The following is a 57,671-nucleotide window of genomic DNA, read 5'->3' on the forward strand; positions in this document are numbered from 1 at the left end:
TTTTTTAAAACTTTTTTGTACTTTTTTCTTAAACCTCTGAAATACCTCGTTTTAAAAAAAACACCTCCCAAATAAACCCTTTATACCTATATATTAGTACCAATACAACCCGAAAAACTGCGTTAGGGACAAAATCAACTGTCTGAGCTCTTTTTGGGGAATCGCATTCTCCCCAAAAAAGCGAGTGCGGATGGCCCGACCACTTCTCAAATTAAGCCATAAACAGCGCTATGAAAAAACAACCTACAAATAAAAGCAATACTTAAAATTGAAAATTCTAGTGGGAACGCCAAAAATTTTAATTTGAATGAACCTTAATACATATTGTAAAAAGCAGAAAGTCGTAGTATCTTTGACGCTTCAAACTAGCGAATATTATGATCAACATTACCTTACCAGACGGAAGTGTAAAACAATTTGAAGCCGGCACTACTCCAATGGACGTCGCAAAAAGTATTAGCGAAGGATTAGCGCGGAATATTATTTCGGCATCTTTTAACGAAGAAACCGTTGAAACCTCAACTCCACTAAAAGTAGATGGGAGTCTTGTGTTATATTCTTTTAGAGACGATGAAGGGAAAAAAGCGTTTTGGCACTCTTCTGCACATATCTTAGCACAAGCATTGGAAGAACTTTATCCAGGTGTCAAATTAACAATAGGCCCCGCCATTGATAATGGTTTTTATTATGATGTTGATTTTGGAGCTATTTCTATCTCTGAGCATGATCTAAAAAAAATTGAAGATAAAATGATGGAGATTGCTCGCGGAAAGCATGAGTTCTCAATACGAGAGTCTAGTAAAGCTGAGGCGTTGAACTATTATAAGAAAGAAGGAAACGAATATAAAGTTGAACTGATTGAAAACCTAGAGGACGGAACCATTACATTTTGTGATCATGATACCTTTACCGATCTGTGTCGAGGTGGTCACATTCCGAACACGGGTATTGTAAAGGCAATTAAATTAATGAGCATTGCTGGAGCTTATTGGCGCGGTGATGAAAACAATAAACAGTTAACTCGTATTTACGGAGTTAGTTTTCCAAAACAAAAAGACTTAAAAGAATACCTTGAGCTTTTGGAACAGGCTAAACAACGTGATCACCGAAAGCTTGGAAAAGAATTAGAACTTTTTACATTTTCTCAAAAAGTAGGACAAGGTTTACCGTTATGGCTTCCGAAAGGAGCTGCTCTTCGTGAGCGTCTTGAAAACTTTTTAAAGAATGCACAAAAAAAAGCTGGCTATGAAATGGTAGTTTCACCACATATCGCGCAAAAAGAGCTGTATGTAACTTCTGGGCACTTTGCAAAATACGGTGAAGATAGCTTTCAAGTGATTAACACTCCTAATGAAGGGGAAGAGTTTATGTTAAAACCCATGAACTGCCCGCACCATTGTGAGATTTACAATTACAAACCGTGGTCTTATAAAGATCTACCTAAACGTTTTGCTGAATTTGGAACTGTATATCGCTACGAGCAGAGTGGAGAATTGCATGGTCTAACGAGAGTTCGCGGATTTACTCAAGATGATGCACATATTTTTTGTACTCCCGACCAATTGGACTCCGAATTTAAGAAGGTAATCGACCTCGTATTGTATGTATTTGGATCGTTAGGTTTTGAGAACTTTACTACACAGGTCTCTGTACGTGATCTTAGCAAGCCTGAAAAATACATTGGAGATCTTGATACTTGGGACAAGGCAGAGAATGCAATTCTTAATGCTGTTAAAGATAAGGGGTTAGATTATATAGTAGAAACTGGAGAAGCTGCTTTCTATGGTCCAAAACTCGACTTTATGGTTAAAGATGCTTTAGGAAGAAGTTGGCAGCTGGGCACCATTCAAGTGGATTATAATCTTCCAGAGCGATTCGACCTTACTTATAAAGGAAGTGATAATGAATTACATCGTCCAGTAATGATTCACCGTGCCCCATTTGGAAGTATGGAGCGTTTTGTTGCAATTTTACTTGAGCATACGGGCGGAAACTTTCCGCTTTGGCTGATGCCAGAACAGGTTGCCATATTGTCATTAAGTGAAAAATATGAAAAATACTCCGAAAAAGTTTTAACTTTGCTTGAAAATGACGAAATTCGCGCCCTTGTAGATAACAGAAACGAGACTATTGGCAAGAAAATCAGGGAGTCTGAAATGAATAAACTTCCCTATATGCTTATTGTCGGTGAGCAAGAAGCAAAAGATGGTACGGTTTCTGTACGTAAACATAGCGAAGGAGATTTAGGAACCATGACTGTTCAAGAATTTTCGTCAATGTTACAAGAAGAAGTCAGAAAAGACATCAAAGAGTTTAATGTTTAATTAAAATTTATAGCCATAGCAATACGAAGAAAAAGAAGTAGAGGTCCCGCAAGGATTATTAAAGAAGATCAGCACAGAATCAATAGAAAGATCCGTGTTGATGAAGTACGCCTTGTAGGTGACAATATTGAAATGGGAGTTTATCCAACCAGAAAAGCTCAGGAAATGGCAGATGAACAGGGTCTTGATCTTGTTGAAATCTCGCCAAACGCAAAACCACCTGTATGTAAGGTGATGGACTACAAAAAGTTCGTATACGAACAGAAAAAGCGTGAAAAAGCCATGAAGGCAAAAGCGTCTAAAGTAGTTATTAAAGAAATTCGTTTTGGTCCTAATACAGATGACCATGATTACGAATTTAAAAAGAATCACGGTGAAAAATTCTTAAAAGATGGTGCGAAGTTAAAAGCGTATGTATTCTTTAAAGGACGTTCTATCATCTATAAAGATCAAGGTGAGATTTTATTATTACGTCTCGCTCAAGATTTAGAAGAAGTTGGAAAGGTGGAGCAAATGCCTAAACTGGAAGGAAAGCGAATGATTATGTTCATCGCTCCAAAAAAGAAATAATCTCCTTATTAAGGAGTTAATTATAAAGAAAATTCACTGTAAAATAGTGTAGTGAATAAATGCGAAATAATATTTAAAAAGTAGAAACATGCCGAAACAAAAAACAAAATCTAGTGCTAAAAAGCGTTTTAAGCTTACCGGTACTGGTAAAATAAAAAGAAAGCATGCGTTTAAAAGTCACATCTTAACAAAGAAGTCTAAAAAACGTAAGCTAAAATTAACTCATGACGGTTTGGTACACGAAGCGGACGAGAGTAATGTTAAACAAATGCTTCGATTGAAGTAATCGTTTAACCGGTTAACCTAATTATTATAACCCTGGAGTAGTGCCTTAAAGAGTTCAAAATAAGAAACGCCTGCTACAAAAAACAAATAAATTATGCCAAGATCAGTAAATTCAGTTGCAAAAAGAGCCCGTAGAAAAAAGGTGCTTAAGCAAGCCAAAGGATACTTTGGAAGACGTAAAAATGTATGGACCGTAGCTAAGAATGCCGTTGACAGAGCGATGCAGTATTCTTACAGAGACCGTAGAAACAAAAAAAGAACATTCAGAGCTTTGTGGATCCAGCGTATTAACGCAGGTGCACGTCAGCACGGTATGTCTTACTCTCAATTTATGGGAGCTTTAAAAAAGGATGGAGTGGAGTTAAATCGTAAAGTATTAGCAGATTTAGCCATGAATCACCCAGAAGCTTTTGAAGCAATTATAAAGAAAGTAAAATAAGAATATTTAATCCTATTATTTCGCAAAAACCCATCAGTATAACGCTGATGGGTTTTTTATTTTACTGCCAAAATTTTAGTTTTCAAAAGTTTGGTTATATTCGTAAAAACCCAAATCGTGAAAATACACCCTATTATCCTCCTTTTAGGAATAGGAATCTGTACTTCTGCTTTTGCCCAAAAGACAGGAAAAACCTATAAAACCGATCGTTATAGTTCGATTTACCTCCCGTTGGGAAAAATCTCTTTCGCTGACAGCATCTACTCATTTTCTATGGGTAATCCTATGCCTTTAGAGAAGTTTAGAAATCCTATACAGTCTTTGCATGAACCCAATTACGAAAACTATCATACACCAAACTTTCTTTCTATTGGTTGTAAAGGTGTATTAGAACTCGCCTTTACCGATAATGGATTTATGAACCTACCTGGAAATGATCTCTATATTTTTGAAGTGGGGCCTTCTAAAGAATCTGCTAAAATAGAAATTTCTACCAATGGAACAGACTGGACTTATGCCGGAACAATTTCGGGTGGTAAATCTATTTTAGACTTAGAAGATGAAAACATTCCTACAGATGTGATCTATTCTTTTTTGCGTATTACCGATATGGAGGATCTTTGTCGAAGTAAGACGGCTGGAGCAGACATCGATGCAGTTGCAGCTATTAACAGTGTTATTAAACTCACCATTAATGCCGATGTTATTTTTGATGTTTCTGAATACAAACTCAAAAGTTCTGCTAATAAAACGTTAGATTCTCTCGCCAGTTTAATTAAAAAAGTAGATAAAGCTACTATAGTTGCCGAAGGACACACCGATAGTGATGGAAGCGATCGTTCTAATATGAAGCTTTCAGAAAATCGCTGCCTCTCGGTGATCGATCGCTTGCGTGCCATATTAGGATACGAAGCCTTATACGATTATGAGGTAAAAGCTTATGGTGAAACAAAGCCAAAAGTAGTAAACGATTCAAAAGAAAATAAGCAAATAAATAGACGGGTCGAAATACTTGTTATGCCCCCTAATGATTATTACAAATATATTCCGAAGAAAAAAGATTAAGTTTTTTGCTTTTTCTTTTTGGCTGCAGGAAACAATACATTATTTAATATTAAGCGATACCCTGGTGAATTAGGGTGTAGTGCCAATTCGGTTTTGGCATCCCCGACCCGATGCTGATAATCTTCGGGATCGTGTCCGCCATAAAATGTAAAAAAACCTTTTCCTTTGATTCCGTGAATATAGCGAGCCTCTCCGTTACTTTTATTTTCACCCATCACCAATACATTAGATTTAATATGATCAGGAGTATACGATGTGGTTTGCCCCATAAATCCCTTTACGAGAGCAGTATGATTTTGAACCAACATACACGGAATGGGATCCCATTTTGCAGAATAATCCATTAGCGTAAAATAATCGGTCTCTTTCGATATGCGTCTTTTCGTAGTCATATCGATCGAGGAGAATTCATATACCATGGGACTTCTTTCTAGAATATAATCCTTAAAGGCAAAAGTCTTGCTATAATCAATCTTACTTTGATAGCCTGCTTCACTTGGATCACCGTCGAACATAACTTCACAAATATCCACCCCTTCGGCCGAAAGAGCAATATCAAAACTGTCGGTGGCACTGCACATGGCAAACATAAATCCACCGCCAACTACATAATCACGAATTTTTAAAGCTACATCTCTTTTTGCTTCAGAAACTTTTGAATATCCCAGTTTGGCCGCTAAATTTTCTGCATTCTTCTTTTCTTCTATATACCAAGGTGCAGCTCTGTAAGCACGATAGAATTTCCCATATTGTCCTGTGAAATCTTCATGGTGCAAATGCAACCAATCATACAACAATAATTGGTCGGTCAATACTTCTTCATCATATACTACTGTATAGGGAATTTCGGCATAAGTAAGCACCATTGTAACAGCATCGTCCCACGGCAAACTTCCTTTAGGAGAATAAACAGCGATTTTAGGAGCCTTTTCTAGAACAACAGCTTCCATATTTTGCGAGGGACTGCTTATCTCTGTGAGTATTTGTTCTGTTTTGGAGTCTGAAATAATCTCGAATGAAACCCCTCGTATCTGACATTCTCTTTTAATTTCTTCGGAATCTGGTAATAAAAACGAGCCTCCTCGATAATTAAGCAACCACTTCACTTTTGCATTTCGCTCCAGTGTCCAATAGGTAATTCCATATGCTTTTAAATGTTCTTTTTGTCCCTCTGCATCCATAGGAATTAGAATATAAGAGGCAGAAGCGTTTAAACTGAAGCAAAAAAAGATACTAAAAATTAGAAGTCTTGTCATGATTTTAAATATAGGAAATCTTATAAAAAGATCACCAACCTTACGTCACTTAATTAACGACAAAAGTTACGCCAAAGTGTCTTCCCTTATGGTTAATTTACAAATGCTTGGATAAGGGTCTTCCGCTACTACTTATAAATTAATACTCCTGTACCAAAATGAGCTTTATAATTAAGACAGAACTAAATAGTACCGATTGCGCACCAATCGTATCGTATTAAAATGGAACTTCATCATCTCCCTCAGGAGACAAATCGTCGTTCATAGAGCTACCAAAAGCTTCCCCTGGTGATGGCAGATGATCGGTTTTAAAGCTATCATCGTTCGCAGCATCATTCATACGGGAATGAATTTCATTCGTAAAATTAAAAGTTTCAAGGTTTTCGAACTTCCCTAAATGTCCTACAAATCGAAGGCGTATTTCATCGAGCCCACCATTACGGTGCTTCGCCACAATAAATTCAGCTTGACCATCGGTTGGGGTTCGTTCGTCATCATCCCATTCTTCAATTTTATAATATTCAGGTCGATATATAAATGATACAATATCTGCATCCTGCTCGATCGCACCCGATTCACGAAGATCTGAAAGTAACGGACGTTTACTTCCTCCTCTCGTTTCTACAGCACGCGATAGTTGTGACAAAGCGATTACTGGTACACTTAGTTCTTTTGCTAATGCTTTCAAGTTTCGGGAAATGGTCGAGATTTCCTGTTCACGATTTCCACCTTTCTGACTTCCACCAGCGGTCATTAATTGCAGGTAATCGATCATGATTAATTTTATACCATGTTGTGAGGACAATCGCCGTGCTTTAGCCCGAAGGTCAAAAATAGAAAGCGAAGGGGTATCATCAATAAACAAAGGTGCTTTTTCTAACCCTTTCACTTTAACGTTTAACTGTTCCCATTCGTGCTTTTCAAGATTTCCAGTACGTAGTTTTTCTGAACTCAATCCAGTTTCGGAAGAAATTAGACGGGTAATTAATTGTACTGATGACATCTCTAGAGAAAAGAACGCTACCGGAATATTATGTTCTACAGCTACATTTCGTGCCATAGAGAGCGTAAGAGCTGTTTTACCCATACCAGGACGTGCTGCGATGATAATTAAATCACTCGGCTGCCAACCCGAAGTTAGCTTATCTACTTTATCGAAACCGGAAGGTATTCCCGAAAGACCTTCTTTATTAGCGATTTCCTCAATTCGTTTCTTTGCTTGAATTACAAGATTTTGTGCTGTTTCTGAAGATCGCTTTATATTACCCTGTGTTACTTCGTATAATTTAGATTCTGCTTTATCTAACAAATCGAATACATCGGTTGTTTCATCGTACGATTCTTCGATGATTTCGTTTGAAATTTTTATAAGACTTCGCTGAATGTATTTCTGAAGAATTATACGTGCATGAAACTCAATATGTGCCGAAGAAGATACTTTTTGAGTAAGCTGAATAAGATAAAACTCGCCTCCAGCCTGTTCTAATGTTTGATGCTTTTTTAATTGAGAAGAAACGGTTAATAAGTCAACAGGCTCACTGTTTTCAAACAAAGTATGAATGGCTTCAAAGATGTGTTGGTGAGCGTCTTTATAGAATACATCAGCATTTAGAATATCGATTACTTCATCGACTCCTTTTTTATCGATCATCATCGCACCTAGCACAACTTCTTCTAAATCAGTAGCTTGTGGCGGTAATTTTCCTTTCTCTAATGAAATTATTTGAGAGGAGCGTGTTTTGTATGAGGTTTTCGCTTGCACTTTTTCCATAAGGCGAATGTAACTAAATTGTTAAGAGGGGTGGGTTTTTTACGTAGTACGATGTTAACGGGTCTTCAACAATTGAACTGTTAATAACTCAAAAATATTGTTGATAACCCGTAAAAAAATCCGAAGCGCAAACTTCGGATTTTTGAATCTATCGGTATTGCTGAAACTAGCCTTTAAAGACACCCATCTCTGAGTATTTTTCCATGCGTTTTTCAACAAGATCTTTTGGTGATAAGTCTTTTAGGACCTTATATTCTTTCTCTATAGCATTTGCTACAGACTTGAACGTTCCAGGACGATCACTGTGAGCACCTCCTAGAGGCTCTTTTACGATAAGATCGATAAGTTTCTGTTTTTTCATATCTGAAGCAGTAAGTTTTAATGCTTCGGCTGCCTGTTCTTTAAATTCCCAGCTGCGCCACAAAATGGATGAACAACTTTCTGGAGAGATCACAGAGTACCACGTGTTTTCTAACATAAGGACTCGATCTCCTACTCCAATTCCTAAAGCACCCCCACTAGCGCCTTCACCAATAATTACTACAATGATAGGTACTTTGAGGCGTGTCATTTCTATAATATTACGTGCAATCGCCTCTCCTTGACCGCGTTCTTCTGCTTCTAAACCTGGATAAGCCCCAGGAGTATCTACAAAACAAACTACAGGTACGTTAAACTTTTCGGCAGAGCGCATTAAACGCAAAGCTTTTCTATATCCTTCTGGGTTTGCCATTCCGAAGTTTCGATATTGACGCGTTTTGGTATTAAAACCTTTTTGCTGCCCAACGAACATATAGCTTTGGTCTCCGATTTTACCTAAACCACCGACCATGGCTTTATCATCTTTAAAATTACGATCACCGTGTAATTCTAGGAAAGAATCCCCACAGAGAGCGTTAATGTAATCCATTGTATAAGGACGATCTGGGTGACGGGATAATTGAACCCGTTGCCATGGCGTTAGATTCTTATAGATGTCCTTTTTCGTTTCGTTAAGTTTCTTTTCTATTTGCTTGCAGGTATTGGTGACATCCACATCACTCTCTTCACCGATCTGGCAAGCTTTCTCGTATTGCTCTTGCAATTCCTTTATAGGTAATTCAAATTCAAGATATTCCATAATTGCTGCTTGATTTGCTTTTTTGGCTGAATTTACAAAGATAAAATTTTGTTTTTAGCTATCGGGCAAATGTCTTTTTTTTCTTTCCATCGATGTTTTAATTATTCCATTTGCTATCACCGTAACGATGATTATTGCAGCGCCATAATAAAACTGAGGACTCATATTTTCTTCGTCTCCAAGAATAAGTAAGGCTAGAATAATTCCATACACAGGCTCCATATTTATTGTAAGCATTACCGTATACGGGCTTATCCATTTCATGACATGCACTGAGGCTATAAAAGCGTACGCTGTACACACCGATGCCAATATAAGAAGATACATCCAATCGTTCATTGAGACAGTGAAGAACGCTTCAGAAAAGCTTCCACTTACCGCGAGATAACCCGTTATGCATAGTGTTCCGAAGAATAACTCGTAGAGGGAGACCACAGAAGCATTATATTTAATTGCATATTTCCCATTGATCACTGAGAACAATGCACCCAAAAAAGAGGCTGCCAGCGCGAGTAAGATTCCGAAGAAATAATCGCCTTCAACATTAAAAATAACATATAAACCACCCACGACAATTAAACCAAAAAACACTTCGTACCAGATAACTTTGCGACGATATAAAAGCGGCTCTAAAAGCGATGTAAAAAAAGCTCCGGTAGACATTATTGCTAGTGTAATCGAAACATTAGACACTTTAATTGCTCCAAAAAATGCCAGCCAATGTAAGGCGATTATGAGTCCGGCGAGGAAAAAACCTGCGATCACTTTGGGGGGAAATTGCAATTTTTCTTTTCTGAAACGCACCCAAATAAAAATAAGCCCCGAAGCGACAAGCATACGATACCAGACCAAGGGAATAGCTTCAATCGTGATGAGTGCTCCCAATACGGCAGTAAATCCCCAGATGAAGACTATAAAATGAAGGTGCAGGTAATTAAATAATTTATCGTTTTGCATTCCGAAGCAAATAAATAGCTAAAATTCCGAAGACAAAATTAGGAAACCAAGTTGCTATAAAGGGTGAAAAATCACTTTGCTCTGCCATCGTTCCGAAGATCTTATCGAAAAAGATAAACACCATTCCGATTGCAATTCCAATGGCAAGGTTTACTCCCATCCCTCCTCTTCTTTTTACAGAAGAAACTGCTACTGCAATAATGGTAAGTATGTACGCAGAAACAGGAAGGCTCCATCGCCTGTATTGTACTACTTCGTACCGATTAATATATGAAGAGCCTCGCTTTTTTTCTCTTTCAATAAAGGTGTTTAATTCTGTAATGCTAAGGGTCTCTGCAATATATTCTACTGGAGTAAGATCTTCCATTTCAAAAGAAAATACCGTGTCGAGTTCTTTTGTAGAGGTAATTTCATCTTCAAACTCTCCAATGGTTCGTTTGGTATAATTATATAAGGTATACGTACTGTCTTTTCGGTTGTATCGAATTCGGTTGGCAGAAAGCTTGTATTCCATTTTATTACCTTCAAAATGTTCGAGTGTAAAGTTACTTCCCGACCCTTCTTTTACATTAAAATAGCTTACATAAATGTAATCGTTATCGTTAATTTGTCGGTATACATTGGTCTGTGCCCTATCTTGTGCTCCTTTTTTTAAATAATTATATTTAAATTCATTAAATCCTTTGCTTGCCATAGGTGCCAGATACATTCCCATAACTAGGGCACCAATACAAACGATTGTTGCTCCAATCATATAAGGTCTTAAGAAGCGATAATACGATACGCCACTACTTAAAAACGCAACTACTTCGGTGTCGTTAGCGAGCTTAGAAGTGAACCAGATCACCGATAAAAATAAAAATAAAGGAAATAATAAATTTGCAAAGTAAACGGTAAAGTCTAAGTAGTACTCGAGCACTACTATTAGCGGCACTTCATTTTCGAGCATTTTATCGATCTTCTCTGCCAGATTTACTGTAATTCCAATTGGAATAAAAAGTAACAACAATAAGATAAAAGTCCCTAGGTATTTCTTTAATATGTATCGATCTAGTATACTTAGCATTATAACCGCTTGTCCATTTGCTTTACCATTTTATTTTTCCAAGTTGTGAAATCACCAGCTAAGATATGTTTTCTAGCCTCGCGAACCAACCACAAATAAAATCCGAGGTTATGTATGGTTCCTATTTGCCTTCCTAGCATTTCGTTTACCGTAAACAGGTGTCTCACATAGGCTTTACTATAAGCGGTATCTACCCACGTAATTCCCATTTCGTCGATTGGAGAAAAATCATCTTCCCACTTTTTATTTTTAATATTTATAGATCCATGGGCGGTAAACAACATCCCGTTTCTCCCGTTTCTAGTGGGCATTACACAATCGAACATATCGATTCCTAACGCTATGTTTTCAAGAATATTAATGGGTGTTCCTACTCCCATTAAATAACGCGGTTTGTCCTTCGGAAGTATGCTCGTGACCACATCTGTCATTTCATACATTTCTTCAGCAGGTTCTCCTACTGAAAGTCCACCAATAGCATTACCTTCTGCCCCTACTGAAGCAATATACTCGGCAGATTGTTTCCGAAGGTCTTTATAGGTACTCCCTTGAACAATAGGAAAAAATGTCTGATTATAATCGTACTTCAAAGGCGTTTTCTCCAAATGGTTAATACAGCGATCTAGCCAACGATGTGTCATATGCATAGAGCGTTTTGCATAATTATAATCGCAAGGATAGGGTGTACATTCATCGAAAGCCATAATAATATCGGCACCGATGGTTCGTTGAATCTCCATCACATTTTCGGGAGTAAAAAAATGATAACTCCCGTCGATATGCGATTTAAATTTCACTCCTTCTTCTTTGATCTTGCGATTGGCTGAAAGTGAATAAACTTGGTAGCCGCCACTATCGGTTAGAATATTCCGGTCCCAATTCATAAATTTATGAATTCCTCCTGCTTTTTCTAATATTGGGGTTTGTGGCCGAAGGTATAAATGATAGGTATTCCCTAAAATAATATCGGGGTTGATCTCTTCGGAAAGTTCTTTTTGATGCACTCCCTTTACGGTAGCAACCGTTCCTACGGGCATAAAAATAGGTGTTTCTATGGTACCGTGATCTAAGGTGATTGTTGCGGCGCGTGCACGACTGGCGGCATCTGTAGCTTCTAATTTAAACTGCATGTGTGTGTTTTCTGAAAGTGCAAAGATACCTTTTCTATCGACGTTTGAAGAAGTCAAATTAAAGATTTACAACGAACCAATAAAGTTTGCTTGGTAATGCAAAAAAATCTTTTTTACTTCTGCGCAGAAATTATAAAATACCTTCCTTTAAAAAAGATGATCGCAACCCCTTTTCTACTCCGATTTACTCATATTTAAACAATTACTCTGAAAACACAAGTCTAGTGCCTGTTCCATAAATTAATAAAACTATTCCTTTAAAACCATTTAGCAAAGGTAGGCTGTTAACAAAAGCATGAAATCGTTAATAAGTGACCTACATTCTTTTTTAATAAGGAATGACAAAAGATTATTTTTGAAGCTTACAACGAAAACCCTTTATATGTCAGATTCCAAACATCTTCAAGATTTAGTCACTCAAGTACGCAGGGATATTCTGCGACAGGTACATAAAGTAAATTCTGGTCATCCAGGAGGTTCTTTAGGTTGTGCCGAGTTTTTCGTGGCTCTTTATCAAAAACTTATGGATCGCAACGATTCGTTTTCAATGGATGGGAAAGGAGAAGATCTTTTCTTTTTATCCAACGGCCATATCTCACCTGTCTTTTACAGTGTATTAGCACGATCGGGATATTTTCCAGTGGAAGAGCTTAACACCTTCCGTTTATTAGATTCTCGACTTCAGGGACATCCAACAACTCATGAAGGTCTTCCAGGGATTCGTGTGGCATCAGGTTCATTAGGTCAAGGAATCTCTGTAGCAATTGGTGCTGCACAAACCAAAAAACTTAATAACGATTCACACCTTATTTACACGCTATGCGGTGATGGTGAATTGCAGGAAGGACAAAATTGGGAAGCGATTATGTATGCTGCCGGAAATGGCATAGATAACCTCATCGTTACCATTGATCTTAACGGGCAACAAATCGATGGTTCAACAGAAAATGTACTTCCGCTAGGAAACGTAAAAGGAAAATTTGAAGCTTTTGGCTGGGACGTACTGGAAATTAAAAAAGGAAATGATCTCGACGCAGTAATTGAGGGCATGCAGGAAGCTAAAGAAAGAACTGGAAAGAACAAACCAGTATGTGTTTTATTACACACGGTTATGGGACACGGTGTCGATTTTATGATGCATACCCATGCATGGCACGGGAAAGCTCCTAACGACGAGCAACTAGAAACAGGTTTAGCACAGAATCCTGAAACCATGGGAGATTACTAATTTAATCTTTCAAAAGAAACTTTTAATTAAAAATACCCGTATATGCGGGCAGTAGCATGAAAAAATATACAGATAGCGGTAAAAAAGATACACGTTCCGGTTTTGGAGCAGGACTCACAGCATTGGGAAAATCTAACGAAAATGTGGTTGCACTCTGCGCCGACCTTACTGGTTCGTTGAAAATGGACGAATTTAAAGAAAATCATCCCGACCGATTTTTTCAAGTAGGAATTGCAGAAGCAAATATGATCGGTATGGCGGCAGGAATGACTATAGGAGGAAAAATACCTTTTACAGGTACTTTTGCTAACTTCTCAACGGGAAGAGTATACGATCAAATTCGACAAAGTGTTGCTTACAGCGGAAAGAATGTTAAGATCTGTGCTTCTCACGCAGGAGTAACGTTAGGCGAAGATGGAGCGACCCACCAAATCCTTGAAGATATTGGGCTAATGAAAATGCTTCCAGGCATGACCGTTATTAATACCTGCGATTACAATCAAACAAAAGCAGCTACATTAGCAATTGCGGAACATGATGGACCTGTATATTTACGTTTTGGAAGACCTAAAGTAGCTAACTTCACCCCTGAAGATCAAACTTTCGAGATTGGCAAAGCAGTGCAACTACAAGAAGGAAATGATGTAACACTGGTAGCTACCGGACATTTGGTTTGGGAAGCATTACAAGCAGCAGAAACACTTAATGAGCAAGGAATTAGTGCTGCTGTAATAAACATTCACACCATTAAACCTTTAGATAGCGAAGCAATTTTAAAAAGCGTTAGAAAGACCGGTTGTATTGTAACCGCAGAAGAACACAATTTCTTAGGCGGATTGGGTGAAAGTGTTGCGAGAGAATTAGCTGAGAGTACTCCAACACCACAAGAATTCGTAGCAACAAAAGATACTTTTGGGGAATCTGGAACTCCAGAACAACTTATGGAAAAATATGGTTTAAATGCAGACGCTATAGTCAAAGCAGCATTAAAAGTGATTGCTCGCAAATAACATAGTAAAGATATTACTTGAAACGTTACATTATAACAATAAAAAAAGCCTCGCATTGCGAGGCTTTTTTATTGATATAACTAATTAAGTTTATTAACTATCGGAATCTAAATAATCTACAATACCATCACCATCAACGTCTGGAAAAGTAATATTACCATCATCGTCAATTTCAATTTCATCCCTTGTCGGACGGCCATCACCATCATCATCGTTATCTAAAATATTAGGCAAACGATCTCCATCGGTATCATCATCCTCTTCCAAGCCATTCCCATTGAGGTCTTCCATAAATGAAGGCACACCATCTAAGTCTTGATCTCCAGTTTCAGCAGCATAAATCTGAAAAAGAAAAATTAACTGTTCATACGAGCCAATTTCTGCTGTACCTGCGGCAAAATAACCCAATCCTGAAGGAAGAAACACAGCTCCTACCCCAAAATTTTCAAAAGAAGCAGATCCATCGGGATTAGAACCAATATCTCCCGCCCCATTAAATTCAATTATAGCATCTTGAAACCCATTAATTGTACCTGTAAGGTCAAATTGAGTAGGCACATTAGATGCATCAAATAAGAAATTGTTTTCTAACAACCTACCTTCATAAGAAAGTGTAACAATATCAGGAAATTTAGGTTGATCACCCTCTCCTTGAAGTACTCTTAAAAAGTAAAGCTTATACATAACATCTTCGTCAATACGATCTTGAACCATTTTAGAAGACACCTGTTCAATCAATGGAATTTTTCCTGCATTATCTCCAGCCAGTGTATCGATTCGAATTCTAAAATCGAAATCTGCAGAAGGAGTTTCAAATTCTTCATAATTATAAAAATGAGTTTCCAAATAGGTAACAATCTCTGCCTCTGCGGCTAATGCCTCTTCACCACGATCCCTGGAAGGTGTAATCGTAGGAGCATCATCATCGTTATTACATGAAGTTACCGCAACCTGTATGCAAGTGAGTATTGAAAATAAAAAAAGTAATTTCTTCATAAATTTTTATTGAGCGCGCAAGATACAATTTTCCGCTATTTTTGCTTTGTAGATTAACGTAGAATTTAGATAATTTGTATGAGGATCGATAAATATTTATGGAGTGTCCGGTATTTTAAAACGCGAAGCATCGCAACACGAGCAGTTAAGAAAGGGAGTGTCCGGGTAAATGGAGATGTGGTAAAACCTTCTCGCGATGTATATCCTGGAGATACTCTCACAGTAAGGAAAGATCAAATTGATTATACACTCGAAGTACTTGACCTGCCAGAGAGCCGATTAGGAGCTAAATTGGTGGACATGTATCGCAAAGATACGACCCCAAAAGAAGCATTTGCAAAGATAGAACTCTTAAAATACTCGAAAGAATATTACCGAAAAAAAGGAACTGGCCGTCCCACAAAAAAAGATCGGCGGGATCTCGAAGATTTTACAGACACCCCTACTGAAGAAAACTAACTACCTTTGCTTAAAATAAAAGTATATGAAAACGCAAACCGTCATTCTTACCAAAAAAGAAATTGCACATAAAATTAAACGTATTGCTTATCAGATTTATGAAACCAATGTTTCTGAAACAGAAGTGGTGATCGCTGGTATTACAACCAATGGCTATACGTTCGCAAAAAAATTAAAGACGGCTGTAGAAAAGATCGCTCCAATACAGGTAACGCTATGCGAAGTACATATCGACAAAAAGCAACCTACCAATCCTATTACCACCTCAATTTCTTCTGAAGCATACCAAAATAAGTCACTTTTGCTAGTCGATGATGTTTTGCACTCGGGCACAACGCTTATCTATGGAGTAAAACATTTTTTAGAAGTTCCATTGAAACAATTTAAAACAGCAGTACTCGTAGATCGAAACCATAAAAAATATCCAATAAAAGCAGATTTTAAAGGCATCTCATTATCCACGTCTTTAAACGAAAATGTGTCAGTAATTTTTGAAGCACATAACGATCGCGCTGTATTAGATTAATTTCCCAACAACATGCTCTACGACCTCATCAATATTTAAGTGCTTTACAGGCACTTTAAGCTCCGCTTGGTTGTAATAGAAAGAACGTTCAAAAAGATGTTTTCTAATAAAGTCGTTCAAAGCCTCTTTATCATTTAAATGAGAGATAAGGGGTCTTTGGTCTTTTTCATGAAACAAACGATTGGTAAGTGTATCCAGATCACATTGTAAATATACCGTTCGTGTATCTTTATGTGTTACCAAATACTTCATAGCATCCCCATAGCACGGAGTTCCGCCTCCCGTTGCGAGTACTATGGGAGCTGTACCTTTAAGCAGTTCCTCTAAATATTTACGTTCTTTTTTTCTGAAATAGATCTCTCCTTTTTGTTGAAATAGTTGGGAAATTGTTTTTTGTTCCTGTGATTCGATGTACGCATCTAGATCAATGAAGGGACATTTCAATACAGTTGCAAGTTTTTTACCTACGGAAGACTTTCCACTTCCCATGTATCCAATTAAAATAAGTTTCATGAATTTGTTTGTATTTTTTGTAGAAACATAGGTAAAATCTTACTAAAATTCTTCCAAGCTTTCAGCAAAGCAAATTTAATTTGTATAAAATAAAGACGGTTTCACCTGAAAACCATAGCGTTTCAAAATAATGAACAAATTTACTGCAAAATGCTTGGAAATATAAATATAATGATAGTATATTTGCACCCGCATTCAGGGAAGACCTGGTAGCTCAGTTGGTAGAGCATCTCCCTTTTAAGGAGAGGGTCCTGGGTTCGAGCCCCAGCCAGGTCACAAAATGCTAAAAAAGTTAAGCCCCTCGGTTTAACTTTTTTTTTACCCGAATGCGACTCTAGCCTTTTAGAGTAAGTATCCACCCGGGTGCTGGAATTGGTAGACAGGCATGGTTGAGGGCCATGTGTCCTTTAGGGCGTGTGGGTTCAAGTCCCATTCCGGGTACTTTTAATACCATTTGGTATTCTATTTCCCTAAACATTTCACAATACGAGCCCGTGGCGGGCGTGGCGAGACGCTAAAAATCGCTTTTCAGATTTTTAGAGGCGAAGCCGTAACAAACCCAAAAGTCCCATTCCGGGTACTTTTTATACCATTTGGCATTCTATTTCCCTAAACATTTCATAATACGAGCCCGTGGCGGGCGTGGCGAGGCGCTAAAAATCGCTTTTCAGATTTTTAGAGGCGAAGCCGTAATCCCTACCCAAAGTCCCATTCCGGGTACTTTTTATACTATTCGGTATTCTATTTCCCTAAACATTTCATAATACGAGCCCGTGGCGGGCGTGGCGAGACGCTAAAAATCGCTTTTCAGATTTTTAGTGGCGAAGCCGTAATCCTTAACCAAAGTCCCCTTTCGGGTAGCACTTTATACCCCTCTTACTCCAAAAAACATCCTTCCCCGGCCCTTCCTTCGAAGGAAGGGAGATTTATTTGGTAGTGAATTTAAAAAATCCAACTAAATACGACCACCCCTACTACTTTCCCGCTGCACTTTTATTTTGTCGACTAATTTATTTTAATATCTTTACCTAGTAAGCATGTCCACGAAGCATTGTGGACTTTTTTATTCACCCCGTTCGGGGCCTTTTTCTACTCCCCCTTTTTAATTTCGCGTTTGCGTACACCCTTTCCTATAACCCTTACTTTAGGTGTTTATATGTTGGTTTTATGCTTATATAGATTGTTGTGTTTCATACAAAAACAAAAAATCAGATGAAGTAATATTATGAATAAATATAGAAATTTAGATGGCGATTCAGGAGTTGATTCTTATGAAATTGGTAATGACTATATAACTGTAAAGTTTAATAAAAACTACAGAACTTATACATACAGCTATGCTAAAGCTGGAGAGAATAATGTTGAAGAAATGAAAAGTCTTGCAATAAATGGTGCGGGTTTAAATGCCTTTATTAATAAATATGTAAGAAATTTATTCGATTAAAATATAAAATGATGAAAGAAAAAATAGAAAATGCAGGAAAAAACCTTAAGACAATTCTAATAGACTACACGGAAAAAGATGGAAGTAATGAAGGGTGGCGTGAAGTAGAACCATATAGTTTTAGAGAAAAAAAGGGTGAAACATATTTTTACGGTTATGATATAAAGAAAGGTGGAATTAGAGGGTTTATTTTGAATACCATCAATGACATTGAAGAGACAGAGAATACTTATAATCCAAGATGGACAGTTGAATTTTAAATTATGAATACATCCGATTTCAGAAAAACATTAATAAGTATTGCAGAAGGAGATGGCAGCAATTTACTTTCAAAAGTAATTGCCTACTATTATCCAAGTTTAGATTTTTCTAGTAGAGAAAATCTATTTGAGAGTTTGTTAAACAGGTTAAAATTATTAAATGAAGATTCATCTTTTGATTTTGAAAAATTAAAAACAGAAATAGAATCTGATGAACAAATAATAAATCTAAAGGAATACAAAGGTAAAGACTTCAGAATAAAAGAAATTGAAATTTCCAATTTGAGAGGTATTCCGCAAGTTGATGAAGACAATCCTATACCTTATGGAATCGGACTATTAGATGATGATGGAGAAATTAACAATGCGATAATTTTAGCCAATAATGGTGTAGGTAAATCTTCTGTATTTGCAGGGCTTGAAATGATTTATGCTCAAGAAATTGGTGAGAAAAAACTAAGGACTTTTAATCCGGATAGTTTAAAGCACGAAGGATACAATAAGTATCTGAAAAATGTAAATAATGAAGCTAAACCAATATGCAAAGTAAAAACTGTAGATGGTGATTATAGTTTAGAAAATGTAATTCTAAAAAATAAAGAAGTATTAAACTTGCTTAATCCCCAATCTCATTTTATTTCAGAGTATGATGTTATTAGAAATGGCCAGATTACTTACTATGGAAATAAAGAAAATACAATTCATAATATTGTTGCAGAATCTTTAGGTTTAAGTGAGTACTTAAATTGCTTAGAAATTGCAGAACAAATTCCAAAGTATAGAAGAAGTAAAGAAACAACTGCAAAAAATAGAATTTCAAAAGAAATAGAAAGTAATAAGACCCTCATAAAAAATAACATAGCTGTTATTGAGAATAGGGATTTGCAATTGAAAGAGCTCAAAGAACAAGGAAAAACTCAAAACACACCTCTTAAAAGTTCTGAACTCAATATTTTAAATGAGCTTATAATAAAAACACCAAAATCTTTAATAGACAATATCAATGTAACCGAAAGTATAAAGCAATTCAATATTCTCTTCGAACAGTATTCAAGTATAGAAACAAGCAAGATGGCTTCCATAGAACGACAGTTTTTAGAAGCTGGAAATAATTTACTGCACGATTTTGATGATTGTCCATATTGCAAAAATTCTAATTTGACATTAGAAGAAATGAAAATACAGGTTGAGAGTAGGTTACTGGAACTTAACAAAATGAGTAAACTCAACAAAGAAATTACCGAAAGTTATAAAAAAACAATAGGTGAGTTATTAAATACATTTCAAAACTTTAGAAATGTATATAACTTTATAGAGATTGATAGAACAGAAATAAACTCAATACTTAGTTCAAAACAAGCATTGGAGACTGAGGAGCATTTATATATTATTTTAGCCCCTATAGTGAATGATGAGAAATTGATTAATCACATAAAAGACCTATCCGAAAGAACCTTACTTACAGATGATGACTTCAACAAATTAGCAAACTTATTAAAAAATAATTCATCATTGTTTGGTGATTTCTTAGATAATACAAAAAAACAAATATCCGATTTATTCAAAATTAGAACTGAAGCATTAGAAAATGAAATAGAAAGCCTTTCAAATAATGCTTCACTTCCATTAGAACAAACAATTTTAAATCTAGAAAAAGAAATAAAAGAATTAGAAGAACAAATAAAAACTGCAACTGAAAATAATGAGACTTTAAAACAAGATGAAGAAAAGGCAATTGAACTAGTTGAGTTTGTATTTCAAATTAAGAATGAAATTGAAGTTTTCAATACGAAACTAAGAGTAAAAGTAAATTCAATAGTAGAAACTAATTTCAAAGCATTTAAAGAACCACTTGAAAAAATTCTGAACGATTATTTTCAAGATGACCCAAATTTAAAGTTAAACATAGATCTAAAAGAAACCCCTTATGAAATTGATGGTGAGACATTATATTCTAAAATAATAGTTGCAGAAATTATGGATAAGACTAATCCTGATAGAGTGACTACACCTGATCAATATTTCAATACATTTCGATACAAATTATTTAGTTTAATGGTTGGGCTAAGTATTGCATTAGCTTCAAGGAAAAAATATAAAGTAAATATACCTTTAGTTATAGATGATTTGTTTTACGGAAGTGATTTCGTGAGCAAAAATACGTTTTCAAAATTTATCCAAGACTTAGTGATTTTGTACTACGCGCATACACCAGATATGCCTTTACAGATAATTTTATTCACTCATGATAATTTTATTTATAAAAATGCTATTGAAGGTATAAGTTATTTACCTGAAGGTCATAAAGAAATATATTTAGAAAACACTATTAAATCCAGAATGTTTCCTCCTAAGGATAAAGTAGAAGAGAAAAGTAAAACAGGTTTTAAATACTGGAATCTTATAAATAACTAGGATAATGGAAAAAGAAACTAACTGGATTATAAGGAATTTATTGTGGATATTTTTAATTGCTTTAATTGGTTTATTTAGCCTTCAATGGTATTCATTAAATGAAAATATTAATACTGTTAAAACAGAAGCAAAAAAACAATTAATAAGACTTGAAAATTCAAAAACGAACTTAATTCAACTAGAGGATATTGAAAGGGATAGTTTAAACTATATTTTTAATGCAACAGATATAGTAAAAATCAATAAAAATTTAGACGCCCTCGCTTCTGAAATATATCAGGAAAGAAATAAAGCGGAAGCTATTATTGATAAAGACATTGACAGGCTTAATCTATATATGGCTATAGGTATAGGTTTTTTAGCATTGCTGGGAGTTTTTATCCCGATTTTGGTAAACATACTGTCTAATGATGATTTAAAGAAGAAACAAAAAGTGCTAGGTGAGAAGCTTCTTAAAATAGTTGACAAGGTTAAAGATTTAGATAAAGAAGAGCTAAAACAAGCAATTATAAATGCTAATCAAGCTATAGAAAAAAGTAAAGAAATTGAAGAATTGAGAACTAAGACTGATGACATATTACCAAAGCTATCGGTAATATCATTACAAATTGCAATTCATAGATTGTTTAATCAAAGTTCTTTAGCCTTAAATGATTCTAAAGATGAAACCAATGAACTATTTGTTGGTCTCTTTAGTGACATTAAATTACAGTTGGAAAAATGCAAAAATGATTCGTTATTACTAATTCAAGATAATCCAAATCTATATCAAACTATAGTAGACTTAACTAAATTGTTAGATGATAGCTCTTTTAAATATACATCATATATCTATAGCCGTGAAATTGAGAATAAAGCTGAAAATACAATTAGCAGCTTAGTTACTCTTTCAAAAAGTACAGAAAGTAATCAAGAAGAAAATTATAAAAAAACGTTTGGAACATTAGATGCTTTAATAAATGAAATAAAAGATACAGATGCTTAAACTAGATCAAAAACTTAAACGAGTAGAAATAAAAGATTTCGAATTAAACAATGATATTGTATTCACTTATTTTGATAATCTACCTTCTTCTGAAAGAGATGATAAATTTATCCGTGCATTATATATAGGGGTATTAGCATTAATGGAAGATCGATTTTCTGCTTTTTTATCTAAAACATCCAATGAATTAGGTACAGAATTGGAAAGTTTGAAGATGATTTTTGAAATGAAAAAAGAAGTATTTTATAAATCAACCATTAAAGGAACTTTAGCAGAAGATGATATAGCTGAATTTTTAAATGAGTATTTCAAGTCTAAACGAATGAAAGATGTTGCATTACTCACTGGAAATTCAGCAGGTGAATTACCTAGAAATAAAACGGGCGATATAATTTGTGAAATTAACGGAGAGAGTGATTTAAAAATTGCAATTGAGTGTAAATTTGATAAAAGCGTTAAGTTAGGAGAAATAGAATCTAAAAATATATTTACTCGAAAGACTGATACAGCTTGGAGTCAACTTATAGAATCAAACGCCAATAGAAACTCTAAAGTAAGCCTCATAGTTTATGATATTTCACTAGTTGATAATTCAATTTTAAAATTTACAGATAGCGTTGGTTATATTCCCGAAGTTGGATTTGTTTCAATTGTAGATTCACAAAAAGGAGATTATAACAATTTAATTATAGCATATATGTTAGCTCGTGACATTGCTATAAATGCAAAAGATATAGAGTTAGAAAAGGATGTTTTAGCTATACTTATCACCCGTATAATTAAAGATATAAATGAAATTACAACAATAAAAGTTTTAGTTGAACGCAATATCGATAACAACAAAGACATATTAAAACAGATTGAAAAATCAATGCTATTGATGGATTTTAATCAAAAATACTTAACTCAATTTCTACAAACTGGAACATTAACTAAAAAAGATTTATTGGATTTTTATTCTGGAGAAGGAGTTAAAGACCAATATAAACTAATAGAAAAAGATATTAATAAATACTGAATTGAAAAAAATACGAAAACACAACAATGTATAAAAATAATAGCGGTTTAATCCCTAAAACCAAACAAGGTGAATATTGAAAAGGCTTGTGTTTAAACGAAAAGTTAGTGAGTGAAAATCCGCTACGAGCCATATACAAACACGTTACCATACATTTAAGAAAAACCATTCCCCAATCTATGACCGTTATCAAATTGACATTTAGAATTCTTAAAGCCCTATCCGTATTTTTACTGCTAATTTCGGTAATTTCTTGTCAAAAGTCAGAAAGTAAATCGAATACAACTAAAAGTCATTCTATCGGACCAAAAAATGGAGCATTAATGATTGGTGGTGGAGGAATGACAGACGAAATGTGGCAAGTCTTTTACGATTTGGCTGGTAAAAAATCTGCTAAACTTGTTGTAATCCCAACTGCATTTGATGAAAACTCGATAAACTACGACCCAGAATTTAAAATTTTGGAACGACAATTTAAAGCTCGTGGCTTTGATGATATTCAATTTATGCACACAAGGGATACGTTGGTAGCAGATAGCGATGAATTTATACAACCTTTAAAAAGTGCAACCGCAGTTTGGCTTACTGGTGGCAGACAGCACAGAACAGCAGATACTTATGTAAATACTTTAACACATGCGGAGTTGAACAAGGTGTTAGAACGTGGTGGAATAATTGGAGGACATTCTGCGGGAGCATCAATTCAAGGTTCTTATTTAGCTCGTGGTGGTAGAGATTTGAATGGAAGCTATAGAATAATTAGTAATCCAGAAATCGGATTTGGTTTTGTTACAAATTCAGCTTTTGACCAACATCATTTAGAAAGAAATCGACATTATGATATGTTTGATTTGTTAAAAATTAGACCTGAATTATTAGGAGTTGGAATAGACCAAAATACCGCTGTTTTAGTGCAAGGAAATGAGTTTGAAGTAATAGGCGACAAATATGTTGCAATTTATGATGGTACATTTTGGTCTAATTATTTCAACGAAATTGATACACTCAAATCTGGAGAAAACAAGTTTTATTTTTTAAAAAATGGCGATAAATATAATCTAAAGGAGCGACGAGTTCAGCGAAATAAGTTTTTAAAGCCAAAAACCATTACTTCTGCCGAACAAAAGGAATATTTAGGCACTTATTTATTCGAGAAAAGTAAGGTGTTTTGGAATAACATAGTAATTGACAATGACACTTTGAAATTCCAAGTTGTGCGCAGAAATATAGTTCGTGACCCAATTCCGATTTACGCATACGAAAAAGATCTTTTTTATGACACAGATGCCGAATTTTGGTTTCACTTTAAAAGAGATAGTTTAGGAAATATTATTGGATTTGATAAAAAAAACCATCAATTTATAGGTGGTTTAAACCAGAAGTTTAATAAAGTTGTGGAATAAAAATGTATGGTGACAATGTATTCAAAAAATAACGCTACTCATTGCTAACACGATGATTTCGGCGTTTTCAGAATGTCGCCAAATTTTAAAATTTGGCTTATAGAATAAACATAAAAATTTCCGTTCATCTTATCATATAATTATTCCTATAATTAATCGTGTTCAACCATTACCAGCAAGACATGTTATAATATATGACCTTTAAAAATTATACCATCACAAAAGGATGTGCCTTTGGTGTAAACCACAAATCTATTAGCTTTGCTTATTGTGTACTTTTTGAACATCGAATCACACGTATATTTTCATTTTATAGCATACACCTCACCCCTAACCTCTTTAAAAAATAGTTTATGAACGAAGTTATTTGCCCCAATTGTAAAAAAGCTTTTAAAGTTGATGAAGCTGGATTCGCTGACATTTTAAAGCAGGTTCGTGACCACCAATTCGAAGAAGAACTTAATAATCGTTTAGCCCTTGCAGAAAAGGAAAAAGTTAGTGCCGTTGCTCTTGCCCAAGCCAACATTAAAAACGCTTTGCAGGAAGAATTGGCTAAAAAAGATACCGAACTGGCAGAGCTAAAAAACAAAAGTCATAGGGAACTAACTGAAAAATTAGCGAGTAAAGACAAGGAATTGGCTGAATTGCGTTCTAAAAACAGCACCGAACTTGCAGAGAAATTAGCGACGAAAGAAGCAGAGCTCGCTGAAATGCGATCTAAGATTCATAGTTCGGAGGTTCAAAAGAAATTAGAAGTTTCTGAAGCAGTGAAAGCCATCGAGAAAGAACGCGACACCCTTGCCAGTACTTTAAAAATTAAAGAAACCGAATCGCAATTGCTCGAAAAGTCGATCCAAGAACAGTTTACACATAAACTGGTGGCTAAAGAGGAAACTATTAGAATGAAAGACGATGAAATTGCACGCTTAAAAGATTTTAAACAGAAGCTTTCCACTAAAATGGTAGGTGAAACACTCGAGCAACATTGTGAAACAGAATTTAATAAACTTAGAGCGACCGCCTTTCAAAATGCTTTTTTTGAAAAGGACAATGATTCTAGCCGGGGAAGCAAAGGGGATTTTATTTATAGGGAAACAGACGATGCCGGCAATGAAATCATTTCTATTATGTTTGAAATGAAAAATGAAAATGACGAAACTGCCACCAAAAAAAGGAATGAAGATTTTTTCGCTAAACTCGATAAAGATCGAAATGACAAAAAGTGTGAATATGCCGTTCTAGTTTCATTATTAGAAGCCGAAAACGAATTTTATAATACTGGAATCGTAGATGTCTCTTATAAATACAAGAAAATGTATGTGGTGCGGCCTCAGTTTTTTATTCCTATAATTACCCTGCTCCGCAATGCGGCTATGAATTCTATGCAATACAAAGCTGAATTAAACTTAATGCGAAATCAAAACATAGACATTACCAATTTTGAAGATAAAATAAACATATTCAAAGAAGGGTTTGCCAGAAATTACGATTTGGCGAGTCGTAAATTTAAAACTGCTATCGATGAAATAGACAAAACCATTTCTCACCTTCAGAAAACCAAAGCCGCTTTATTATCTTCAGAAAATAACCTTCGCCTTGCTAACAACAAAGCAGACGATCTCACCATTAAAAAGTTAACACACGGAAATCCAACCATGAAGGCACAATTTGACAACCTTTCAGATAAGAATAAATAAAACACACACAGTTAGTTAAAAATCATATACCTTATTAAAGAATCGATTCACCTAAAAAGTTAATAAGCACATTAAGCTAAAATCCCCTGCAGTGGACGAAACCAAAAACGAGGTACATACAACCAAATTGAAGGAAGAAAATGTTGCTTCTGCTAGTTGGACTATGTGCCCAGAATGTAAAGGACGCGGAAAAAAAAGACGGAGACTTCGGAAGAAGGTCCGACTTCGTTACCAAAGGGCACTCGATTATTTTGAAAAAACTCAATCTGAAGGAATAGCTCCAGTACGCCCTCAAGGAGATTTATATCTCTGTACAAATTGTTCTGGATCGGGGTTACTTTCTTCTAATAGCCATCCCACAGCAGATAAAGAGAATTACCCGCACGTCGCTATAATTGGTGGCGGTATAGGTGGTACTGCACTCGCGGTTGCTTGTTTACACCGCGGAATTCCTTTTACACTTTATGAGCGTGATAGTAACTTCGATACTCGTTCGCAAGGGTATGCACTCACCTTGCAACAAGCTAGTAAAGCAGTTGAAGGACTGGGAATCTTCGATTTAAAAGAAGGGGTGATTTCAACCCGGCATGTAGTACATAACCCAGAAGGAACGGTAGTGGGTGAATGGGGCATGCGGAAATGGATGGAATCGGATCCTAAAAAATCTCCGAGACGCACCAATATACATATCGCTCGGCAGTCGTTGCGATTGGAATTATTAAAGCAACTCGACGGCAATGAAGCTATAAAGTGGGGACATCAATTCTTGGATTTTAAGAAAACTAAGAACGGAAGTGTAGACCTGCGTTTTCAAGTGGATGGGAAGATACTACATTCTAACGCAGATCTTGTCGTTGGAGCTGATGGTATTCGTAGTGGGGTGCGGCAGTTGGTACTCGGTGAAAATCACACTCCATTACGCTATTTAGATTGTATAGTCATCTTAGGTATTTGTAGGTTAGAGCATCTTACTCCTATTTCTAGTACATTGTTAGACTCCGCCACAGTATTTCAGACAGCCAATGGAAATGAAAGAATTTACATGATGCCGTATGATTTAGATTCGGTAATGTGGCAACTTAGCTTTCCGCTGCCTGAAGCACAAGCAAAGGCATTAAGTGCTAAGGGAGCTCAAGCGCTAAAGGAAGAAGCATGCCGTAGAACGCAATGGCACGATCCCATACCTCAAATACTTGCGAAAACGCCTCATGCTCAAATTACGGGCTATCCTGTGTACGACCGAGACATATTAAAAAAGGAAATGCTTAAAGAAGCCGGACCAGTCACACTAATTGGAGATGCGGCACACCCGATGAGTCCATTTAAAGGACAGGGAGCCAATCAAGCATTGTTAGATGCACTCGCACTAGCTCGGGAAATCTCAAACGGATGTGGCCCTTTATCTAATTGGAAATCAGTTGGAATTCGAAATCGCGTCTTAACAGATTTTGAAGAAAGTATGATTGCGCGCAGTACTTCGAAAGTAGAAGATTCTGCTGCGGCTGCACAATTCTTACATTCTGAAACAGTGCTTTATAAAGGCGATGAACCGAGAGGACGTTGTCTAAAAAGAAACAAACAGTAAGTTGTTATTTGCCACATATACGCTTACATTTACTACGGAAAGAAAATTACGAGAATTCATATATAGCGTATCACCTTAAAATAAAACTCATGAAAAAATCATTTGGTGTCTACATCTTGCTCATTCTTCTAATGTGTGCTTGCAATGAAAAGGCTTCAGAAAAGCGCGTTAACACACTAGAAACTACTTCCGAAGCAACACCTCTTAAAAATTCAGAAACACCAACAGGAAAGGTAAATGCTACCCAGATTCAGAAACAATTACAAGGGGTGTGGAAAGAAGCTGAATATCCGTTTCGCAAAGTTGAATTTAAAGATTGGATGGTGAAACTTACAGAAGAAGGTGTGAGTGGAAGTTCGACGTTCGAAACATACGCCCTTGCAGGATCCTGTCGCTTCGCCAATACGAATATTAAAGATGTAACTCCAACGACACTCTTATTAACACTTACTGAAAGTGAACGCTGTGAGAAAATGAATTTAACCGATACAACCCTTACCCTTAGTGGCTTTAATACAAGTTCTAATGCAAATTATGAGATTGTATATTTAAAACAATAGGTTATTTAGTTTTAGGAAGTGGAACGACTTGTTATAAATCGATACTAAATGAAGCATAAAGTTTCTTACAGCATACTATTTTTTCCTACAATTGCGCTAACCTTAGCATAGAAGTTTGTACATTTCGGCCTTATAAGCTCATTAGATCTCAATGAGTAGTGCAATCGCAGTAACATGAATGTTAAGACCCAGTTCAGTATAAAAGATCTTGAAAATCTTAGTGGTGTAAAAGCTCACACCATACGTATTTGGGAAAAAAGATACAATCTTTTAGAACCCGATCGATCTCAAACAAATATTCGAAGTTACAATCTGGAGAATTTAAAATACCTCCTTAATATTGCATTTCTTTACAATTCTGGATTTAAAATTTCGAAACTTGCGAATCTCGACACAGAAGAACTTACCTCTCTTATAAAAGAACATATTGGTGAGAACAAAGAAGCTTATTATTTAAAAAAGTTTAAAATGTCGATGTTCGAATTCGACAATCATTTGTTTAATAAAACCTATCAAGAACTAGCTGCGAAAAAAACGTTTAAGGAAATTTTCACCACTATTTTTATTCCTCTACTTACCGAAATTGGTTTATTATGGCAAACAGGAACGATCGATCCGATACATGAAAGTTTTATTTCTGAATCTATAAAACAAAAAATTATATTAAATACCGAATACGAACAACAAAAAATTACACCATCTAAAGACCTAACATTTGCCCTATTTCTCCCTTATGAAGAAGTACATGATATTAGCCTTTTATATGCCAATTACGAACTTACTAAAGCGGGTATAAAAACTATCTATCTTGGGGCTAATATACCAATGGACAACCTTCATTATTTACTAAAACACAAACACGAAATTATCTTTCTCACCTATCTAACAGTGCAACCTGAAAACCAGAGCACCAAAGATTTTGTTTTTCAATTTACCGAAACAATTTGTGCAGAAAGAATGTGTGAGCTTTGGGTCATGGGACCCAAAACACGCAATTTTAAGGCCTTTAAAAGCCCAAATAATATTCACTTTATCGACTCTATTGAAGGTTTTATTTCCCGAATAGAAATGATAAAGAATTCATAATTTTTTTTGCACACCACTAAATTGTTTAAATAATTATTAGATTTGTTAAACAAAATGAAAAAAACTATAGCGATTATTGGTTCCGGTTTTTCCTCACTGGCAGCAGCGAGTTATTTGGCGCAATCGGGTCACGATGTTACTATTTACGAAAAAAATGCTACCATTGGTGGACGTGCAAGACAATTAAAGCGGGAGGGTTTTACATTCGATATTGGTCCGACGTGGTATTGGATGCCCGATGTATTTGAGCGATTTTTTAATGACTTCGGAAAAAAGCCTTCCGATTATTATGAGCTAATTAAATTAAATCCTGCGTATAGTGTTTACTTCGGAAAAGGGGATGTAATTACTATTGAAGATACTCTAGAAAAAATTAAAGCTGCTTTTGAAGCTGAAGAATCAGGAAGTTCTGTAAAGCTTCAGAAATTTATGGATGCTGCATTAGATAATTACAATATTGCCATTAAAGATTTAGTCTACCGTCCAGGAGTTTCTCCATTAGAATTAGTTACCCCAGTTACTATGAAAAAAATTGGGCAGTTTTTTAGTACTATTAGTAAAGAGGTACGCAAAGAGTTTAACAACCCAAAGCTAATTTCCATATTAGAATTTCCAGTTTTGTTTCTCGGTGCCAAACCCTCCGATACTCCTGCATTTTATAGTTTTATGAATTATGCCGATTTCGGACTAGGAACTTTTCACCCTAAGAACGGAATGTTTAGTGTGATTGATGGTATGAGAGCATTGGCAGAAGAGTTAGGTGTCGCAATTACAACCAACCAGAACGTTGAAAAGATTATTGTTGCAAATTCTAAAACTACCGGGTTACAAATTAATGGTAAAATCATAGAAAGTGACATTGTACTTAGCGGTGCAGACTACCATCATACCGAAACATTATTAGATGCACCCCATAGACAGTATTCTGAAACGTATTGGGAAAAGAAAACTTTTGCTCCTTCTTCCCTATTATTCTATGTAGGTTTCGATAAAAAAATTGCAAACGTGGAACATCATACCTTGTTTTTTGATGTAGACTTTCAGAAGCATGCCAAGGAAATTTACGATGATCCAAAATGGCCTGAAGACCCTTTATTTTACGCAAGTTTCCCATCTAAGACAGATGCGAATGCTGCACCTTTAGGTAAAGAAGCTGGAATATTTCTTATTCCATTGGCACCGGGTTTAAAAGATACCCCCGAATTAAGAGCAGCCTACTTTGAGAAAATTATGCTTCGTTTTGAGAAATTAACCAACCAAGAAGTTAAAAATTACGTTATATTTAAAGAGTCTTTTTGTATTCAAGATTTCATAAACGATTATAATTCGTATAAAGGAAATGCTTACGGACTAGCAAATACGCTACTACAAACCGCATTTTTACGACCCAAATTGAAAAGCAAAAAAGTAAAGAATCTATTTTTTACAGGACAATTAACTGTGCCCGGTCCTGGGGTTCCTCCTTCACTTATCTCAGGAAAGTTGGTGGCGGGTTTAATTGAAAAAGAAAACAAGTAATTTTGAAAGAAATTTTCGACACCGTATCGCAACAATGTAGTAAGCAAGTAACAAATGCTTACAGTACCTCTTTTTCCTTAGCTACAAAAATGTTAGCACCTACCATACGTCAAGACATTTACAATGTATATGGTTTTGTTCGCTTCGCAGATGAAATCGTAGATTCTTTCCATGAATATGAACGAGAGACGCTTTTTAACAGGTTCGAAACCGACTTAGAAAACGCATTGCAAGATAAAATTAGTTTGAATCCTATTCTTAATTCTTTTCAACATACCGTGCATAAATACGGAATCGAAAGGCATTTAATAGATTCATTCATGAAAAGTATGCGGATGGATCTGTCGAAGATCGAATACACCACAGAACAAGAATACGAATCGTACATTTATGGCTCTGCCGATGTAGTGGGTCTCATGTGTCTAAAGGTTTTCGTAAAAGGAGATCAAGTAAAATACGATCAATTAAAAGAATCGGCGATGCATTTAGGATCCGCGTTTCAAAAAGTGAATTTTCTTCGAGATTTAAAAGCAGATTATGAAGGGTTGAGTCGTACGTATTTTCCAAATACCAATCTCGAAGCATTAGATGAGATTTCAAAAAACCGAATTATTCAAGATATAGAGGAGAACTTTAAAAAAGGTTATCAAGGTATTTTACAATTACCTCCTGAAGCAAAATTTGGTGTATTTATTGCATATCGTTATTACAGAAAATTATTATATAAATTGCACAAAACACCTGCAATGGATATTAAAAATACGCGCATTAGGGTTCCCAATTATCAGAAATTTGGCATTCTCACCCGAAGCTATGTAAAGTATCAATTAAAATTGGTGCGCTAATTTTGAAGCATGTATCTTCCGAAGAAATAAACAATTCTTAAAATGGGTCACAGGACCTAATTAATATAAAATTACTGATTAAAATGAATGTTCTTTATTGGATCTTAATTTTCTTACTTACTTTTTGTATCATGGAATTTATGGCGTGGTTTACACATAAATATGTGATGCATGGTTTTCTTTGGAAATTACACAAAGACCATCATCACAAGGACCACGGAAGCTGGTGGGAGCGAAACGACTTTTTCTTTATCTTTTATGCTGCAGTAAGTATTGGTTGTTTTATAGGCTGGCAATATTATGGGTTTTGGGCAGGATTACCCATAGGACTCGGAATTTTCGCCTATGGAGTTGCCTACTTTTTGGTTCATGATATTTTTATACATCAGCGCTTCAAACTTTTTAGAAATGCCAACAATTGGTATTCACGAGGTATAAGAAGAGCCCATAAAATGCATCATAAACATCTGGGTAAGGAAAAAGGCGAATGTTTTGGTATGCTATTTCCTCCTTTAAAATATTTCAAAAAATAACTATGGAGCACCTATACCTCTGGTTAAATATAGCTTCCTTTAGCATTCCTTTTTTATTCAGTTTTCATCCAAAATTACAGTTTTACAAAAAATGGCGTTCGCTATTTCCTGCTATCGCAATTATGATGGCTTTTTTTATTCCTTGGGATGCGGTATTTACAAACCATGGCATTTGGGGATTTAATGATGCTTACATCACTGGATATAAAATCTTAAATCTTCCTATTGAGGAATGGCTGTTTTTTATTTGCATTCCTTATGCCTGCATTTTTACACATTATTCGTTACAGCATTTTTTTCCGAAGCTGCCTTTTAAAATACGAACGACCGAAATTATATATGTTGGGCTTATCTCAATTCTTATTGTTTTACTCTGGTACATGTACGATCGTTGGTATCCCTTGGTTAATTTTTTATATGTAATTCTATTACTTGGATTAGTTTATAATTTTAAACGACACCAATTAGCCGAATTTCTTCCTACTTTTCTAATTATACTCATCCCTTTTTTTATTGTAAACGGCATTCTTACGGGAACTGGAATTGAAGATCAAGTGGTTTGGTATAATGATGCAGAAAATATGAATATTCGCATGGGCACCATACCTGTAGAGGATAGTATTTATGCTTTAGGAATGCTTCTTACAGTTTATGTTCTTACCGAATGGTTTGAATCTCGTTACATCCGAAACAGTTAAGTTATTCTGAAAGTAAACGGTCTAATAACGTATTAGTTTTTTCTGAATTCCAATCGGCAGCACCCGTTTTATTTATTACAATCTCTTTCTCTTTTGAAAGCACATAGGTTGTTGGCAAAGAATTGGTTCGAATCGCTTCGGGTGCCTGAGTTTGCTGGAGATAAACTGGAAAAGTATAGGCTTGCTTTTCCATGAATTTTGTTACGACTGAAGCTTCCTCATTTGTGATAAAATAAAAATCCACTCGATCACCATACGAATTATAAAGTTTTTGAAGAGATGGCATTTCTGCTAAACATGGTGGACACCACGTTGCCCAAAAATTTATTAGAACCACTTTTCCTTCAGAAGTCGCAAGATTCTTTGCGTTCGTATGAAGTCCTGCTAGTTTCCAATTATAATCCTTTAATAAAATTCTTTCTTTCGTAGCAATTTCTGAAGGACTAAAGGAGATTAACCGTTGCATAAATACACGTATGGGCGTTCCTGTTTGTGGAATAAATAACAACGCTAAAATTGCTAAAAAAAATAAATTCCCTTTATGCTTTTTTAAAAATGATATCATCAAAATTTAAAATATGTGAAATACAAAAATAGACATCGTTAATGTAAACGAATATTGTTAACGAATAAATACACTAAAAAATAAGGCGACAAACCCAAAATAGAGAAATCTACTCTTAAATCTTGAAGGTATAGATCCAATATTTTTCATGATTTAGTATAAATAACTAAAAATTAGCCTCATAGTTACGACAAAGTATATCGTTGTGAATGTAGTAATAGCAACAATAATAAGAATTAGCAAAAAATTCTAATTTCGTTAATTTTAACATTCAATAAAATTTTTAATGCTTTTTATCGATATTATTTGCATTTAATCGAAATTTATATATATTTGTAATAGCTCCCCAGCAAACTAAATCATTCGTTATGAAAATATATAGCATAATCTTACTATTATGGGGGGCGACATTAACTGCCCAAGTTGGTATTGGAACGACTAACCCTACAGCTACTCTCGATGTAGACGGAAATTTGCGTTTACGAGGTACAAATGAAGAAACCGACCTTGAAATTATACAAGACTCTATCCTTGTAATTTCTAGAAATGGAACAGTAAATAGAGTTTCTTCTAAAAATATAATTGAAAGTCACCTTAAATCTATTGTAAAAGGAAATATGGTTAATAACGGAACTATAAGTCTTTCCCTTTTAAGTGGTAAAAAAGAAATTGTTTTCGATCAAGAAGAAATAGATCTTCACAATGAATACGATACTTCTACAGGTATTTTCACAGCCAAACAAGATGGTATTTATAGAGTGTCTGTTAATTTATATGCTGGAGGGATTAGTGTTTCTTCAAACTTTGGGGTAGGTATTTACAAAAATGGCGCCCTAGTTGCAAAAAATTCTTTTGCTAATATTGGTGTCGCCTTTGTCAATGTAACTCCTCCCGCTCGGGCTGTAAGCACCATTGTTCAGCTTAATACTAATGAGACACTTTCATTTAAAGTCTTAGCTAGCCTTTTAAGTGTGGGAATATCTGGAGACAATACAGAAACCTTTTTTACAATAGAACAAATAAGATAACGCATCCCCACAATTAAGTGCATAAAAAAACCCTTACCAAGATGTAAGGGTTTTTTGTTTATAGTTACAAGATACTACTCGTTCTGTTTTTTAATAAGATTAAGTGCAGACCCCTCACGATACCATCTAATTTGAGCATCATTATAAGTGTGATTTGCTTTAATAGTGTCTTTACCTCCGTCTGCGTGTACAACTTCAATCGTTAAAGGCTTATTCTCTGCAAAATCTGCTATATCTATGAAATTAAAGGTATCGTCTTCTTGGATAAGATCATAATCAGCTTCATTAGCGAATGTGAGCCCAAGCATTCCTTGTTTCTTCAAATTTGTCTCATGAATACGAGCGAACGATTTCACTAATACTGCAGCAACTCCAAGGTGTCGTGGCTCCATAGCAGCATGTTCCCTAGAAGAACCTTCCCCGTAGTTATGATCTCCCACGACAATGGTTTTTATTCCTTTAGCCTTATACGCTCTTTGTGTGTCTGGAACACCACCATATTCACCGTCTAATTGATTCTTTACGAAGTTGGTTTTTTTATTGTATGCATTCACTGCACCAATTAAACAATTGTTAGAAATATTATCTAAGTGGCCTCTATAACGCAACCAAGGTCCTGCCATAGAAATATGGTCTGTAGTACATTTACCGAAGGCTTTAATAAGCAACTTCATGCCTTGCATTTCTTCATCACGAATGGGTTCGAATGGTGTAAGTAACTCAAGACGTTCACTATCTTCTGCTACTTTAATTTTCACTCCGCTTCCATCGGGATCGGGTGCTAAATACCCATTATCATCTACATCAAATCCTAAGGGAGGTAATTCGATACCTCTTGGTTCATCTAATTTAATCTGCTCACCATCTTCATTTAATAAGGTATCGTTCATTGGATCGAAATCTAATCTTCCAGAGATTGCAATTGCCGCAACCATTTCTGGGGATCCTACAAAAGCGTGTGTATTTGGGTTTCCGTCTGCACGTTTTGAGAAGTTTCGATTAAAAGAATGTACAATTGTATTTTTTTCATCTCCCTTTAAGTCACTACGGTCCCATTGTCCAATACAGGGTCCACAAGCATTTGTAAATACCGTTGCTCCTAGTTTTTCGAAAACCTGAAGTAATCCGTCGCGTTCTGCTGTAAAACGAATTTGTTCAGATCCGGGATTAATTCCGAAGTCACTTTTAGGTTTTAATTTTTTATCGATCGCTTGTTGTGCAATTGAAGCAGCTCGGGTAAGATCTTCGTATGAAGAGTTGGTACAAGAACCAATTAATCCCCAATCTACTTTTATAGGCCAGTCGTTCTTTTTTGCTTTTTCGCCTAGTTCACCTACAGGTGTAGCGAGGTCTGGTGTAAATGGTCCGTTTAAATGAGGACGTAATGTAGAAAGGTCGATTTCTATAACTTCGTCGAAATATGTTTCTGGGTCAGCATATACTTCATCATCTCCTGTAAGATATGGACGAATTTCATTAGCTGCATCTGCAACATCGGCTCTATCGGTCGCTCTTAAGAAACGTTCCATAGAATCATCATATCCAAATGTAGAGGTCGTTGCTCCAATCTCAGCTCCCATATTACAGATCGTTCCTTTTCCAGTACACGACAAGTTTTTAGCACCTGGTCCAAAATATTCAACGATTGCTCCTGTTCCTCCTTTTACAGTAAGAATACCTGCTACTTTTAAAATAACATCTTTTGAGGCAGTCCAACCATTTAACTCACCCGTTAATTTTACACCAATTAACTTAGGAAATTTAAGCTCCCAAGCCATTCCAGCCATAACATCAACTGCATCTGCACCACCTACTCCAATGGCAACCATCCCAAGACCACCAGCATTCACAGTATGAGAGTCGGTACCAATCATCATTCCTCCAGGGAATGCATAATTTTCTAATACTACTTGGTGAATAATTCCCGCTCCTGGTTTCCAAAAGCCGATACCATATTTATTAGAAACCGATTCAAGAAAATCGAATACCTCATTACTTGTTTCGTTAGCACGAATAAGATCTTTTTTCGCTCCTTGCTTTGCTTGAATAAGGTGATCGCAATGTACGGTTGTTGGAACCGCTACATTTTTCTTTCCTGCCTGCATAAACTGAAGTAATGCCATTTGTGCAGTAGCATCTTGACACGCGATACGATCGGGTGCAAAATCAACATAATCTTTACCACGTGTTAACTTCTTAGTTGGATTTCCATCCCAAAGGTGACTATAAAGAATTTTTTCTGAAAGGGTTAGGGGTCTTCCCACAATGTCGCGTGCTTTATCTACACGTTCGGCCATTTGCGAATAGACCTTTTTAATCATATCGATATCGAATGCCATAATTATTTTCGGTTTAAGTTTTTTTTTGAATTTGCACTACTGAAGTTTCAGGAGTGGCGGATTGCAAAAGTACAAAATTTTGAAATCATTTAAAAATACCTAATAGATAAGGAGTTTCATTGAAGATAATTCAATAAAAAGAATAGATAATGCTTATTATTAACAAATATCTAATTTAGTGCATTTAAAATTGTGAATTTATAAAAAATCAGCCCTTTTAAAAGAAGAATGCATTTATGAGAAAAAGCTATCGTTACTTAGAATGAATTTAAAATAGGCTTGAAATAATTTCTTCAATGGTTAATCCTTCGGCTTCTGCCTTATAATTTTTTATAAGTCTATGGCGTAGAATTCCAATTGCTACTTTTTGAACATCTTCAATGTCGGGAGAAAATTTCCCATGCAAAGCAGCATTTGCTTTTGCAGCTAAGATAAGATTTTGGGAGGCTCTTGGTCCTGCTCCCCAGTCGATATAATTTTTAACGATCTCTGGTGCAGCTTGACTTTTAGGTCGTGTCTTTCCAACTAAAGTCACTGCATATTCTACTACATTATCTGCAACTGGAATTTTTCGGATTAACTGTTGAAATTCGATGATTTCTTGAGCAGAAAATAGTGCATTTATAGTATTTGTAGTTCCAGCAGTGGTAGATTTAACTACCTCTACCTCTTCAGAAAAACTTGGATAGTCGAGATTAACAGCAAACATAAAACGGTCCAATTGGGCTTCAGGCAACGGATAGGTACCTTCTTGCTCGATTGGGTTTTGTGTCGCTAAGACAAAATAAGGAAGCTCTAATTTATAATGATTTCCCGCTACTGTTACCGACCGCTCCTGCATTGCTTCTAATAAAGCTGCTTGTGTTTTTGGAGGTGTACGGTTAATTTCATCAGCAAGAATGATATTTGAAAAGATAGGCCCTTTAATAAATTTAAATGTCCTATTCTCATCAAGAATTTCAGATCCCAAAATATCACTGGGCATTAAATCGGGAGTAAATTGAATTCTTTTAAATTGAAGTCCCAATGCTTGTGCAACAGTATTCACTAACAAGGTTTTTGCTAAACCAGGAACACCAATTAGAAGTGCGTGACCTCCAGAAAATATAGAGAGAAGGACTTGCTCTACAACTTCATCCTGTCCTACAATTACTTTTTTTATTTCCTGTCGTAAGGCTTCGTATTTTGAAACCAATTGTTTTACTGCTGCTACGTCTGACATACTATTGATTTTTCAGCCAATTACTTGAAAACTCGCAATTGTTGTAGTCTTCATTTACATTTACATATGTTTCCTTTATCTTTTTATTCTGCCAAGTTTCGATTGCCTTAATTTGCTTCTGCTTTAATGCAAGATCTTTTACCTTCTCATAATCTTTTACATAGTCTGCTTGGTGTTCTTTGTATCGTTTGGTTACGGTAAGTATTTTAAATTTACTTTTCCCAGTATAATCACGATCTGTTTGAACTTTAGTAACCTCTCCTTCTTTTAAATTATATACCTGAGCACTTAACGTAGGATCCATTTTAGTTAAGTCGAAACGGGTGTCGAATGTTGTAGGGTTTACTAATTGCCCTCCACTATTACGGGTTTCTTTTTCATCCGAATACTTTTTTGCAGCGTCTGCAAAAGTAATCTCTTCTTCTACGATTTGTCTTCGAATGTCTTTAATTTCAGCTTCTGCCTTATCGATGGTGGTTTGCGAAACCTCTGGAAACAATAGAACGTGGCGTACATCTAATTCCTGTCCACGAATCTTTTCTACCATTAAAATATGAAAACCAAATTCTGTTTCGAAAGGCTCACTAATTTCTCCTTCTAATAAAGAGAACGCTTGATCTTTAAATTCTTTTGCAAATGGAGTATCTCGTTTTACTCCTGTAATTAATCCACCTTTTGAGGCAGACCCTGGGTCTTTTGAGTACAATACAGCCTTGGTAGCGAAACTAGTACCGTTTTCGATTACATCCTGTCTCATTTGGGCAAGTCGATCGATTACATCCTGTTTTGCTGCTCTGTTAATTTCTGGTTCTATTACGATTTGTGCAACTTCAACTTCCGCACTGAATACGGGTCGTTCATCTTCAGGAATGTCATAAAAGAAACTTCTAATTTCTTCTGGAGTAATCTCGATATCATCCACTACTTTACGTTGCATTTCACTTGCTAATCGAACCGTTTTGTTTACTTCAAAAAGTTCTTTTTTAACCTCAGCGATATTATCCTTTCTGTAAAAGCTAGCAACTTTTTCTTCGGTGCCAAGTTCACTAATCATATAGCTCATTTGTTGTTCGATTTGCTGATTAATTTCAGCGTCGGGAACAACAATACTATCAATCTTTGCGTGGTGCGCATATAATTTGTCTTCTAAGAGTTTCCCTAAAAGCTGGCAGCGTGTAATTTCTTCGGTAGAAATCCCCTGTTGCTTTAACTCAACATAACTTTTATCGATATCACTATCTAAGACAACATAATCTCCAACTACGGCAGAAACACCTTCTGCTTTGTAGCGTTTAAAAGGTTGTGTTGTATCCCTAACAGATGTAGTTGCCGGTTGTATAAGTGCAGTTTCTGCATTTACTGTTCCAGTACTGTCTATTGTTACTACTTCTTGCGCAAAAACAATCCCTTGCCATAGTGCGAATAATAAGAGTAAACTAGTTTTCTTTGTAAATTTCAAAATTTGAATTTTTAATGGCATCTTGTGTAATATCTTTTTCAAGTTTTTTAATAAGCTGAAGCTTCCTTTTGTTGAGAATTATTTGTTCGATGGTTGATTGTAAAAAGGAAAGAGGTGCAATATCATTGGTTGCTAGAATGTCTTCAATTTGCACCAAATATACTCCTAATGAATCTTGTAGCTGGGTAAAATTAGTTTTTTTTAACACTTGACTTTCTTTATCCTTAAGGATTGGAAGTGCTCGGTATAAAGATGACTTTTCTACCCATGTAGAATCATTTAAATTATACCCTTTAAATTGAATGCCTAGCGCAGATAGACTTTTTTTATCTGAATCATTGAAACGTTTTAACATTTCACGTGCTTGCGCTAAATTTCCATACAATTCGGGAACGTGTATGTAACGCACTTTATACAATGGATCATTTAGTTTAAAATTTTCCTTATTGGTCTCGTAAAATCGTTCCACCTCAGTAACGGTAACCGAACTATCTAATTGCTGTGCTACTATATTGCTTTTGTAAGCATCGGTATACAGTTCATTTTTATAATCTCTAACCAATTTATTGTACGACTCTAATTGCTCTTCTGGCAGGTTAATTCGCGCTTGATCTAATAATAACTGCTGCGTTGCCCAGCGATTCACATAATTAGTTACAATTAATGTACTGTCTTCTTTTGAAGTAGTTTCAGAAATAAGATCCTTAATATCATCGTAATACAAAAAACTTTGGTTCACTCTTGCAATCGGCACTTTCTCTGAATCTTGCTTGAAATAATCGCAAGAAACAAACAGAAGCCCAATTACAAAAAGAAGTCCGAATTTATACATTAAGATTTAAGTTCTTTTTTTACTTTTTTCAATGTTTTCTTATTTACTTCAACAGTGTGGTTGTTGTGCAATTCTTGCATCCAAGTTTTTTCTAAATAGTTTTGGTAGTCACTTATTACACGACCTTTCGTTTCATCGAAGGTTTTAATACCTGGAGGCACTATTTCTACAGTGGAAACTACTATGAAAGATGCATCTTTTTCAAAGATTTCTGAAACTCCTTCACGTGGATTAAAACCTGCAGGCAATGCTCTATCATCTAGTTCGAAAAGACCTTCAGAAATAATCACATTCACCTTGTCTTTATTTAGTTTTTCCTTAATTGCTTCCGAAGTAATCCCTTGAGACATTAATTTTTTTGCTTCTTCAGCTAAGGCTTTCTCAGGTGCAGAAACAATAACCCCCTTAATTCTTTCACCCGTTTTATAACTGTCCTTATGGGTGTCGTAATAAGATTTAAGTGCTATTGTATCTTTTTTTGCTTTTCCCCAGATATTCTCGTTCATTACGTCAAAAATAAGAAGTCCGTCACGGTATTCATTAATAGTAGCACCGTATTTTTCATTCTCCTTTTCAAGATTTTTTCTAAAATAGTCTTTAATCGTAGTATCCTCAAAAGCTTGATAAGCATCGTTTAACATAGCTCTTTTACTACTTAGCGCACGCATTCCTTTTTGTTGTGTTTCAAGGTATTTAGCAAAATCATCGAAGGTATACGAAGTTTCTCCAATAGTGAATAGCTTTTTATTTTCTGAAGAAGGTATTGGAGCGTAATGCCAGTCTCTTTTCAAAATAGAATCTGAAACTTTCTCCATAAAATAGGGCATAAAATCTACGCCTTTTTTGAAACTATACTTTGTTTTAATTTTATTGTTAACTGCATCATCGATTAATTTTGAACGCTCCGATTTTTCGATTTGTTTTAACAAACTTTCTTTTTCATCTTCGAAAGAAGGAATAGGAAAGCGTTTGTTTAATTTAATTATATGCCAGCCAAATTCAGATTTTACTGGTTTTGAAACATCCCCAGGATTTTGAAGTGAATAAGCTTCATTTTCAAATTCAGGAGAGCGTAGATCGCCTTTTGTAAAAGCTCTTAGTTCCCCGTCTTTTTTTGCCGAGCCTTTATCATCTGAGAATTGTTTAGCTAAACTAGCAAAAGACTCTCCTTGTTGAATTTTAGCATATAAATCATTTATTCGTTCTTCGGCATTAAAGGTTGGATTCTCTTTTTTCTCAATAATCATGATGTGAGAAACCGAGATTTGTGGAGCTCTTTTACGACGATTGGTCACTTTTATGATATGATATCCAAATTGTGTTCTAACAATATCCGATATTTCTCCAACTGGCGTGTTAAAAGCGGCAGTTTCAAAATCGTATACCATTTTAAAAGAAGAAAAATATCCTAATGCTCCCCCACGTTCAGCGGCTCCAGGCTCCTCAGAATATTCTTTCACTAAAGCTGAAAAGTCTTCTCCTTTACGAGCTTTTACTTGCGCTTCTTTAATTTTGTCGTATGCTTTAAGGGTGTCTTTAGGGAGATCGTTATACGAAGAGCGTACTAAGATGTGAGACGCTTCTACTTCTTCCAATCCTCTTTCGTATGCTTCCTTTACAAGTTCTTCACTTAAGTTATCCTCATATAAGTAACCCCGTGAAAGTTGATCCTCATATTTTTTAAACTCTCTCTTATATTCTGGAGTTTCATTGAGTTTTTGCTTATAAGCTTCAGCTACTTTCAGTTTATAATCAATAAAAAGTTCTAGATAGCCATCTACGCTTTTTTGAGAATCGTCTTGAACCAACTCTAAATTTTTGGAATAAACCCTCTTAAATTCTGAAGCATAAACAGGTGCTCCATCAATGGTTAATAAAATGTCTTTTTTCTTCTGAGCCCAGAGACTACTGCAAACTATAAGAAGAACAAGAGATACAATATATTTATTCATTGGTGTTATTTTTATTCAAATTGAAGCGTGGCAAAAGTAACAAAAAGGATTTGTTTTGCAAGGTTGTTTCGATAACGCATTTCGTTACAAATTAGTGTCTGTTTCTTCAGAAATTGAAAAGTTGTAACTTTGTATTTTCGAATCAATCTAATTTAATTTTTAGCTGTAAAGAAGCATGGAACAAATAAAACTTTTGTGGGATTTTAGAGGGCCTAACGCAGCACCTATTGCTCAACATCATGCTATACATTTGGAAGATTTTGCCAAGCTAGAGCAATTGTCTCATTATAAAGTAGGAACCGAAATAGTTACAGATATGCATCACATTGCCTACCTTATTGTTGAAAAAAAGCACATGGACGATCTGCGCGCTCGTCTAAAACCCACTCGAGGACAACGTTACAATCCATACTAAATTAAAAAATTAAATTCTTATCATTTAGAAGACCAATTGGCACGAATTATGAAGAGCATTCTGTAACATCTTCTCAATGCCATCGTCTATTTGTGAGAAATTAATACTACTATTGCATCGCGAATTAAAAACAAAACACATGAAATTTTTACACATTGCCTTTTTAACCCTTTGTATTTCAGGATTTGCACAAACCAAAGTTGGTACTGCAGATATTGATTTTATCCTTTCTCAAATGCCAGATCTTACAAAAGCTCAAGAACAAGTTACTGCTTACGGAAAGCGCCTAGATACCGATCTGGATGCAAAATTAGCTGAGTATCAATCATTAATTGATGCCTATAAAGCTGGCGAGACCACATTTACAGAAGACATAAAAAAACAGAAGCAGACCGAACTTATGACAATGGATAACGACATTGCTAAATTTCGTCAAAATGGAACTCAATTAATAGGCTTAAAAAGAGAAGAAGTTTTACGCCCTCTATATGCTAAAATAGGCGTTGCTTTAGAAACCGTTGCAAAAGCTGAGGCGTATACACAAGTATTACAAACAGGAAATTCTCTTATTTATACCGACCAAAACTACGATCTTACCGATCTTATTCTTAAAGAGTTGGGAATTGAGGTGAAGAATGAGGAGTAATTTTTTTAAACAAAACCTATACAAACAAAAGCCCCTCTATGTGAGGGGCTTTTGTTTTATAAGCTACTTTTTTAAAAGATGCTCGAATAACTTTTTAATAAATAGTCTTTAGGAGGTCTTACCGTGAGTAATTTGGAGATTCCTTTGTGATCGTAACATCGTGTGGATGACTCTCGTTTATTCCAGATGCGGTTATCTTTACAAAGCGTCCATTTTCTTTTAAAGTCTCAATATCTTTTGAGCCACAATACCCCATACCAGCTCGGAGTCCACCAATAAATTGGGTCATACTTTCAACTAATTCCCCTTTGTAGGGTACGCGACCTACAATTCCTTCAGGCACTAGTTTTTTAATATCGTCTTCCACATCTTGAAAATAACGATCTTTAGATCCTTGCTTCATTGCTTCAACAGAACCCATTCCACGATACGACTTAAATTTTCGCCCTTCATAAATAATGGTTTCTCCAGGAGATTCTTTCGTACCAGCTAACAGCGATCCTAGCATAACACAATCTGCTCCAGCCGCAATTGCTTTTGGAATGTCACCAGTATATCTAATTCCCCCATCTGCAATAACGGGCACACCACTTCCTTTAATAGCAGCAGCTACCTCTAATACAGCAGAAAACTGCGGAAACCCAACTCCGGCCACCACCCTTGTTGTACAAATAGATCCAGGTCCAATACCAACTTTAACGGCATCGGCTCCTGCTTCAACTAAATATTTTGCTGCTTCGGCTGTGGCAATATTACCCACAACCACATCCAGTTTCGGAAATTTCTTTTTTACTTCTTTCAACACCATGACAACACCTTTAGTGTGACCATGAGCCGTATCGATGATTACAGCATCTACCTGTGCATTTACTAACGCTTCGGCTCTATCTACTGCATCGGCTGTAACACCCAAAGCTGCAGCAACCCGCAATCTCCCGTATTCATCTTTGTTAGCTGTAGGTTTCTGAGTTAATTTTGTAATATCTCTAAAAGTTATAAGTCCTAATAATGTACCGTCATCTTCAACAACGGGGAGTTTCTCGATCTTATTCTTTTGAAGGATGAGTTCGGCTTGTTTAAGCGAAGTACCTTTTTCGACAGTCACTAAGTTTTCAGTAGTCATTACTTCTTCTAGTGTACGATCAAAATTCTTCTCAAACCTAAGGTCACGATTCGTTACTATACCAATTAGTTTACCTGCCTCATCGGTAATAGGAATACCACCGATACTGTATTCTTTCATCGTGTTTTGAGCGTCCCCGACCGTATTTGTTTTTTTCAATGTCACTGGATCCAAGATCATTCCGCTCTCTGCACGTTTTACTTTGCGAACCTCAGCAGCTTGTTGGTCGATCGTCATGTTTTTGTGCAAAACACCAATTCCTCCCTCACGTGCAATCGCAATTGCCATAGCACTTTCGGTCACTGTGTCCATCGCTGCAGAAACGATAGGTACATTAAGTGTAATATTTCTTGAAAATTTAGATTCGATCGAAACATCTCTTGGTAAAACTTCAGAGTAATCGGGTACTAAAAGTACATCGTCGTAGGTGAGGCCTTCCCCAAGGATTTTATTTTCGTGTGCAGTCATCGCAATTAAATTATATTCCGAAGATACGGAAAGAAGTTACTGTTTAATTGCGTGCAAATGTACGATTAATTGTTGGGATATACTCAATGCCCTAATTTTAATCGTTACAATTTAAACTGAAGCAACCCATAAAATGTCCTTGGCTGACTCGGAATAATCCCTGGTCCTGGATATCCCGTTGCTCTCCTTGTGAAATAACTGTTGTCCAGCACATTGTTAATTCCTGTTTCCAGTTTAAAGCGCTTGTAGGTATATGAAAGTGACAAGTCTAAAATATCGTATGCAGGAATTTCTCCCACGATCCCAGTTTGGGTACTAAAATCTCGCTCTGCATTGGTAGCATCGGTAAATTGTTTTGCTAGATAAGTGTATTGTAAACTTCCTAAAAAGTTTTTATAACCAAATCCAATTCCAGTTTTAAAATTAATTCCCGGAATGAATTCTACTTTTTTACCTTTTACATTAGGCTCTTTAGAAGCAGTGTACTCACTTTCAGTTATTGCAAGGTTCACAAATGAATTTAAACGAAAGTCTTTGTTTCCAGAAAATGTTTCCCAAATATTCCAATCTATAAAACTTTCAATTCCGTAGGTTATCGCATCTCCAATATTTCCACGAGTACTCACAATGTTGCTTTCTCCTCCTAAAATTAAACCAATTCGGTCGTTGTATTGTAAGAAGAAAAGTCCGACATCGTAAGACACATACTTTTTAAAACGCCCCCGCGCCCCAAGGTCGAAAGTATATCCCTCTTCATCGGTAATATTAGGATCTACTACTAGAGATGGATTGTTAATTCGAATGTCATTAAAAGTGACCGAGCGATAATTCTGGCTAATATTTCCGTACAATTCTATTGCATTGGTTGGTTTGTAACTAGCCCCCACCCCTAACAGGATAAAGGAACGTTTAAAATCTCGATTATCGGTTATTGTTTCGTTGAAAATTGGGTTTCCTGCCAAATCGAAGCGAATGTCTTTAAATGCACCTTGACTTTCTGTCTTAATAAATTCTACACGAGCTCCAGGAGTTAGTGAAAATCTTTCAGAAAGTTGAAAAATATGCTCTCCAAACAAGGAAAGATTAAGGTTTGGAAAATCGAAGTCACTTTGTCTAGCGTAATCGGGATAGATTTCTGAAGCGAAATTAAAATTAGCATCACTCCCATTGGTACCTGGACCTTGTCGTTCACTGTTATTAGACTGGTAGTACTTCGCACCAATTAAAAATGTATTTTCAGAATCACCTAAATTGTAGCGTGATAGTATCCGTGCTTCTGCTCCCCAATTATTAAATTTCCCTACAATTAATTCACGCGGTGCATCTAGATCATCCTCCTGCGACACTCTGTTTTCACGAAACCCCACCGATTTACGCCCCGCATCTAAAGCAAAAAGATTAAGACTAAATTCTGTTTTTTCTGAAAGCGCTTGCTCCAAACGAAGTGAGTATAATTTCCAGTCTACCCGAAACCAATTTCGTGTTCGATTACTAAAGGTTGGATCTTCCTCAAACTGGCGATCGGTTAAGCCTCCTGCTTGTTGTGCGAGGTAATTTAAATAACTGAATTCGAATGCAACCTTGGTAGTTTTAGAAAATTGGTGATCGATGTGTGCATGGGCATTGTAAGATTCAAATTCAGAATTCGGCCTAAAATCGTTTCCAATCTTATAATTTAAATAGGCATAATACCCTGTCTTACCTATGGTACCGCTTAAACTGTTAAAGCTGGTAAAAAGTCCATACGATCCAATTCCTTGCCGTGACACCCATTCTAATTTTTTAGATGTATTAGGTCGTTTTAATTTAAAATTTATGAGTCCTCCAAACTGGGTACCGTATTGCAAAGAGGCCGCACCACGTACTACTTCGATTTGCTCGATAGCTTCTGCTGGTGGTGTATAGTAACTTTCGGGATATCCTAAAACATCTGCCGAAATATCATATCCGTTTTGACGTGTATTAAAATTTGACGTTCGGTTTGGATCTAGTCCACGACCACCAATATTAAGTTGTAATCCGGCGTCATTATTTTCGTAAATATTCAAGCCGACTACTTGTGCGTAAATTTGTCGAGCATTTCCACCAGCTAGATTTGCGGTAAGATTATCTAAGACCACTACTTCGGTTTTTTTTCCGGCATAAATAGCAGTTCCTTCTACTTCTTTTAACTGTTTTAATGCGAAGATGCGCTCTTTGCGTTTTTTTATTAGTACTTCGGAAAGTTGCTCACCCAGTGCTGGAAGTTGAAAAGTTACCGAAGTATCTTCAGAAACAAGAATTTCTTTTTCTACTACTTCAAATTCAAAATTAAACACAGCGATAGTGTAAGATCCCGAAGCAACTTCAGCAAATTGAAAAGTTCCAGAAGAATCGGTGGTGACTGAAGAACCCTCCGTAATATTATATACTTCCGCCCCTTGAACTGGAACTCCAGAGTTTTCAGAAAGAACCGTTCCTGTAATTGTGAACTGTGCGAATAAAGTTGGTCCCGAAATCAAAAAAACCAATAGGTATAATTTGCTTTGAAAACTCATAATTCTAGTCATACTTTTTTGTATTCTCATTGTGCTATTAACCTGTTACAGTCCTTTTATACTATCATTAAATGGTAACAACCAATCTCGTTGTCTTAAGCTTTCTTTTTGTTCTAGAAGATCTATTTCTGGGTCGATATACGGTTGACTTAATCTGCCGTTTAACGCTACATAACTTTCTACAAATACAGCAACTTCTCTATTGTTTTTATTTTTAAAATGATCCCCAAGATAGTGAGCATATTGTAAGATAAAGTCTGGTTGTGTACTCATTTGCTTTTCTTGCAAAGGCGTTAGAAAATCGCTGTTATCCACATAAAATTGCTGCCCTGTCGTTTTATCTTTAATCTTGAATTGTGCATACCCTGCTTTTTCCATAAGCATGACCCTCCATGAAAACCGATAGCCTTCTTCAGTCCAAAATAATTCTCCCGGATATACCAAATAACGCCAAGGAAGTAAAAGTTGTATGGTAAGAAAGAATCCCACTATAACAATTGAAGCATTAGATGTATACCTATAAGTTGAAATTTCGGGATTTGATGCATTTGATTTAATTCTGAAAAGATTAGAGATGCCATTAATAATTTTCTGATGAAACCCAGCATCAAAAAAAATGAGCGCACTCACGATCATCACAAATGGAAAAACCCCAATAGGAAACAACACGCGAGTAAGCACATGAAATACAACTACTAATATAAAAGCGAACCAACGGGTAGGTTTATAAAGTAATAAAAATGGAATTGCCAAATCGTAGGCAGCTCCTCCCCAACTAAATGCATAATGCATCCATTCTTGTTGTAACAAATTGCCTAAAATAGGTATGTCGTAGTTTGAAGGCAACCAGATTTTTAATGGCATTGCGTTTAACATCCAATCACTATTTAATTTTGCCAAGCCCGCATAGAAATACACAACACACAATAACATTTTTACGCTATCGATGGTCCATTTGGGAATGTACGGTGTTGCTTTGCCTTTTTTTGCATCTATAGAAAAACATGCATTTGCAGGTAAAAAAATGAGTAAAAAACTAAGACAGCTTATAAAATAATAGTGATTTAAATACGTCGTTTTGTCCATTAACTCGATGTACGTAAAACTAAGAAAGAAGACTATAATTGCTATGCGATACTTATAGCCTATGGCAATAAACAATGTTGCGATACCACAGACAGCGAATAATACATAGGTATACATCCCTAATGGTTTAACCCATTCGAACCCAAAATAAGAAAAAAAGAAATCTGGTTGTAGGTAAAGTTTATCGATCCACCCATTACTCCAAAACCGAACAATGCTATAGCACATCATTAAACCAAAAAAAACACGAAAGACCGCTAAAGGAGCGGCCTGTGTGGTTTTTGAAAAATAGGATGTAAGAGCACTATACATTAATCACCATCGGTATCTACGTAGTCTACATTAATATCTAATGCTTGAAGCATATCTACCTTTAAGAAAATAACATTTCGCTGCAATTCATCGTACGTATTTTGCATTTGAATATTATCGGTCTCAATTTGTGAAACAAAATTTACATTTAACTCCTCAATATTCGTTTTAGCAGTTTCAAACTGTGCATTAATTAGACCGCTAAGGTCCTCTCCATTTTTCACAGAATTTAAGAAAGTAAGATATGTTCGAAAACTTTCTCCTTGCTGGCTAGAATTAAAATATATTCCATTAAAAAAATTCTGTGAGGCTGTAAGTGCCTGTTGTGCTAAGCTTTTTGAGATATCTTTTTTATAAAACGCCTCAACATTTTCTGGTAATGGGTCGTTAGAAAACACTCCGGCCGGGATCCCTATTTTTCCAGCTCGTAAGGCTTTTTCATAATAAAGAATGTAGTCGTTTGCCAATTTATCTACAGATCCAGATGCCGATGAACTTGTGTTAGAAACAAAACTATCTCTAAAGTTTTCGTTCCAGTCGTTTAATAATGTAATTGAAAGTGTTTCAATAGTTTCAGAAAGTGCATTTAGATATTCTAAATAATTTGCAGCATTTTCGTTTGTGGTATAAAAAGCAACGATTTCTGAATCAGTTTCAGCCAAGCCATTCAACATATAGTCTAATGCGGGAAATCCTTGAGCATCAATGGTAGACGGCAATGAGAAATTAAAAGTTCCCTCTGCTATAAAATCATTAATCTTATTTGCGTTGGTTGGATAAATATTCATTCGATTACGAAAATTTACTTCTTCTGCTTTACCTATTTCAAACATGGAAACGTTCTGAAATTCTATATACGTAGAAACCCATATTGTACGGAGTGCTATTAAATTCTCTTCTGAAGGTGTTTCAGTAAAAACAGTAGTCGCAGCATTTAACTCTGTTGTTTTTGAAACAAATGAAGTATAAGCAGGAACAATGATGTTATCTGCCCAATTCATTAACATAGCTTCTCTGTTGAAGGAATCATTTAAAGGTTGGTCTGGAGCATCTCCATTATCTGAAGAACAAGCAACAGCAATAAAGAGAAGCGTTACTATAGAAACCAATTTCCAATAACTCATAGGATATAATTTTTTGCAAAAATAAATAAAACAACCGTTCTTAAATGTATTAAGAACGATTGCTTTTCTAAAAAACTTAACAATTAATCAACACTTCCCGCTTGTGACACGGTAAAATCAAATTTTGCAGCAATACTTTCTGAAACTGAGTCGATCGTTTCGGGAGTTAAAGACCAAAAACCATTTTCGTTATCATCTAGTAACTGATTGATAAGATCATTAACTTCTACAGAATCAAAGAAAGATTCTCCTGTTGTATTATTTCTTGTAAATCGAAGACTGTATACAAACCCGTAGGCTTCAGATAGTGCATGAAAAGCTGATGTTTGGTTTCCTGCTACAATTTTATTCTTTGCTTGTTGTAAATAGTAAATTCCTCTTACAGCAATCACTTCAGAAATTTTTTGACGAATAATGGCTGCCTGTGCATCTCTTACATCGTAATTCTTAGCTACAATTGCAGCACGTCCTAATTTAAATGCCTCGAAGATTTCGTCTGCAATGGTGTTAAAGTCAGAGTCTCTATTTACTTGGCCAGTATATTCATTTAAGAATTTATCATCTTCACCTATTGTTTCGTTCGGATTAGCTGGGTTAACAGATGTTCCATATATGTATCCATAGGCTTCATCCCATTTATGTTCCATTGTGGTGTACGATTTACCTTCTTCGGTAATATCATTATTATTATTTGAAACGTTATCGGCTTCATTTAACACTTCTTCACTAAGGTAATTGTTTAACATTTGGTCTGCCATTAAAGCACCAATTAAACTTTTAGCAAAGGCCTGATTGTATTCTAATCCTTGAGCATTTACATAACGTGTAGAAGACCCGTCAGCAATTTGTCCAGCAACTCCAGGTTCTGCCAATGTATTTTCATTTGGAAAAACTTCATTAATCTGCGCTGTAAGATAGTTTTCGAAAGTTTCTTTTATAGCAGTGCTTTCGGCTGTATTTGCTGAAAAATAATCGAACGAAGCGGCTGTTTTGCTACGCAAACTTTTATCGGAAGTATTTAAATCACTGTCTGAAAAGTCTTGAGCACCTTCCTCATGTGCGAACATGTTTTGTAAAGAGGTTTCTGTAGCAGTATCAAAATTTCTCATTGCTGAAACCAATTCGCCTGCCATTAATATACGTGTAGTTTGCCCACTAAAAGACACTGTTGAGACACCGTCTCGCTCGAACGAATACGTTAAAGGAACTTCCACAGAATCTTCCACCGGAGGAGTATCGTCGTCGGACGAACACGATATAAATAATACACTACTAAAAAAAAGAAGGGATAAATACTTTGACATTTAGATTTTATTTAGACTTATTATAAATAGATATTTATTTCAGCCGCAAAAATAGAATGGAAAAGTAGATCTCACAAGTTTATTTAGATTAAATTTAAATAAAATTGCTGTTAAATATTTATTTCAAGTAACGATAGTTATTTAGAAGATACCTGTAGCTTATCTTTATATTGAAGTCTTGCTAATCCTGCCCATTGAAGTATTAGTTTTTTATTTTCTTCGGAAAGATCATCGTGCATCCATGTATAAGAATCGAGAGGCATTTCACCATCTTCAACCATTTCGATTAATTCCTCTAGCTTATGATCCTTCTTTTTTACGGAATAAGTATCCCACGCCGACACATTAAAGTGTCCCTTACCATGCTCGATATGTTCATCTAACCAAAAAGAAATGGGTGCAATTTCAGCATACCAAGGGTATTGAGTTTGATCACTGTGACAATCGTAACAGGTTTCTTTTAAAATAGCTGCTACTTTTACAGAAGGCTTTGTTTCTTTTTCGAATGCTAGCACAGTTTCATAACCTCCATTATTCTTTTCTGGGCGAATAAACTGGATGACCACAAGTGCAACTAACGCTAATACTAAGAGGAATTTTATAATTTTTATCATGGCTATTTATCTTTAGATTTTAAAAATAGTATTACTGCCTTTCTTATGTCCGAGGCAGGTTCAGAAGCAATTGGTTTGTAGACTTCAACAATACCTTCGTTTTCGGGGGTTAAAAATGGAATGTCAAATCCTTTCAGTAGAAAATCACTCATAGCGATCGTATATATTTGATCTTTATAAATGGGTTGCCCATTTACTAACCAACCAGCAATATCGCTTTCTTGTAGTTGGTGTCTTTGTAAATATGCACCTGTTCCCCTATGTGTTTTTCCATAATTTAGAACTTCGGTTAAAAGACTCCCTTTCATTTTTACTTTATACACCTGTCCACCAAAAGGAAGCACTCTAAAAATATCTAGACTTGTTATTTCTTTAGGCAGCATATCGTCTAGACGAAAAGATCCACCATTTACAATCGCACCATCAATTTCCTTGTCATTAAAAGCATCTGCCATTCCTGCCGTTATAATATCTCCAAGATCGGTCTGTATACTTCTTCCTGCGCTATCGGTTCCATCTAAAGGGGCTGCCCCTCTATATATAATTTCGCTAGGGTTATCGATCACCTGTAAAATTTCATTTTTGAGAATGGCTTCCCATCGATCTACTACTACTTTTACCGTAGGGTTAGCTGCAATAGTTTCATCGATTGGAAAAAGATCTGAATCTATACTTACCTGTTTGGTAATCGAATTGTATTCTAGGGTGTGAATATAAACAGTTTTTGCGTTGGCATCTGCTTTTGCTACAACACCATACTTTGTGGGTACCAACATACTAGTATGTTCATGCCCGCCCATTAATAATGGTACTTCAGGTAATGTATTAGCAAGCGCAATATCTTCTTCTAGAGCTAAGTGAGTAAGTCCAATAACAAGATCGGTATTTCCTTTTAAAGAGCTAAATGCGTCTTGTCCATATGTAATTGCATCCCCATAAAAAACATAATCTACTGGGTTCGAATCGATAGTTACCGAAAAAAAGCCGACATTAATATTGGTTCCATCAGAATCTTGAATATTTAAGGTATACGTATAAGCAACGTCTTTACCGTTACTTTTAAATGGGATGGCCTCCTCTCCTTTTTTCTGAAAGGTATTGGATGAAATCCATTGAAACTGTGATTCATCAAGTCGTTTCTGAAATTGATCTTCACTAAGATCAAATTCATGATTACCATACGTTACCAAATCGAAATTCATGGCATTCATTACATCGATCATTTGTTTTCCAGCAACGCGCTCTCCTCCTACTTTTAAAGTTCCCAGCAATGACGGATTTAAAAAATCACCAGCCATGAATAAAAAGGTGTTCTTATTAATCTGTTTTAATGAATCTACCACATGCGCCACTCGTGCCATTCCTCCATATTTACCACCACTTAAAGGAGCGATTTCATACACATCATTAACTTGCACAAATTTAAAAGTGATTATACCATCATCTGTTTTAGATTTCACTATGGTCTGCTGTGTTTTACAACACGTTAAAAGCCCTGAGATAAGAACAAATAGAAATAAATACTGCTTCATAACTTAATGGTATTTGGTAAAGATCTTTGTGGCTTCGTTATGCGCACTCTCAAAAGACATCGTATTAATATTTGTATTTGCTTTTGCAGCTGTAAAGTAACTTAGCATTTTTTCGGTAGGCATATTACCCGTAAGATCATCCTTTGCCATCGGGCAGCCGCCAAAACCTTGAATAGCACCATCGAATCTTCGACAACCGGCTTTATATGCTGCATCAATTTTTTCGTGCCATGCAGTCGGTGTAGTATGTAAATGTGCTCCAAACTCTATGTTGGGATACTTCGGAATTAGATTAGAGAACAAATATGAAATAATATCGGGGGTTGAACTTCCCACCGTATCACTCAACGACAGTATCTTCACTCCCATTTCTGAAAGTCTCTCGGTCCATTCTCCTACAATTTCTACATTCCATGGATCCCCATACGGATTGCCAAATCCCATCGAAAGATAGGCAACAACTTCTTTATTATTTGCTTCAGAAAGAGACAAAATCTCTTGTAAGATTTCGATAGACTGAGCGATCGTTTTATGTGTGTTCCGCATCTGAAAATTTTCAGAAATAGAAAATGGATATCCCAAATATTGAATTTCTGAGTGTTGTACCGCGGCTTCTGCACCCCGAACATTGGCAACGATCGATAACAATTTACTTTCTGTTGATGATAAATCCAATTTCGAAAGAACTTCGGCAGTATCGGTCATTTGTGGAATGGCTTTCGGAGAAACAAAACTTCCAAAATCTATCGTATCGAATCCACAGCGTAATAGTGCTTGAATGTACTGCACCTTTTTCTCTGTAGGAATCCAATCTTTAATTCCTTGCATCGCGTCCCTAGGACATTCTATAATTTTAATATTTTGCATTGTTTCAAAGATAGGAATTCTTTAAAGGATGAAATCTTTTCAGAATAAAATTCTACGGTATTAAAATAAATACGGCAATGCCAATAAAAACTACAATCTGTAACCATTTTAACCAAACGCCAACCGATTTATGTTTCATTAAATATCCCGAAATACTCCCCGCTAAAACAGCAATGGTACTAAAAATCACAAAAGACACTGCCATAAAAGTAAATCCTAAAATATAAAATTGAGTAACAGTATCTGCGGAAGGGTTCCAAAGAAATGCAGGAAAAAATGCCAAGAAAAATATCATCACCTTAGGGTTAACCAAATTCATAATAACCCCTTGTTTAAAGAGGTCGAATAAGGGTTTCTTGGGAGCATTATCAGCATACGATACGGTCGCATCACTCTTAAAAACTTTATACGCTAAGAATAATAAATATAGCGCTCCCAAAAGTTTAATAACATAAAAAATGGTAGGCGAAGCAGTAATCAATGCCGACACTCCAAATGCGAGCAATGAGGTATGTACTATACACCCACTAATTAATCCTGCTGTAGTAGCGATACCACTTTTGGTTCCATTTACTAACGCTTGAGTTAGCACATAAATATTGTCGGGACCAGGTGATAACGCAAGTGCCATAGTTGCAATAGAAAAAGACAGGAGGTTTTCGATCATAATTTAATATTACTCCGATTGCCGTATTAGCGCCGTATTAATGTCTTTAATTAGTTTTGGGCCTTCATAGATAAATCCTGTATACAACTGTATTAATGTTGCTCCAGCTTCTATTTTTTCTAGTGCATCTTTAGCGGTATGAATTCCTCCAACCCCAATAATGGGAAAAGCGTTATTACTTTTTTCAGAAAGAAACCGAATTACTTCTGTTGCTCTTTCTCGCAAAGGTTTCCCACTAATACCTCCCATTTCTTTTTTCTTTTCTGAAATAATTCCTTCACGAGAAATTGTAGTATTGGTGGCTATAACACCATCTATTTTAGTTTCTGAAACTATATCGATAATATCAAGCAATTGTTCGTTAGTAAGGTCTGGAGCAATTTTTAGAAGTATGGGTTTGCGCTTTACCTTTTCATTGTTTAAATTCTGAAGCGTCTGTAACAAATGAGTAAGTGGTTCTTTATCTTGAAGCTCCCTTAAATTTGGCGTATTAGGAGAACTTACATTCACAACAAAATAATCGACTACATCAAACAAGGCTTCAAAACAGATCACGTAATCGTTTACAGCTTCGTCGTTAGGGGTATTTTTATTCTTCCCAATGTTCCCTCCTACAAGTACGTTTTTATTAGTTTTTAATCGTTTCGCAGCTTCGAGAACACCGCCATTGTTAAAACCCATTCTATTTAAAATAGCATTGTCTTCTTGCAATCTAAACAATCTCTTTTTAGGATTTCCTTCTTGCGGTTTTGGAGTAACGGTACCTATTTCGATAAATCCAAATCCAAAATCTGAAAGTTCTTTATATAATTTTGCGTCTTTGTCGAAGCCTGCTGCCAACCCTACAGGATTGGGGAAAGTGAGTCCAAAAACGTTTCTTTCTAACGACAGATGTTTCTTTTGGTACATGTTTCGAAATATACCACCGAGACCAATACTACTAAAAAATCGAATTGTTTTAAAGGTACTATGATGTACTTTTTCTGGATCGAACTGAAACAACAAAGGGCGAAGAACTTCTTTATACATGGCAGATAAATTGAGCAGCAAAAATAGTATTAAAGTATGTATTTGTTCTTTTGAATATCCGTTAATTTGTAAAGTAAAATAAAAAACTATGATCGAAAAACAACATCTTATCGACCGTTTTATAGGTTACGTAACGGTAGATACCGAAAGTGACCCAGAAAGCAACACCACTCCAAGCACAGAAAAGCAGTGGGATCTTGCCAATGCTTTAGTAGAAGAATTAAAAGAAATTGGAATGCAGGATGTCACGATAGATGACAATGCGTACATTATGGCAACATTGCCTTCAAACATCGATAAAGAAGTTCCTGTAATTGGATTCGTATCTCATTTTGACACCACTCCAGATTTTACAGGAGCCAATGTAAAACCCCAGATCATTGAAAATTACGACGGAAAAGACATCGTATTAAATGAAGCGGAGAACATTGTGTTGTCTCCTTCAGATTTCGACGACTTATTGTTATATAAAGGTCAAACACTCATCACCACCGATGGTACTACTTTACTAGGAGCTGATGACAAAGCAGGTATTGCCGAGATTGTTTCTGCGATGGAATACCTCATCAACCATCCTGAAATTAAACATGGTACCATACGAGTAGGATTTACACCCGATGAAGAAATTGGTCGCGGAGCTCATAAATTTGATGTTGAAAAATTTGGTGCTGACTGGGCCTACACGATGGACGGAAGCCAAGTAGGAGAATTAGAATACGAAAATTTTAATGCTGCGGGCGCTGTGGTTACTGTAAAAGGTAAGATTGTTCATCCAGGATACGCTAAAGGAAAAATGGTTAATAGTATGTACATCGCCACCGATTATATTAATTCGTTGCCTCGAATGGAAACACCTGAGCATACAGAAGACCGTCAAGGATTTTTTCATTTATACAGTATTAACGGAGAAGTTGACAGTACTAAATTGCAATACATCATTAGAGATCACGACAAAGAACATTTTGAGGCCCGAAAAGAAATCATGATTAAGTTGGCGGATGAGTTAAACGCACAATATGAAAAAGAAGCAATCACGGTAGAAATCAAAGACCAGTATTTTAATATGCGGGAAAAGGTGGAACCTGTAATGCACATTGTAGATGTTGCCGAGGAAGCAATGAAACAAGCAAATATACAACCACTCATAAAACCCATTCGAGGAGGCACCGATGGTTCACAACTAAGTTTTATGGGACTCCCTTGTCCCAATATTTTTGCTGGAGGTCACAACTTTCACGGTCGTTACGAATATGTACCTGTAGAGAGCATGCAAAAAGCCATTGAGGTAATTGTTAATATCGCCAAGCTCGTAGCTGAAAAATAATATCTAATCTTTTAAGGCATAAAAAAACCTTCAGAAATTCTGAAGGTTTTTTGTTTATTCAATTTGAAGTAACGTTCTACTTCTTCTCTATTTTTGCGGGTGCATTTAATTTCGCACTCATTTCCATGGATAATGCGGAGCGTTCAAACTTAACTTTACCAGCACTTGTTTCTAAAACACAAGTTCCATCATCGTTAAGGTTAAGCACTTTTGCGTGCAAACCACTTTTGGTTATTACTCGATCCCCTACCTTTATCTCAGCGGCGAACTTTTTTTCTTGTTTCTGCTTTTTCATTTGTGGACGTATCAAAAAAAGATACATCACTGCAAATAATAATATAATGGGTAAAAAGCCTTGTATTTGTTCCATGAATTTATTTTCTCAGAAAATTACTTTGTTTGTTTTTGTAACATATTTGCTCCATTAGCAGCATCACCAGCAGCTGGAGTTACAAATGCTTTTA

General features: G+C 35.8%; 53 protein-coding genes and 2 tRNA genes (1 of these 55 running past the window's edge). 29 read left to right on the plus strand and 26 right to left on the minus strand.

The features are described from left to right. Positions 1–377 precede the first annotated feature (377 nt). The 5 genes from thrS to ULVI_RS14340 all read left to right on the plus strand — a co-directional run bounded on the left by thrS (position 378) and on the right by ULVI_RS14340 (position 4,683). Positions 378–2,324, plus strand: a complete 1,947-nt coding sequence (gene thrS, locus ULVI_RS14320; RefSeq protein WP_068593498.1) for a threonine--tRNA ligase — start codon at positions 378–380, stop codon at positions 2,322–2,324. A gap of 57 nt (positions 2,325–2,381) precedes the next feature. Next, positions 2,382–2,894, plus strand: coding sequence for a translation initiation factor IF-3 (infC, locus tag ULVI_RS14325; RefSeq protein WP_197463525.1), 513 nt, complete (start codon positions 2,382–2,384; stop codon positions 2,892–2,894). Positions 2,895–2,982: 88 nt separating this feature from the next. Continuing rightward, on the plus strand, positions 2,983–3,180 hold the full coding sequence (gene rpmI / locus ULVI_RS14330) for a 50S ribosomal protein L35 (RefSeq protein WP_068593500.1): 198 nt from the start codon (positions 2,983–2,985) through the stop codon (positions 3,178–3,180). Positions 3,181–3,273: 93 nt separating this feature from the next. After that, the gene (rplT, locus tag ULVI_RS14335) at positions 3,274–3,618 is read left to right on the plus strand and encodes a 50S ribosomal protein L20 (protein WP_068593501.1); all 345 of its coding nucleotides are present in this window, start codon (positions 3,274–3,276) and stop codon (positions 3,616–3,618) included. A gap of 117 nt (positions 3,619–3,735) precedes the next feature. Next, the gene (locus tag ULVI_RS14340) at positions 3,736–4,683 is read left to right on the plus strand and encodes an OmpA family protein (protein WP_068593502.1); all 948 of its coding nucleotides are present in this window, start codon (positions 3,736–3,738) and stop codon (positions 4,681–4,683) included. Here the strand turns inward: ULVI_RS14340 and ULVI_RS14345 are convergent. The 6 genes from ULVI_RS14345 to tgt form a co-directional block, all read right to left on the minus strand. Next, positions 4,680–5,864, minus strand: a complete 1,185-nt coding sequence (locus tag ULVI_RS14345) for an asparagine synthetase B (protein ID WP_068593663.1) — start codon at positions 5,862–5,864, stop codon at positions 4,680–4,682. The genes ULVI_RS14340 and ULVI_RS14345 overlap by 4 nt on opposite strands. A 292-nt stretch (positions 5,865–6,156) precedes the next feature. After that, positions 6,157–7,710 (minus strand): replicative DNA helicase, encoded by a 1,554-nt coding sequence (gene dnaB / locus ULVI_RS14350; RefSeq protein WP_068593503.1) that lies wholly within the window; start codon positions 7,708–7,710, stop codon positions 6,157–6,159. Positions 7,711–7,876: 166 nt separating this feature from the next. After that, positions 7,877–8,830 (minus strand): acetyl-CoA carboxylase carboxyltransferase subunit alpha, encoded by a 954-nt coding sequence (locus tag ULVI_RS14355; protein ID WP_068593504.1) that lies wholly within the window; start codon positions 8,828–8,830, stop codon positions 7,877–7,879. 54 nt (positions 8,831–8,884) lie between these two features. Then, positions 8,885–9,787 (minus strand): DMT family transporter, encoded by a 903-nt coding sequence (locus tag ULVI_RS14360; protein WP_068593505.1) that lies wholly within the window; start codon positions 9,785–9,787, stop codon positions 8,885–8,887. Then, complete coding sequence (locus ULVI_RS14365; RefSeq protein WP_068593506.1) at positions 9,774–10,853, minus strand: LptF/LptG family permease; 1,080 nt, start codon at positions 10,851–10,853, stop codon at positions 9,774–9,776. Before ULVI_RS14365 ends, ULVI_RS14360 begins: the two co-directional genes overlap by 14 nt. After that, positions 10,853–11,983: a tRNA guanosine(34) transglycosylase Tgt gene (gene tgt / locus ULVI_RS14370; RefSeq protein ID WP_068593664.1), complete on the minus strand. Its 1,131-nt coding sequence runs from the start codon at positions 11,981–11,983 to the stop codon at positions 10,853–10,855. Before tgt ends, ULVI_RS14365 begins: the two co-directional genes overlap by 1 nt. A 382-nt stretch (positions 11,984–12,365) precedes the next feature. Between tgt and ULVI_RS14375 the strand changes: the two genes are divergently transcribed. Continuing rightward, a complete protein-coding gene (locus ULVI_RS14375; RefSeq protein ID WP_068593507.1) occupies positions 12,366–13,211 on the plus strand; it encodes a transketolase in 846 nt (281 codons plus the stop codon). 56 nt (positions 13,212–13,267) lie between these two features. Then, a complete protein-coding gene (locus ULVI_RS14380) occupies positions 13,268–14,221 on the plus strand; it encodes a transketolase family protein (RefSeq protein ID WP_068593508.1) in 954 nt (317 codons plus the stop codon). Between the two features lie 93 nt (positions 14,222–14,314). Here ULVI_RS14380 and ULVI_RS14385 read toward each other — a convergent pair whose 3' ends face one another. Next, entirely contained in the window at positions 14,315–15,217 is a 903-nt protein-coding gene (locus ULVI_RS14385) for an FKBP-type peptidyl-prolyl cis-trans isomerase (RefSeq protein WP_068593509.1), read from the minus strand. A gap of 78 nt (positions 15,218–15,295) precedes the next feature. Between ULVI_RS14385 and ULVI_RS14390 the strand changes: the two genes are divergently transcribed. Both ULVI_RS14390 and ULVI_RS14395 read left to right on the plus strand, forming a co-directional pair. Beyond that, positions 15,296–15,676 carry an RNA-binding S4 domain-containing protein gene (locus ULVI_RS14390; protein WP_068593510.1) on the plus strand — a complete coding sequence of 127 codons (381 nt, stop codon included), beginning with the start codon at positions 15,296–15,298 and terminating at the stop codon, positions 15,674–15,676. Positions 15,677–15,701: 25 nt separating this feature from the next. Next, positions 15,702–16,202 (plus strand): phosphoribosyltransferase family protein, encoded by a 501-nt coding sequence (locus ULVI_RS14395; protein ID WP_068593511.1) that lies wholly within the window; start codon positions 15,702–15,704, stop codon positions 16,200–16,202. Here the strand turns inward: ULVI_RS14395 and ULVI_RS14400 are convergent. Beyond that, positions 16,194–16,715 carry a shikimate kinase gene (locus ULVI_RS14400; RefSeq protein ID WP_068593512.1) on the minus strand — a complete coding sequence of 174 codons (522 nt, stop codon included), beginning with the start codon at positions 16,713–16,715 and terminating at the stop codon, positions 16,194–16,196. The genes ULVI_RS14395 and ULVI_RS14400 overlap by 9 nt on opposite strands. Before the next feature lie 203 nt (positions 16,716–16,918). On the opposite strand from ULVI_RS14400, the gene ULVI_RS14405 reads away from it, so the two are divergent. The 16 genes from ULVI_RS14405 (at position 16,919) to ULVI_RS14480 (ending at position 32,762) form a co-directional block, all read left to right on the plus strand. After that, positions 16,919–16,991 (plus strand) — tRNA-Lys (locus tag ULVI_RS14405). Positions 16,992–17,072: 81 nt separating this feature from the next. Next, positions 17,073–17,156: transfer RNA gene (locus ULVI_RS14410), tRNA-Leu, on the plus strand. Between the two features lie 784 nt (positions 17,157–17,940). Beyond that, on the plus strand, positions 17,941–18,159 hold the full coding sequence (locus ULVI_RS14415) for a hypothetical protein (protein ID WP_068593513.1): 219 nt from the start codon (positions 17,941–17,943) through the stop codon (positions 18,157–18,159). An 8-nt stretch (positions 18,160–18,167) separates the two neighbouring features. Further along, positions 18,168–18,419: a WYL domain-containing protein gene (locus tag ULVI_RS14420; RefSeq protein ID WP_068593514.1), complete on the plus strand. Its 252-nt coding sequence runs from the start codon at positions 18,168–18,170 to the stop codon at positions 18,417–18,419. A 3-nt stretch (positions 18,420–18,422) separates the two neighbouring features. Continuing rightward, positions 18,423–20,834, plus strand: coding sequence for a hypothetical protein (locus ULVI_RS14425; RefSeq protein WP_068593515.1), 2,412 nt, complete (start codon positions 18,423–18,425; stop codon positions 20,832–20,834). A gap of 4 nt (positions 20,835–20,838) precedes the next feature. Next, positions 20,839–21,819, plus strand: coding sequence for a hypothetical protein (locus ULVI_RS14430; RefSeq protein WP_068593516.1), 981 nt, complete (start codon positions 20,839–20,841; stop codon positions 21,817–21,819). Next, complete coding sequence (locus ULVI_RS14435) at positions 21,812–22,837, plus strand: hypothetical protein (RefSeq protein WP_068593517.1); 1,026 nt, start codon at positions 21,812–21,814, stop codon at positions 22,835–22,837. Before ULVI_RS14430 ends, ULVI_RS14435 begins: the two co-directional genes overlap by 8 nt. A gap of 179 nt (positions 22,838–23,016) precedes the next feature. Beyond that, a complete protein-coding gene (locus tag ULVI_RS14440; RefSeq protein WP_068593518.1) occupies positions 23,017–24,240 on the plus strand; it encodes a cyanophycinase in 1,224 nt (407 codons plus the stop codon). A 353-nt stretch (positions 24,241–24,593) separates the two neighbouring features. After that, a complete protein-coding gene (locus tag ULVI_RS14445) occupies positions 24,594–25,937 on the plus strand; it encodes a DUF2130 domain-containing protein (protein ID WP_068593519.1) in 1,344 nt (447 codons plus the stop codon). A gap of 163 nt (positions 25,938–26,100) precedes the next feature. Next, positions 26,101–27,522: an FAD-dependent oxidoreductase gene (locus ULVI_RS14450; protein ID WP_082830897.1), complete on the plus strand. Its 1,422-nt coding sequence runs from the start codon at positions 26,101–26,103 to the stop codon at positions 27,520–27,522. Between the two features lie 89 nt (positions 27,523–27,611). Beyond that, positions 27,612–28,082 carry a hypothetical protein gene (locus ULVI_RS14455; RefSeq protein WP_068593520.1) on the plus strand — a complete coding sequence of 157 codons (471 nt, stop codon included), beginning with the start codon at positions 27,612–27,614 and terminating at the stop codon, positions 28,080–28,082. 174 nt (positions 28,083–28,256) lie between these two features. Continuing rightward, on the plus strand, positions 28,257–29,168 hold the full coding sequence (locus ULVI_RS14460) for a MerR family transcriptional regulator (protein ID WP_068593521.1): 912 nt from the start codon (positions 28,257–28,259) through the stop codon (positions 29,166–29,168). 54 nt (positions 29,169–29,222) lie between these two features. After that, positions 29,223–30,686: a phytoene desaturase family protein gene (locus tag ULVI_RS14465; protein ID WP_068593522.1), complete on the plus strand. Its 1,464-nt coding sequence runs from the start codon at positions 29,223–29,225 to the stop codon at positions 30,684–30,686. 2 nt (positions 30,687–30,688) lie between these two features. Continuing rightward, positions 30,689–31,531, plus strand: a complete 843-nt coding sequence (locus ULVI_RS14470) for a phytoene/squalene synthase family protein (RefSeq protein ID WP_068593523.1) — start codon at positions 30,689–30,691, stop codon at positions 31,529–31,531. Between the two features lie 83 nt (positions 31,532–31,614). Beyond that, on the plus strand, positions 31,615–32,064 hold the full coding sequence (locus ULVI_RS14475; RefSeq protein WP_068593524.1) for a sterol desaturase family protein: 450 nt from the start codon (positions 31,615–31,617) through the stop codon (positions 32,062–32,064). Positions 32,065–32,066: 2 nt separating this feature from the next. Continuing rightward, complete coding sequence (locus tag ULVI_RS14480) at positions 32,067–32,762, plus strand: lycopene cyclase domain-containing protein (RefSeq protein ID WP_068593525.1); 696 nt, start codon at positions 32,067–32,069, stop codon at positions 32,760–32,762. Position 32,763: 1 nt separating this feature from the next. Here ULVI_RS14480 and ULVI_RS14485 read toward each other — a convergent pair whose 3' ends face one another. Then, the gene (locus ULVI_RS14485; RefSeq protein WP_241780998.1) at positions 32,764–33,327 is read right to left on the minus strand and encodes a TlpA family protein disulfide reductase; all 564 of its coding nucleotides are present in this window, start codon (positions 33,325–33,327) and stop codon (positions 32,764–32,766) included. A gap of 368 nt (positions 33,328–33,695) precedes the next feature. Here ULVI_RS14485 and ULVI_RS14490 point away from each other — a divergent pair, with 368 nt between their 5' ends. Next, a complete protein-coding gene (locus ULVI_RS14490; protein ID WP_068593526.1) occupies positions 33,696–34,355 on the plus strand; it encodes a C1q-like domain-containing protein in 660 nt (219 codons plus the stop codon). A gap of 74 nt (positions 34,356–34,429) precedes the next feature. Here the strand turns inward: ULVI_RS14490 and ULVI_RS14495 are convergent, their stop codons facing one another. From ULVI_RS14495 to ULVI_RS14515, 5 genes are all read right to left on the minus strand, one after another. Continuing rightward, positions 34,430–36,694 (minus strand): aconitate hydratase, encoded by a 2,265-nt coding sequence (locus ULVI_RS14495; RefSeq protein ID WP_068593527.1) that lies wholly within the window; start codon positions 36,692–36,694, stop codon positions 34,430–34,432. 268 nt (positions 36,695–36,962) lie between these two features. Continuing rightward, the gene (locus ULVI_RS14500; protein WP_068593528.1) at positions 36,963–37,916 is read right to left on the minus strand and encodes an AAA family ATPase; all 954 of its coding nucleotides are present in this window, start codon (positions 37,914–37,916) and stop codon (positions 36,963–36,965) included. Between the two features lies 1 nt (position 37,917). Next, positions 37,918–39,375: a peptidylprolyl isomerase gene (locus ULVI_RS14505; RefSeq protein ID WP_241780999.1), complete on the minus strand. Its 1,458-nt coding sequence runs from the start codon at positions 39,373–39,375 to the stop codon at positions 37,918–37,920. After that, positions 39,353–40,207 (minus strand): peptidylprolyl isomerase, encoded by an 855-nt coding sequence (locus ULVI_RS14510; RefSeq protein WP_068593530.1) that lies wholly within the window; start codon positions 40,205–40,207, stop codon positions 39,353–39,355. The genes ULVI_RS14505 and ULVI_RS14510 overlap by 23 nt, the downstream gene beginning before the upstream one ends. Then, positions 40,207–42,159, minus strand: a complete 1,953-nt coding sequence (locus ULVI_RS14515; protein WP_068593531.1) for a peptidylprolyl isomerase — start codon at positions 42,157–42,159, stop codon at positions 40,207–40,209. Before ULVI_RS14515 ends, ULVI_RS14510 begins: the two co-directional genes overlap by 1 nt. A 175-nt stretch (positions 42,160–42,334) precedes the next feature. On the opposite strand from ULVI_RS14515, the gene ULVI_RS14520 reads away from it, so the two are divergent. Both ULVI_RS14520 and ULVI_RS14525 read left to right on the plus strand, forming a co-directional pair. Continuing rightward, the gene (locus ULVI_RS14520; RefSeq protein ID WP_068593532.1) at positions 42,335–42,574 is read left to right on the plus strand and encodes a hypothetical protein; all 240 of its coding nucleotides are present in this window, start codon (positions 42,335–42,337) and stop codon (positions 42,572–42,574) included. A 139-nt stretch (positions 42,575–42,713) separates the two neighbouring features. Then, positions 42,714–43,220 carry an OmpH family outer membrane protein gene (locus ULVI_RS14525; RefSeq protein ID WP_068593533.1) on the plus strand — a complete coding sequence of 169 codons (507 nt, stop codon included), beginning with the start codon at positions 42,714–42,716 and terminating at the stop codon, positions 43,218–43,220. Between the two features lie 118 nt (positions 43,221–43,338). On the opposite strand, the gene guaB is transcribed toward ULVI_RS14525, so the two are convergent. From guaB to ULVI_RS14575, 10 genes are all read right to left on the minus strand, one after another. Continuing rightward, on the minus strand, positions 43,339–44,811 hold the full coding sequence (gene guaB / locus ULVI_RS14530; protein ID WP_068593534.1) for an IMP dehydrogenase: 1,473 nt from the start codon (positions 44,809–44,811) through the stop codon (positions 43,339–43,341). A 104-nt stretch (positions 44,812–44,915) separates the two neighbouring features. Next, a complete protein-coding gene (locus tag ULVI_RS14535; RefSeq protein WP_068593535.1) occupies positions 44,916–47,348 on the minus strand; it encodes a TonB-dependent receptor in 2,433 nt (810 codons plus the stop codon). A 45-nt stretch (positions 47,349–47,393) separates the two neighbouring features. Continuing rightward, entirely contained in the window at positions 47,394–48,746 is a 1,353-nt protein-coding gene (locus ULVI_RS14540; protein ID WP_068593536.1) for an HTTM domain-containing protein, read from the minus strand. After that, on the minus strand, positions 48,746–49,870 hold the full coding sequence (locus ULVI_RS14545; RefSeq protein WP_068593537.1) for an imelysin family protein: 1,125 nt from the start codon (positions 49,868–49,870) through the stop codon (positions 48,746–48,748). The genes ULVI_RS14540 and ULVI_RS14545 overlap by 1 nt, the downstream gene beginning before the upstream one ends. 83 nt (positions 49,871–49,953) lie before the next feature. Then, positions 49,954–51,174 carry a DUF4856 domain-containing protein gene (locus ULVI_RS14550; RefSeq protein WP_068593538.1) on the minus strand — a complete coding sequence of 407 codons (1,221 nt, stop codon included), beginning with the start codon at positions 51,172–51,174 and terminating at the stop codon, positions 49,954–49,956. Positions 51,175–51,311: 137 nt separating this feature from the next. Further along, positions 51,312–51,788: a heme-binding domain-containing protein gene (locus tag ULVI_RS14555; RefSeq protein WP_082830890.1), complete on the minus strand. Its 477-nt coding sequence runs from the start codon at positions 51,786–51,788 to the stop codon at positions 51,312–51,314. A gap of 2 nt (positions 51,789–51,790) precedes the next feature. Beyond that, a complete protein-coding gene (locus ULVI_RS14560) occupies positions 51,791–53,320 on the minus strand; it encodes a bifunctional metallophosphatase/5'-nucleotidase (RefSeq protein ID WP_082830891.1) in 1,530 nt (509 codons plus the stop codon). A gap of 3 nt (positions 53,321–53,323) precedes the next feature. Then, positions 53,324–54,187: a hydroxymethylglutaryl-CoA lyase gene (locus tag ULVI_RS14565; RefSeq protein WP_068593539.1), complete on the minus strand. Its 864-nt coding sequence runs from the start codon at positions 54,185–54,187 to the stop codon at positions 53,324–53,326. A 52-nt stretch (positions 54,188–54,239) separates the two neighbouring features. After that, positions 54,240–54,854 carry a LysE family translocator gene (locus ULVI_RS14570; RefSeq protein WP_068593540.1) on the minus strand — a complete coding sequence of 205 codons (615 nt, stop codon included), beginning with the start codon at positions 54,852–54,854 and terminating at the stop codon, positions 54,240–54,242. Between the two features lie 9 nt (positions 54,855–54,863). Beyond that, positions 54,864–55,883, minus strand: a complete 1,020-nt coding sequence (locus ULVI_RS14575; RefSeq protein WP_068593541.1) for a quinone-dependent dihydroorotate dehydrogenase — start codon at positions 55,881–55,883, stop codon at positions 54,864–54,866. Positions 55,884–55,971: 88 nt separating this feature from the next. On the opposite strand from ULVI_RS14575, the gene pepT reads away from it, so the two are divergent. Further along, entirely contained in the window at positions 55,972–57,207 is a 1,236-nt protein-coding gene (gene pepT / locus ULVI_RS14580; RefSeq protein WP_068593542.1) for a peptidase T, read from the plus strand. A gap of 76 nt (positions 57,208–57,283) precedes the next feature. On the opposite strand, the gene yajC is transcribed toward pepT, so the two are convergent. Together yajC and ULVI_RS14590 are read right to left on the minus strand one after the other, a co-directional pair. Beyond that, the gene (yajC, locus tag ULVI_RS14585) at positions 57,284–57,577 is read right to left on the minus strand and encodes a preprotein translocase subunit YajC (RefSeq protein ID WP_068593543.1); all 294 of its coding nucleotides are present in this window, start codon (positions 57,575–57,577) and stop codon (positions 57,284–57,286) included. Positions 57,578–57,597: 20 nt separating this feature from the next. Further along, positions 57,598–57,671, minus strand: the final stretch of a protein-coding gene (locus ULVI_RS14590; protein ID WP_068593544.1) for a DUF1573 domain-containing protein. The gene runs 418 nt beyond the window's last position; the window shows 74 of its 492 coding nt (coding positions 419–492); its start codon lies off the right edge, out of view — the gene reads right to left on this strand; the stop codon is at positions 57,598–57,600.

Source organism: Cochleicola gelatinilyticus (assembly GCF_001637325.1).
In the GTDB taxonomy this organism is placed as follows: domain Bacteria; phylum Bacteroidota; class Bacteroidia; order Flavobacteriales; family Flavobacteriaceae; genus Cochleicola; species Cochleicola gelatinilyticus.

What these genes read in the sequence shown, in the direction of transcription:
- ULVI_RS14455 (WP_068593520.1), top strand. Translation starts at nt 27,612, where the DNA reads ATGAAAAAATCATTTGGTGTCTACATCTTGCTCATTCTTCTAATGTGT.
- ULVI_RS14400 (WP_068593512.1), bottom strand. Translation starts at nt 16,715, where the DNA reads ATGAAACTTATTTTAATTGGATACATGGGAAGTGGAAAGTCTTCCGTA.
- ULVI_RS14385 (WP_068593509.1), bottom strand. Translation starts at nt 15,217, where the DNA reads ATGAAGAAATTACTTTTTTTATTTTCAATACTCACTTGCATACAGGTT.
- guaB (WP_068593534.1), bottom strand. Translation starts at nt 44,811, where the DNA reads ATGACTGCACACGAAAATAAAATCCTTGGGGAAGGCCTCACCTACGAC.
- ULVI_RS14545 (WP_068593537.1), bottom strand. Translation starts at nt 49,870, where the DNA reads ATGAGTTATTGGAAATTGGTTTCTATAGTAACGCTTCTCTTTATTGCT.
- ULVI_RS14570 (WP_068593540.1), bottom strand. Translation starts at nt 54,854, where the DNA reads ATGATCGAAAACCTCCTGTCTTTTTCTATTGCAACTATGGCACTTGCG.
- ULVI_RS14440 (WP_068593518.1), top strand. Translation starts at nt 23,017, where the DNA reads ATGACCGTTATCAAATTGACATTTAGAATTCTTAAAGCCCTATCCGTA.
- ULVI_RS14430 (WP_068593516.1), top strand. Translation starts at nt 20,839, where the DNA reads ATGGAAAAAGAAACTAACTGGATTATAAGGAATTTATTGTGGATATTT.
- ULVI_RS14450 (WP_082830897.1), top strand. Translation starts at nt 26,101, where the DNA reads ATGTGCCCAGAATGTAAAGGACGCGGAAAAAAAAGACGGAGACTTCGG.
- ULVI_RS14435 (WP_068593517.1), top strand. Translation starts at nt 21,812, where the DNA reads ATGCTTAAACTAGATCAAAAACTTAAACGAGTAGAAATAAAAGATTTC.
- ULVI_RS14575 (WP_068593541.1), bottom strand. Translation starts at nt 55,883, where the DNA reads ATGTATAAAGAAGTTCTTCGCCCTTTGTTGTTTCAGTTCGATCCAGAA.
- ULVI_RS14485 (WP_241780998.1), bottom strand. Translation starts at nt 33,327, where the DNA reads ATGATATCATTTTTAAAAAAGCATAAAGGGAATTTATTTTTTTTAGCA.
- ULVI_RS14355 (WP_068593504.1), bottom strand. Translation starts at nt 8,830, where the DNA reads ATGGAATATCTTGAATTTGAATTACCTATAAAGGAATTGCAAGAGCAA.
- ULVI_RS14395 (WP_068593511.1), top strand. Translation starts at nt 15,702, where the DNA reads ATGAAAACGCAAACCGTCATTCTTACCAAAAAAGAAATTGCACATAAA.
- ULVI_RS14535 (WP_068593535.1), bottom strand. Translation starts at nt 47,348, where the DNA reads ATGAGTTTTCAAAGCAAATTATACCTATTGGTTTTTTTGATTTCGGGA.
- rplT (WP_068593501.1), top strand. Translation starts at nt 3,274, where the DNA reads ATGCCAAGATCAGTAAATTCAGTTGCAAAAAGAGCCCGTAGAAAAAAG.
- ULVI_RS14375 (WP_068593507.1), top strand. Translation starts at nt 12,366, where the DNA reads ATGTCAGATTCCAAACATCTTCAAGATTTAGTCACTCAAGTACGCAGG.
- ULVI_RS14390 (WP_068593510.1), top strand. Translation starts at nt 15,296, where the DNA reads ATGAGGATCGATAAATATTTATGGAGTGTCCGGTATTTTAAAACGCGA.
- ULVI_RS14380 (WP_068593508.1), top strand. Translation starts at nt 13,268, where the DNA reads ATGAAAAAATATACAGATAGCGGTAAAAAAGATACACGTTCCGGTTTT.
- tgt (WP_068593664.1), bottom strand. Translation starts at nt 11,983, where the DNA reads ATGCAGTTTAAATTAGAAGCTACAGATGCCGCCAGTCGTGCACGCGCC.
- ULVI_RS14490 (WP_068593526.1), top strand. Translation starts at nt 33,696, where the DNA reads ATGAAAATATATAGCATAATCTTACTATTATGGGGGGCGACATTAACT.
- ULVI_RS14415 (WP_068593513.1), top strand. Translation starts at nt 17,941, where the DNA reads ATGAATAAATATAGAAATTTAGATGGCGATTCAGGAGTTGATTCTTAT.
- ULVI_RS14495 (WP_068593527.1), bottom strand. Translation starts at nt 36,694, where the DNA reads ATGGCATTCGATATCGATATGATTAAAAAGGTCTATTCGCAAATGGCC.
- ULVI_RS14555 (WP_082830890.1), bottom strand. Translation starts at nt 51,788, where the DNA reads ATGATAAAAATTATAAAATTCCTCTTAGTATTAGCGTTAGTTGCACTT.
- yajC (WP_068593543.1), bottom strand. Translation starts at nt 57,577, where the DNA reads ATGGAACAAATACAAGGCTTTTTACCCATTATATTATTATTTGCAGTG.
- pepT (WP_068593542.1), top strand. Translation starts at nt 55,972, where the DNA reads ATGATCGAAAAACAACATCTTATCGACCGTTTTATAGGTTACGTAACG.
- ULVI_RS14510 (WP_068593530.1), bottom strand. Translation starts at nt 40,207, where the DNA reads ATGTATAAATTCGGACTTCTTTTTGTAATTGGGCTTCTGTTTGTTTCT.
- ULVI_RS14420 (WP_068593514.1), top strand. Translation starts at nt 18,168, where the DNA reads ATGATGAAAGAAAAAATAGAAAATGCAGGAAAAAACCTTAAGACAATT.
- ULVI_RS14520 (WP_068593532.1), top strand. Translation starts at nt 42,335, where the DNA reads ATGGAACAAATAAAACTTTTGTGGGATTTTAGAGGGCCTAACGCAGCA.
- ULVI_RS14465 (WP_068593522.1), top strand. Translation starts at nt 29,223, where the DNA reads ATGAAAAAAACTATAGCGATTATTGGTTCCGGTTTTTCCTCACTGGCA.
- ULVI_RS14515 (WP_068593531.1), bottom strand. Translation starts at nt 42,159, where the DNA reads ATGAATAAATATATTGTATCTCTTGTTCTTCTTATAGTTTGCAGTAGT.
- ULVI_RS14365 (WP_068593506.1), bottom strand. Translation starts at nt 10,853, where the DNA reads ATGCTAAGTATACTAGATCGATACATATTAAAGAAATACCTAGGGACT.
- ULVI_RS14560 (WP_082830891.1), bottom strand. Translation starts at nt 53,320, where the DNA reads ATGAAGCAGTATTTATTTCTATTTGTTCTTATCTCAGGGCTTTTAACG.
- dnaB (WP_068593503.1), bottom strand. Translation starts at nt 7,710, where the DNA reads ATGGAAAAAGTGCAAGCGAAAACCTCATACAAAACACGCTCCTCTCAA.
- ULVI_RS14550 (WP_068593538.1), bottom strand. Translation starts at nt 51,174, where the DNA reads ATGTCAAAGTATTTATCCCTTCTTTTTTTTAGTAGTGTATTATTTATA.
- ULVI_RS14360 (WP_068593505.1), bottom strand. Translation starts at nt 9,787, where the DNA reads ATGCAAAACGATAAATTATTTAATTACCTGCACCTTCATTTTATAGTC.
- ULVI_RS14480 (WP_068593525.1), top strand. Translation starts at nt 32,067, where the DNA reads ATGGAGCACCTATACCTCTGGTTAAATATAGCTTCCTTTAGCATTCCT.
- ULVI_RS14500 (WP_068593528.1), bottom strand. Translation starts at nt 37,916, where the DNA reads ATGTCAGACGTAGCAGCAGTAAAACAATTGGTTTCAAAATACGAAGCC.
- thrS (WP_068593498.1), top strand. Translation starts at nt 378, where the DNA reads ATGATCAACATTACCTTACCAGACGGAAGTGTAAAACAATTTGAAGCC.
- ULVI_RS14445 (WP_068593519.1), top strand. Translation starts at nt 24,594, where the DNA reads ATGAACGAAGTTATTTGCCCCAATTGTAAAAAAGCTTTTAAAGTTGAT.
- ULVI_RS14525 (WP_068593533.1), top strand. Translation starts at nt 42,714, where the DNA reads ATGAAATTTTTACACATTGCCTTTTTAACCCTTTGTATTTCAGGATTT.
- ULVI_RS14540 (WP_068593536.1), bottom strand. Translation starts at nt 48,746, where the DNA reads ATGTATAGTGCTCTTACATCCTATTTTTCAAAAACCACACAGGCCGCT.
- rpmI (WP_068593500.1), top strand. Translation starts at nt 2,983, where the DNA reads ATGCCGAAACAAAAAACAAAATCTAGTGCTAAAAAGCGTTTTAAGCTT.
- ULVI_RS14425 (WP_068593515.1), top strand. Translation starts at nt 18,423, where the DNA reads ATGAATACATCCGATTTCAGAAAAACATTAATAAGTATTGCAGAAGGA.
- ULVI_RS14565 (WP_068593539.1), bottom strand. Translation starts at nt 54,187, where the DNA reads ATGCAAAATATTAAAATTATAGAATGTCCTAGGGACGCGATGCAAGGA.
- ULVI_RS14460 (WP_068593521.1), top strand. Translation starts at nt 28,257, where the DNA reads ATGAATGTTAAGACCCAGTTCAGTATAAAAGATCTTGAAAATCTTAGT.
- ULVI_RS14475 (WP_068593524.1), top strand. Translation starts at nt 31,615, where the DNA reads ATGAATGTTCTTTATTGGATCTTAATTTTCTTACTTACTTTTTGTATC.
- ULVI_RS14345 (WP_068593663.1), bottom strand. Translation starts at nt 5,864, where the DNA reads ATGGATGCAGAGGGACAAAAAGAACATTTAAAAGCATATGGAATTACC.